General features: G+C 59.9%; 55 protein-coding genes (2 of these 55 only partly in view). 32 read left to right on the top strand and 23 right to left on the bottom strand.

Translation table 11 applies throughout. From position 1 onward, the window contains the following. From ftsZ to HY2_RS00780, 4 genes are all read right to left on the bottom strand, one after another. A protein-coding gene (gene ftsZ, locus HY2_RS00795; protein ID WP_034823680.1) for a cell division protein FtsZ crosses the window boundary here: on the bottom strand, positions 1–1,389 show its 5' portion. Its footprint begins 66 nt before the window's first position; 1,389 of the gene's 1,455 nt are visible here — the first part of the coding sequence; it begins with the start codon at positions 1,387–1,389; the stop codon falls past the left edge of the window. A gap of 94 nt (positions 1,390–1,483) precedes the next feature. After that, positions 1,484–2,779: a cell division protein FtsA gene (ftsA, locus tag HY2_RS00790; protein ID WP_034823679.1), complete on the bottom strand. Its 1,296-nt coding sequence runs from the start codon at positions 2,777–2,779 to the stop codon at positions 1,484–1,486. After that, positions 2,779–3,648 (bottom strand): cell division protein FtsQ/DivIB, encoded by an 870-nt coding sequence (locus tag HY2_RS00785; protein ID WP_034823678.1) that lies wholly within the window; start codon positions 3,646–3,648, stop codon positions 2,779–2,781. The genes ftsA and HY2_RS00785 overlap by 1 nt, the downstream gene beginning before the upstream one ends. Further along, complete coding sequence (locus HY2_RS00780) at positions 3,636–4,544, bottom strand: D-alanine--D-alanine ligase (RefSeq protein WP_034823677.1); 909 nt, start codon at positions 4,542–4,544, stop codon at positions 3,636–3,638. Before HY2_RS00780 ends, HY2_RS00785 begins: the two co-directional genes overlap by 13 nt. Positions 4,545–4,814: 270 nt before the next feature. On the opposite strand from HY2_RS00780, the gene HY2_RS00775 reads away from it, so the two are divergent. Further along, positions 4,815–6,845 (top strand): TonB-dependent receptor plug domain-containing protein, encoded by a 2,031-nt coding sequence (locus HY2_RS00775; protein WP_158533966.1) that lies wholly within the window; start codon positions 4,815–4,817, stop codon positions 6,843–6,845. Here the strand turns inward: HY2_RS00775 and murB are convergent. The 4 genes from murB to secA all read right to left on the bottom strand — a co-directional run bounded on the left by murB (position 6,842) and on the right by secA (position 11,421). Further along, entirely contained in the window at positions 6,842–7,780 is a 939-nt protein-coding gene (murB, locus tag HY2_RS00770) for a UDP-N-acetylmuramate dehydrogenase (RefSeq protein ID WP_034823672.1), read from the bottom strand. The genes HY2_RS00775 and murB overlap by 4 nt on opposite strands. 59 nt (positions 7,781–7,839) lie before the next feature. Then, on the bottom strand, positions 7,840–8,064 hold the full coding sequence (locus HY2_RS00765) for a hypothetical protein (protein WP_034823669.1): 225 nt from the start codon (positions 8,062–8,064) through the stop codon (positions 7,840–7,842). A gap of 73 nt (positions 8,065–8,137) precedes the next feature. Further along, positions 8,138–8,650, bottom strand: a complete 513-nt coding sequence (locus HY2_RS00760; protein WP_051594573.1) for a P-loop nucleotide/nucleoside kinase family protein — start codon at positions 8,648–8,650, stop codon at positions 8,138–8,140. A gap of 5 nt (positions 8,651–8,655) precedes the next feature. Further along, positions 8,656–11,421, bottom strand: a complete 2,766-nt coding sequence (gene secA, locus HY2_RS00755; RefSeq protein WP_034823826.1) for a preprotein translocase subunit SecA — start codon at positions 11,419–11,421, stop codon at positions 8,656–8,658. 186 nt (positions 11,422–11,607) lie between these two features. On the opposite strand from secA, the gene HY2_RS00750 reads away from it, so the two are divergent. The 4 genes from HY2_RS00750 to HY2_RS17075 are packed head-to-tail and all read left to right on the top strand — an operon-like array spanning position 11,608 to position 14,400. Further along, positions 11,608–12,564, top strand: coding sequence for a peptidylprolyl isomerase (locus HY2_RS00750; protein WP_051594572.1), 957 nt, complete (start codon positions 11,608–11,610; stop codon positions 12,562–12,564). Continuing rightward, positions 12,561–13,811 (top strand): bifunctional glutamate N-acetyltransferase/amino-acid acetyltransferase ArgJ, encoded by a 1,251-nt coding sequence (gene argJ, locus HY2_RS00745; protein WP_034823667.1) that lies wholly within the window; start codon positions 12,561–12,563, stop codon positions 13,809–13,811. Before HY2_RS00750 ends, argJ begins: the two co-directional genes overlap by 4 nt. Continuing rightward, a complete protein-coding gene (locus HY2_RS00740) occupies positions 13,808–14,224 on the top strand; it encodes a (deoxy)nucleoside triphosphate pyrophosphohydrolase (protein WP_034823665.1) in 417 nt (138 codons plus the stop codon). The genes argJ and HY2_RS00740 overlap by 4 nt, the downstream gene beginning before the upstream one ends. Before the next feature lie 2 nt (positions 14,225–14,226). Then, a complete protein-coding gene (locus HY2_RS17075; protein WP_081814847.1) occupies positions 14,227–14,400 on the top strand; it encodes a Flp family type IVb pilin in 174 nt (57 codons plus the stop codon). Positions 14,401–14,410: 10 nt separating this feature from the next. On the opposite strand, the gene HY2_RS00735 is transcribed toward HY2_RS17075, so the two are convergent. Beyond that, on the bottom strand, positions 14,411–15,316 hold the full coding sequence (locus HY2_RS00735; RefSeq protein WP_034823663.1) for a methyltransferase domain-containing protein: 906 nt from the start codon (positions 15,314–15,316) through the stop codon (positions 14,411–14,413). On the opposite strand from HY2_RS00735, the gene HY2_RS00730 reads away from it, so the two are divergent. From HY2_RS00730 to HY2_RS00715, 4 genes are all read left to right on the top strand, one after another. Beyond that, the gene (locus tag HY2_RS00730; protein WP_112061407.1) at positions 15,315–16,085 is read left to right on the top strand and encodes a ComF family protein; all 771 of its coding nucleotides are present in this window, start codon (positions 15,315–15,317) and stop codon (positions 16,083–16,085) included. The two genes, HY2_RS00735 and HY2_RS00730, sit on opposite strands and share 2 nt — an antisense overlap. Next, on the top strand, positions 16,072–16,383 hold the full coding sequence (gene grxC, locus HY2_RS00725) for a glutaredoxin 3 (RefSeq protein ID WP_267895801.1): 312 nt from the start codon (positions 16,072–16,074) through the stop codon (positions 16,381–16,383). Before HY2_RS00730 ends, grxC begins: the two co-directional genes overlap by 14 nt. A gap of 12 nt (positions 16,384–16,395) precedes the next feature. Then, positions 16,396–16,839 carry a DUF1178 family protein gene (locus HY2_RS00720; protein ID WP_034823658.1) on the top strand — a complete coding sequence of 148 codons (444 nt, stop codon included), beginning with the start codon at positions 16,396–16,398 and terminating at the stop codon, positions 16,837–16,839. Positions 16,840–16,921: 82 nt separating this feature from the next. Next, complete coding sequence (locus HY2_RS00715) at positions 16,922–17,224, top strand: aa3-type cytochrome c oxidase subunit IV (protein WP_034823656.1); 303 nt, start codon at positions 16,922–16,924, stop codon at positions 17,222–17,224. Positions 17,225–17,238: 14 nt separating this feature from the next. Here the strand turns inward: HY2_RS00715 and HY2_RS17405 are convergent, their stop codons facing one another. Continuing rightward, positions 17,239–17,499, bottom strand: coding sequence for a TraR/DksA family transcriptional regulator (locus tag HY2_RS17405; protein ID WP_034823654.1), 261 nt, complete (start codon positions 17,497–17,499; stop codon positions 17,239–17,241). Between the two features lie 116 nt (positions 17,500–17,615). On the opposite strand from HY2_RS17405, the gene HY2_RS00705 reads away from it, so the two are divergent. Together HY2_RS00705 and HY2_RS00700 are read left to right on the top strand one after the other, a co-directional pair. After that, positions 17,616–18,584 carry an ABC transporter ATP-binding protein gene (locus HY2_RS00705; RefSeq protein WP_034823652.1) on the top strand — a complete coding sequence of 323 codons (969 nt, stop codon included), beginning with the start codon at positions 17,616–17,618 and terminating at the stop codon, positions 18,582–18,584. Further along, positions 18,584–19,978, top strand: coding sequence for an ABC transporter permease (locus HY2_RS00700; RefSeq protein ID WP_034823650.1), 1,395 nt, complete (start codon positions 18,584–18,586; stop codon positions 19,976–19,978). The genes HY2_RS00705 and HY2_RS00700 overlap by 1 nt, the downstream gene beginning before the upstream one ends. Before the next feature lie 29 nt (positions 19,979–20,007). On the opposite strand, the gene HY2_RS00695 is transcribed toward HY2_RS00700, so the two are convergent. Together HY2_RS00695 and rpsU are read right to left on the bottom strand one after the other, a co-directional pair. Continuing rightward, the gene (locus HY2_RS00695; protein ID WP_034823649.1) at positions 20,008–20,883 is read right to left on the bottom strand and encodes a MaoC/PaaZ C-terminal domain-containing protein; all 876 of its coding nucleotides are present in this window, start codon (positions 20,881–20,883) and stop codon (positions 20,008–20,010) included. 151 nt (positions 20,884–21,034) lie between these two features. Beyond that, the gene (rpsU, locus tag HY2_RS16970; protein ID WP_027836925.1) at positions 21,035–21,244 is read right to left on the bottom strand and encodes a 30S ribosomal protein S21; all 210 of its coding nucleotides are present in this window, start codon (positions 21,242–21,244) and stop codon (positions 21,035–21,037) included. 127 nt (positions 21,245–21,371) lie between these two features. Here rpsU and HY2_RS00685 point away from each other — a divergent pair, with 127 nt between their 5' ends. From HY2_RS00685 to HY2_RS00675, 3 genes are all read left to right on the top strand, one after another. Continuing rightward, entirely contained in the window at positions 21,372–22,007 is a 636-nt protein-coding gene (locus tag HY2_RS00685) for a COQ9 family protein (protein ID WP_051594571.1), read from the top strand. A gap of 250 nt (positions 22,008–22,257) precedes the next feature. Beyond that, entirely contained in the window at positions 22,258–22,593 is a 336-nt protein-coding gene (locus HY2_RS00680) for a DUF2794 domain-containing protein (RefSeq protein ID WP_034823648.1), read from the top strand. Positions 22,594–22,689: 96 nt separating this feature from the next. Then, positions 22,690–23,037 carry a hypothetical protein gene (locus HY2_RS00675; RefSeq protein WP_112061404.1) on the top strand — a complete coding sequence of 116 codons (348 nt, stop codon included), beginning with the start codon at positions 22,690–22,692 and terminating at the stop codon, positions 23,035–23,037. Between the two features lie 2 nt (positions 23,038–23,039). Here HY2_RS00675 and HY2_RS00670 read toward each other — a convergent pair whose 3' ends face one another. Together HY2_RS00670 and HY2_RS00665 are read right to left on the bottom strand one after the other, a co-directional pair. Continuing rightward, positions 23,040–24,737, bottom strand: a complete 1,698-nt coding sequence (locus tag HY2_RS00670; RefSeq protein ID WP_034823646.1) for a vWA domain-containing protein — start codon at positions 24,735–24,737, stop codon at positions 23,040–23,042. Between the two features lie 98 nt (positions 24,738–24,835). Continuing rightward, the gene (locus HY2_RS00665; RefSeq protein ID WP_034823645.1) at positions 24,836–26,722 is read right to left on the bottom strand and encodes a DUF885 domain-containing protein; all 1,887 of its coding nucleotides are present in this window, start codon (positions 26,720–26,722) and stop codon (positions 24,836–24,838) included. A 105-nt stretch (positions 26,723–26,827) separates the two neighbouring features. Between HY2_RS00665 and HY2_RS17240 the strand changes: the two genes are divergently transcribed. The 4 genes from HY2_RS17240 to HY2_RS00645 all read left to right on the top strand — a co-directional run bounded on the left by HY2_RS17240 (position 26,828) and on the right by HY2_RS00645 (position 31,166). After that, a complete protein-coding gene (locus HY2_RS17240; protein ID WP_034823644.1) occupies positions 26,828–27,634 on the top strand; it encodes a SapC family protein in 807 nt (268 codons plus the stop codon). A gap of 182 nt (positions 27,635–27,816) precedes the next feature. Continuing rightward, positions 27,817–29,913, top strand: a complete 2,097-nt coding sequence (locus HY2_RS00655) for a protein-disulfide reductase DsbD family protein (protein WP_034823819.1) — start codon at positions 27,817–27,819, stop codon at positions 29,911–29,913. A 54-nt stretch (positions 29,914–29,967) separates the two neighbouring features. Further along, positions 29,968–30,609: a redoxin family protein gene (locus HY2_RS00650; protein ID WP_233346121.1), complete on the top strand. Its 642-nt coding sequence runs from the start codon at positions 29,968–29,970 to the stop codon at positions 30,607–30,609. Between the two features lie 65 nt (positions 30,610–30,674). Beyond that, a complete protein-coding gene (locus HY2_RS00645) occupies positions 30,675–31,166 on the top strand; it encodes a GNAT family N-acetyltransferase (protein WP_034823641.1) in 492 nt (163 codons plus the stop codon). A gap of 16 nt (positions 31,167–31,182) precedes the next feature. Here HY2_RS00645 and HY2_RS00640 read toward each other — a convergent pair whose 3' ends face one another. After that, on the bottom strand, positions 31,183–31,584 hold the full coding sequence (locus HY2_RS00640) for an MAPEG family protein (protein WP_034823639.1): 402 nt from the start codon (positions 31,582–31,584) through the stop codon (positions 31,183–31,185). 185 nt (positions 31,585–31,769) lie between these two features. Here HY2_RS00640 and HY2_RS00635 point away from each other — a divergent pair, with 185 nt between their 5' ends. Next, positions 31,770–32,450 carry a nitroreductase gene (locus HY2_RS00635; RefSeq protein WP_034823637.1) on the top strand — a complete coding sequence of 227 codons (681 nt, stop codon included), beginning with the start codon at positions 31,770–31,772 and terminating at the stop codon, positions 32,448–32,450. 4 nt (positions 32,451–32,454) lie between these two features. Here the strand turns inward: HY2_RS00635 and HY2_RS00630 are convergent, their stop codons facing one another. Then, a complete protein-coding gene (locus HY2_RS00630) occupies positions 32,455–34,650 on the bottom strand; it encodes a KAP family P-loop NTPase fold protein (protein WP_158533967.1) in 2,196 nt (731 codons plus the stop codon). 116 nt (positions 34,651–34,766) lie between these two features. Between HY2_RS00630 and HY2_RS00625 the strand changes: the two genes are divergently transcribed. Continuing rightward, a complete protein-coding gene (locus HY2_RS00625) occupies positions 34,767–35,432 on the top strand; it encodes a hypothetical protein (RefSeq protein WP_034823632.1) in 666 nt (221 codons plus the stop codon). Between the two features lie 66 nt (positions 35,433–35,498). On the opposite strand, the gene HY2_RS00620 is transcribed toward HY2_RS00625, so the two are convergent. Genes HY2_RS00620 through HY2_RS00605 form a run of 4 tightly spaced genes read right to left on the bottom strand, consistent with a single transcriptional unit; the run spans position 35,499 to position 42,259 of the window. Further along, on the bottom strand, positions 35,499–37,538 hold the full coding sequence (locus tag HY2_RS00620; RefSeq protein WP_034823629.1) for a hypothetical protein: 2,040 nt from the start codon (positions 37,536–37,538) through the stop codon (positions 35,499–35,501). Next, positions 37,535–40,387: a DUF4159 domain-containing protein gene (locus HY2_RS00615; protein ID WP_034823627.1), complete on the bottom strand. Its 2,853-nt coding sequence runs from the start codon at positions 40,385–40,387 to the stop codon at positions 37,535–37,537. The genes HY2_RS00620 and HY2_RS00615 overlap by 4 nt, the downstream gene beginning before the upstream one ends. Further along, a complete protein-coding gene (locus HY2_RS00610) occupies positions 40,384–41,250 on the bottom strand; it encodes a DUF58 domain-containing protein (protein ID WP_034823626.1) in 867 nt (288 codons plus the stop codon). Before HY2_RS00610 ends, HY2_RS00615 begins: the two co-directional genes overlap by 4 nt. A gap of 10 nt (positions 41,251–41,260) precedes the next feature. Next, on the bottom strand, positions 41,261–42,259 hold the full coding sequence (locus HY2_RS00605; protein ID WP_034823625.1) for an AAA family ATPase: 999 nt from the start codon (positions 42,257–42,259) through the stop codon (positions 41,261–41,263). A gap of 59 nt (positions 42,260–42,318) precedes the next feature. Here HY2_RS00605 and HY2_RS00600 point away from each other — a divergent pair, with 59 nt between their 5' ends. From HY2_RS00600 to HY2_RS00585, 4 genes are all read left to right on the top strand, one after another. Continuing rightward, a complete protein-coding gene (locus HY2_RS00600) occupies positions 42,319–42,921 on the top strand; it encodes a DUF1285 domain-containing protein (RefSeq protein ID WP_034823624.1) in 603 nt (200 codons plus the stop codon). Beyond that, positions 42,918–43,547, top strand: coding sequence for a CoA pyrophosphatase (locus HY2_RS00595; RefSeq protein WP_233346654.1), 630 nt, complete (start codon positions 42,918–42,920; stop codon positions 43,545–43,547). The genes HY2_RS00600 and HY2_RS00595 overlap by 4 nt, the downstream gene beginning before the upstream one ends. Positions 43,548–43,634: 87 nt before the next feature. Further along, positions 43,635–44,081: a DUF6111 family protein gene (locus tag HY2_RS00590; protein ID WP_034823623.1), complete on the top strand. Its 447-nt coding sequence runs from the start codon at positions 43,635–43,637 to the stop codon at positions 44,079–44,081. Further along, the gene (locus HY2_RS00585) at positions 44,065–45,288 is read left to right on the top strand and encodes a CCA tRNA nucleotidyltransferase (RefSeq protein ID WP_233346656.1); all 1,224 of its coding nucleotides are present in this window, start codon (positions 44,065–44,067) and stop codon (positions 45,286–45,288) included. Before HY2_RS00590 ends, HY2_RS00585 begins: the two co-directional genes overlap by 17 nt. On the opposite strand, the gene HY2_RS00580 is transcribed toward HY2_RS00585, so the two are convergent. Then, the gene (locus HY2_RS00580; protein WP_034823622.1) at positions 45,260–45,757 is read right to left on the bottom strand and encodes a TspO/MBR family protein; all 498 of its coding nucleotides are present in this window, start codon (positions 45,755–45,757) and stop codon (positions 45,260–45,262) included. The two genes, HY2_RS00585 and HY2_RS00580, sit on opposite strands and share 29 nt — an antisense overlap. Before the next feature lie 198 nt (positions 45,758–45,955). Continuing rightward, positions 45,956–46,840 (bottom strand): oxygen-dependent coproporphyrinogen oxidase, encoded by an 885-nt coding sequence (gene hemF, locus HY2_RS00575; RefSeq protein WP_034823812.1) that lies wholly within the window; start codon positions 46,838–46,840, stop codon positions 45,956–45,958. 186 nt (positions 46,841–47,026) lie between these two features. Here hemF and petA point away from each other — a divergent pair, with 186 nt between their 5' ends. From petA to HY2_RS00545, 6 genes are all read left to right on the top strand, one after another. After that, positions 47,027–47,599, top strand: coding sequence for a ubiquinol-cytochrome c reductase iron-sulfur subunit (gene petA, locus HY2_RS00570; RefSeq protein WP_199285693.1), 573 nt, complete (start codon positions 47,027–47,029; stop codon positions 47,597–47,599). Positions 47,600–47,615: 16 nt separating this feature from the next. Continuing rightward, positions 47,616–49,079: a cytochrome b gene (locus HY2_RS00565; protein ID WP_034823621.1), complete on the top strand. Its 1,464-nt coding sequence runs from the start codon at positions 47,616–47,618 to the stop codon at positions 49,077–49,079. Between the two features lie 17 nt (positions 49,080–49,096). Beyond that, positions 49,097–50,047 (top strand): cytochrome c1, encoded by a 951-nt coding sequence (locus HY2_RS00560; protein ID WP_034823619.1) that lies wholly within the window; start codon positions 49,097–49,099, stop codon positions 50,045–50,047. Between the two features lie 12 nt (positions 50,048–50,059). After that, the gene (locus HY2_RS00555; RefSeq protein ID WP_034823618.1) at positions 50,060–50,560 is read left to right on the top strand and encodes a GNAT family N-acetyltransferase; all 501 of its coding nucleotides are present in this window, start codon (positions 50,060–50,062) and stop codon (positions 50,558–50,560) included. After that, complete coding sequence (locus HY2_RS00550) at positions 50,557–51,429, top strand: S-methyl-5'-thioadenosine phosphorylase (protein ID WP_034823605.1); 873 nt, start codon at positions 50,557–50,559, stop codon at positions 51,427–51,429. Before HY2_RS00555 ends, HY2_RS00550 begins: the two co-directional genes overlap by 4 nt. 78 nt (positions 51,430–51,507) lie before the next feature. After that, positions 51,508–52,428: a hypothetical protein gene (locus HY2_RS00545; protein ID WP_034823602.1), complete on the top strand. Its 921-nt coding sequence runs from the start codon at positions 51,508–51,510 to the stop codon at positions 52,426–52,428. Positions 52,429–52,461: 33 nt separating this feature from the next. On the opposite strand, the gene HY2_RS00540 is transcribed toward HY2_RS00545, so the two are convergent. Continuing rightward, a complete protein-coding gene (locus HY2_RS00540) occupies positions 52,462–53,988 on the bottom strand; it encodes a helicase HerA-like domain-containing protein (RefSeq protein WP_034823601.1) in 1,527 nt (508 codons plus the stop codon). A gap of 139 nt (positions 53,989–54,127) precedes the next feature. Here HY2_RS00540 and HY2_RS00535 point away from each other — a divergent pair, with 139 nt between their 5' ends. Together HY2_RS00535 and HY2_RS00530 are read left to right on the top strand one after the other, a co-directional pair. Next, complete coding sequence (locus HY2_RS00535) at positions 54,128–55,225, top strand: AI-2E family transporter (RefSeq protein WP_034823808.1); 1,098 nt, start codon at positions 54,128–54,130, stop codon at positions 55,223–55,225. A 417-nt stretch (positions 55,226–55,642) separates the two neighbouring features. After that, positions 55,643–55,821: the start of an NAD-glutamate dehydrogenase gene (locus HY2_RS00530; protein WP_034823600.1), read on the top strand. It continues 4,546 nt past the right edge of the window; the window shows 179 of its 4,725 coding nt (coding positions 1–179); its start codon is at positions 55,643–55,645; its stop codon lies off the right edge, out of view.

Below are 55,821 nucleotides of genomic sequence, written 5' to 3'. Positions count from 1 at the left end.
CTCCGGATGGTCTTCCGGAGATGAGACGATCTGTGTCGGCGTTTTGCTTGCTGGCGTGTCGTCATTTTCACCCTGGGAGCTGCCGCGGCGCCATCCGAACAGGTTGGAAAAGCCGGACGGGCTGCGCTGTTCCTCTTCGACAGGCGCTTCCGTGTGCTTGGTGAACACCGTGTCGGCGCTGATCTGGTCCTCGCCCTCTGCGCCTTCATAATGTTCGGTAGGCAGGGACTGGCTTTCAAAATCCTCGCGCGGATCGCTTTCGTCAGAGCGCAGGGCCGTGGACGTATGCTTGATGACACGCGGACGGTCTTCATCTGCCTCTTCAGCGACGGTTTCCGTTTCGGCAGGGGCCTCCTCGGCTTCAGCCGCAGGCTCTTCCTCAATCGGTTCGGCGATAGGCTGACGCACGGTTTCTGCAACAGGCTCGGCCACAGGAACGCCCATCATCGCGCCATCAATACCCGCTGCGACGACAGAGACGCGGATCTTGCCTTCCAGTTCGCTGTCGAAAGCAGAGCCGAGAATGATGTTGGCGTCTGGGTCGACCTCGCGGCGCACCTCATTGGCGGCCTCGTCGAGTTCGAACAGGGTCATGTCATAGCCGCCGGTGATATTGATGAGGACGCCTTTGGCGCCTTTCATCGAGATATCGTCCAATAGCGGATTATCGATGGCCTGGCGCGCAGCTTCGAGGGCGCGGTTCTCGCCTTCGCCTTCGCCCATACCCATCATGGCTGTGCCCATGCCGCGCATGATGGAGCTGACATCGGCAAAGTCTAGATTGATCAGGCCGGGCATGACCATCAGATCTGTAATGCCGCGCACGCCGGAATAGAGCACATCGTCTGCCATGCGGAAGGCTTCGGCGAAAGTTGTGCGATCATTGGCGATGCGGAAGAGGTTCTGATTCGGCACGACGATCATCGTGTCCACATGTTTCTGGATTTCGGCCAGGCCATCCTCGGCAAAAGACATGCGGCGTGTGCCTTCAAAGCTGAATGGCTTGGTCACAACGGCGACGGTCAGCATGCCCATTTCGCGGGCAGCGCGCGCGATGACCGGGGCTGCGCCTGTACCGGTTCCCCCGCCCATGCCTGCAGCGATGAAAACCATGTGAGCGTCTTGCAGTTTCTCGCGGATATCCTCGATAGATTCCTCGGCAGCCTTTGCGCCGATATCGGGCCGCGCACCGGCGCCAAGGCCGGAGGTGGTTTCCGGGCCCAGCTGGATGCGGTTTTCCGTCTTGGAACGTGAAAGGGCCTGCGCATCCGTATTGGCTACGATGAACTCAACGCCTTGCAGGTTGGCCTCAATCATGTTGTCGACAGCGTTGCCTCCGGCACCGCCTACGCCAAAGACCAAGATCCTGGGCTTCAGTTCATGTGTCATACGCATCCCTCACTCTACCGGTCTCTGAAAGCTTCGCTCATCGTTTAAAATGACGCCTTGCCGCTAAGAAGCAGTTAAGTGAGGGCGATTGGCGTCAGAAATTTTCTTTCAGCCAATGGAACGCCTTGTTCACAGCACCGCCTCGGACTTCCGAACCGTACTCCTTCGACGCAATGCCAGCCCGCACAGCGTCCGCAAACCCCAACTCCTGATACAGTAGCAGACCTGACGCTGTAGAAAAAGCTGGTGTTCCCAGTGTTTCGCCCAGGAATTCGGCAATTGTCGGTCGTCCGAGCCGGACAGGGGCTTCCAGAATGCGCGTGGCGACATCCCGTACGCCCGGCAGCTGGCTTGCGCCGCCTGTCAGGACAACTCGCCGCGGCAGTACTTTGCGTACACCACTGGATCCCAGGGTTTTCTGGATCAGCTCGAAAGTTTCCTCGATACGCGGAGCGATGATCTCGGCCAGCTTGCCGCGCTCCATGCGCGTGGCCTGCAATCGCCCATCATCCCCGAGTCGCGGGGCTTCGATCCGTTCGGCCAGGCCCGGGCCTTCCAGATTGGCTGTGCCATAGATGCTCTTCAGGCGCTCTGCGGCGGCAAAGGTCGTGCCGATGCCCTGCGCGATGTCTGAGGTTACATGCGTTCCGCCGGCGGGTACGAGGCCAACCCAGGCCGGGGAGCCATTGAGATAGACAGACACCGCCGTAACGCCAGCGCCCATGTCGATACAGATCGCGCCATTCTCGATTTCGTCGTCAATCAGAGTGCCGGCCCCACTTGCGATAGAGGAGGGGATTAGAGCATTGACGCTGAGGTGCGCGCGGCCCACGCATTCGACCAGATTGCGCACCATGGCTTTCGGTGCGGTAACGACGGAGAGGAACAGACCCAGCGTGTCGCAATACATTCCGGCTGGCTCGCGCACGCCTTCCTGTTCATCCACACGGTAGGCGACAGGCCAGGCGGCAAGTACTTCGACGCCCTTGGTGGAGACATTCGCCATCGCAGCGGCCTGCAGGCGGCGTACATCCTTGGCCGTGATCTCACGTCCGCCAATTTCGATAGAGGCTGTCACGAGATTACACTGAACATGCGCGCCCGTGATGCCCAGCATGACCTGGTTGATCTGTTCTCCAGCTTCGCGCTCGGCATCTTCCACGGCGAGGCGGATGGAGCGTTCCAAGCCTTCCATATCGGTGATCGTGCCGCCGCTGAAACCGCGCGATTGCTGGCGACCAGAGCCGAGAATCTGGAAGTGACGCGGGCCCGTGCCGTCATTGCGGCCAATCAGGCAGGTGATCTTGGAGCAGCCAATATCCAGCGCCGCGACCGGGCCGGTCGTGCGGTGGCCGCCAAGGGCCATGCGGCGAGACTGGACATTTGCCATCAGCTGCGCGGCGCCTCTTCACGGGCGGCAAAGTCTGGCGGGTCGATCGGTGTCAGATAGACGCGGCCCTGATTGCGCAGGTCTATGGTTTCCAGCGGGCGCTGCATCAGCGCGGTGCGAACCTGCAGCGTGGACAGCTGGTCCAGAGCATTCGTCAGGCCATCATCTTCCGGCATGCGCACGGTGGCACCATTGATCAGGCGCATGTCCCAACGGCGGTCATTGATGCGGGTGGCGATGGCAATACCCTGCGCTACATCCGGCTCGGTCTCCAGGGCCGCAGCCAGAACCGGCGCAGCTTGCGGCGCGCCGCGGCCAGCTAGGCGTACCAGGCCTTTGTGATCTTCCGGTCGGGCATCCGGAATGATACGGCCAAGGCCGTCCACAACTGTCCATTTCTTGCTATCATGCCACAGGGCGACCGGTTCTGCGGCATCGGCCAAGATGACCACTTGGTCCGGCCACAGGCGATGAACGCGCACATTCAGCACCTTGCGGGTGCCCTCCACGCGGCGACGGATCAAATGCGGATCAGCGCGAAACATGTTCTCGCCCGGCTCAATCATGGCAGCGGCGCGGATATCCTGCGCCAGGGCAGGGTCCTGTTCCAGACCGATCACGGAGACATCGTTGACAGAGATGCCCATGACGCGGGCCGTGTCATCCATGAAGCCAGCAAAGCGGCTTTCTATCTGCGACATAGACCCGCCCATCCAGGCAGCCGTCGCCACCACAATGGCGACCAGCATCACGAACCCGAAAATCACGGAAGAGACGCGCACTTCCTCGCCCGTCACCTCATCCACGATGACGGCGGGCTTGCGTGACGATTTCTTTGGGACAGTCTGGTTGCGGCTTACCTTTGGCATGAAGCATCCTTGATCATCCAGGCGACCAGCTCTTCGAAGGACATCCCCACGAAAGCGGCCTGTTCAGGGACAAGCGAGGTGGGCGTCATGCCGGGTTGTGTATTGGTTTCCAGAATCACGAGCCGGTCTCTCTTGTCATCATAGCGAAAATCGGATCGCGTCGCTCCCCGGCATCCTAGTGCTTGATGTGCCCTCAGCGCGTAATCCATCGCGGCCTGTGTGACATCAGCTGGCAATTCTGCCGGGATCACATGTTGCGATCCTCCGGCTGCATATTTTGCATCAAAATCGTAATAGTCTCTTAAGGTCGTTATCTCTGTGACAGCCAGCGCGCGATCCCCTAGAACCGCGACGGTCAGCTCGCGTCCTGGAATGAATTCCTCGGCCATCAGATTATCGCCATAGCGCCAATTGCTGCTGGTTAGTTCCAGGGCAGGGGCATTTGCGCCTTCACGAACGATCAGCACGCCAAAGCTGGACCCTTCAGCAACCGGCTTGATGACATAGGGCGGGGCCAGCGGGTGTGCGGCAGCGGCTTCTTCCCGGGTCACGCGTTTGTCCTGGGCAACAGGGATACCGGCCTGCTGGTAGACGGCCTTGGACTTCAACTTGTCCATCGCCAGGGCAGAAGCGAGCACGCCGGAGTGAGAGTAGGGCAGGCCCAGCACTTCCATAACACCCTGCACGCAGCCATCCTCGCCCCAGGGCCCGTGCAGACCATTCAGCACTGCATCCGGTCTCGCCTCGGTCAGTTGTTCTGCCAGATTCCGTCCGGCATCAATCTCCACCACATCGTATCCGCTTTTGCGCGCGGCTTCAGCCATCTGCTGTCCAGATGACAGTGAGACTTCCCGTTCGGACGACCAACCCCCATAGATCACGGCAACACGTTTCATCTTTTCTTCCTGCAAATTGGCCCAGCGGCGTTAAGTCTAGTCATCGCGTTTGCAGGGTTAAAACGGCCTTAGCATGGCAGCGTGAAAGCAATTCATGGCCTGAATTACGAAAAATACATGCTCCGTATTCTTGCTATGAGTTGACTACGTGTGTAGTCGCTCTCCATCAAATATGAGAATCAGATACCGCACGGCATCTGATCACAGCCATAAAATTCAGGGAGGGGTACCGGCGTGAACATCACGGCGCGAGTCTGTTTCAGCCTATTTTTGATTACTGCGAATAGCCTGGCTGTCTCGCCATGGGCTTGTGCCGCAGAGACAGAAGAACAGATTTCCGAGGTGACCGTCTACACGCTGGAAGACTTTCGCCAGTACAGCCCCAGAACGGCTCTGGATATGGTCACCCGGATTCCGGGCTTCGCCATTCAGGGGGATAACAGCAATCAACGCGGCTTTGGTCAGGCGCACGGCAATGTGCTGATCAATGGCCAGCGGGTTTCGGGAAAGTCCAATGGTGCGGTTGAGTCACTTGGCCGGATCGTGGCGCAGAATGTCGTGCGCATCGAATTGGTCGATGGCAGCCAGTTCGATATTCCGGGTCTGTCCGGACAGGTGGTGAATGTCGTTACCAATGGTCTGGGCAAGACGGCTGGTACATGGAGCTGGTCTTCCCGCTTCCGGGATAATCTGCCTCCTTACTATAATGACTTTAATATTGCCCTGTCCGGTGGGAAGGGCGCGCTGGGATGGACGTTCGAGCTGGACAGCTCGCCGGAACGCGGTGCCAATAATGGCCCGGAATACATCACGGATGGTCAGGGAAACCGTCTCGACAAGCGTCTTGAAGACTTCACTCACGCCGCAGAATATGCATCCGTGGCCGGATCGCTTTCATGGAAGCCTGCGAGCGGCGCAGTAGGAAACCTCAATGCCAGCTACGCCATTTACGAGCCAGACAACAAGGAAGTCTCAAAGACCTATCCGGTAGACGGCCCGGAGGGGCGCCGACTGTTCAAGGGATCAGAAGATGAGTGGGGCGCGGAGCTTGGCGCTGACTATGAATTTGGTATCGGGCCAGGGCGCCTGAAGATGATTGGTCTGCTAAGTCGCGAGTACAGCCCGATGACGGATGAATTCCTGCGCGGCAATATTGACGGAAGCGATCTGTCGAAATCGCTCTTTCAGCAGACCATTGATGAAGGCGAATACATTCTGCGAAGTGAATATGCCTTTGGAAACGCTGCGGGCAGAGACTGGCAGATCGCGACAGAAGGGGCATTCAACTATCTGGACGCGACTTCCAGTTTGAGCGAGGCAGAGGGTATCGGTCCCTTGCAGGGGGTGGATCTGTTCAATGCCAATTCACGTGTCGAAGAGCAGCGCGGCGAGATTTCTATAACGCATGGCCGCCAGTTGTCTCCCCGGCTCAGCGCGCAGGTTTCTCTCGGGATGGAAGTCTCGGAACTTTCGCAATCAGGTGATGTGTCCAAGGTACGCACGTTCACGCGGCCGAAGGGCTATGCCAGCCTTACCTGGCAGACCGACGACTCCCTGAAGCTGATCACCCGGCTGGAGCGCGAGGTGGGCCAGCTGGATTTCTTTGACTTCATTTCCTCCGTGAATCTGAACGCGGAGAACGGCCAGACCGGAAATTCGGAAATCGTTCCGCAGCAGAGTTGGATTTTCAGCCTGCAGACGGAAAAGGATTTCGGAGCCTGGGGGGCAGCGACGCTGAAAGTGTTTGGGGCGAGTATCGAAGACATTGTAGACCGTATTCCGATTGATGATGGAGACGGGCCGGGAAACCTCGACACGGCATGGCAGGTTGGCGCGGAGTTGGAAGCCACATTGAAGCTGGCGCGGGCAGGGGTGCCAGGGGCTGAGATCACGCTCTCGGGGGAATGGTATGACTCCGAAGTGACAGATCCGCTGACGGGTGAGACGCGCCCGATCAATGGAGATACGGTCTATTATCTGTTCTCGGAACTGCGCCATGATATCCCGAAGACTAATTGGGCCTGGGGTATCGGGTTTGAGGGGGCGAAAAGTAACCGCTTCTATCGCCTGTCAGAGGTCAGCCTGGAGGCTCATCCACCCGGATTCGGATATGTTTATATTGAGGACAAGGATATTTTCGGGGCAACCGGCCGGATCACGATTGGCAATATTACCAACCAGAATGACAATTTCTGGCGGGAAATTCATGATGGCAGCCGGCTGGATGATGTTCTGGTGCGGGAAACGCGTGAACGCGACTTTGGCCAGATTTTCACCCTTAGGCTCGAAGGCACGTTTTAGGCCGTTCGTCCGATGCGCCGCACTTCCCAGCGCAGTTGGACCCCTTGCGTGTCCAGAACCCGTGCGCGCACCAGTTCGCCCAGCGCTTCCAGGTCTGCCGCTGTGGCATCGCCCGTATTGATCAGGAAATTGCAATGCTTGGGAGAGACCTGCGCGCCGCCCACTTTAAGGCCCCGGCAACCGGCTGCATCGATTAGTTTCCACGCGGAGCGCTGATCCGGTGTGCCAGGCGGGTCCGGATTGGCGAAGGTTGAGCCGGACGTTTTTTCCTTGATGGGTTGAGTTTCGGCGCGGCGCGTCTGGAGGGCTTCAATCTCTTCCAGAATCTTGTCGGGCGCATCAGTGCCCGTGCCTTGCAGTATCAGCTTTGTGACGATCAGATCGTCTGGCAAGTCCGTGTGCCGATAAGAAAAGCCCGCTTCAGGCGCGGTGCCCTCGCGCCCCGGTCCGCGATAGGAAACATGTGTGCCATCGCGCCGGTAGCCTTCCAGGCTGACCAGCACATCGCGTAACTCCCGGCCATAGCAACCGGCATTTGTACGCGTTGCCCCACCAAGAGAGCCGGGAATACCGGACAGGAATTCGAGACCCTTAATGCCGGCCCGCGCAGCTGTCTTCGCCACCGCCAAATCCAGCGCGCCAGGGCGGGCTGACACGGTAAGGTCGCCTTCAGACTCAATCGCGCCCCAGTATTTTCCCATCAGGCGGATGACAACGCCTTCAATCCCGCCATCACGTACGATGACATTCGATCCCACCCCCAGCACTGTGACCGGAATAGCAGGGTCCAAGGATTTCAGAAAGCTGGACAGGTCTTCTTCGTCGGCAGGCAGGAACAGCCAATCGGCCGGCCCACCGACGCGAAACCAGGTATAGGGGGCAAGGCTGGCATCCTGCATCAGCTTGCCGCGAACGGGGGGGAGGCTTGCAATCATCACGGCTAGCGGTTCACCCGTCGAGGCAAAGATGTCAAGCGATCAGGAGGGGCGATGCCCTAATTTGGGTCGCGGGCCTGTTCGTCCAGCTCCCGTGAGACTTCATCTGCTGCGTCGGAAACATCATCCGCCACTTCGGCGGCTTCTTCCGGAAGATTTTCGATGGCGGTATCCATGCGTTCACCGGCACCTTCAAACGAGCCTTCCTGAAAATAGAACCAGCCGAGTACCAGCAGGAATGCAACGCAAATAAAGGCAATGATGAACGTCAAAGTCCGTCCCATGACGAGTCTCCTTGTTGAGGCTTCGGCATGGTTAACGCGGAAGTGGGGATAGGGTTCCCGTGTGAGGCGAGGCCTAATCCACCGGGTTAAAAAAATGCTCAATTTCGTCCGCGCATGCATTGATGGAGCGGCCCGCCGTGTCGACCCGGAAATTTGCATGCGGATTGTCGTCCCAGCGCCTTTGCTGCCTGTCTTTCAGGCTCACTTGGCGAAGGCCTTTAATTCCGGTGTTGCGAGTTTTCAGGCGGGTCTTCACTTCGTCGAGGGATGAGCAAAGAATCTCGATCTCGATGATGGGGGCGCGTGCCTGGGTAGCGATAGTGCGCCAGCCGTCTCGGGCGGCTTCTACCGCATTCACCGCGTCTGCGATGACGTCATGGCCGGATATCAGATGTTCTGAGGCCAGCTGGTAACCTGCTGCATAGCCCTTCGTGCCCACATCGTGATCGGGGTCACACATATTGCGCATGTCCTGCTCCAGCACGTCTACCCTGACAAGACACGCTCCAATGCGTTCGGAAAGTATCCGGCCAAGTGTGGATTTTCCTGATCCGGGTAGGCCCGACAGCATGATCAGCCGGGCCATCAGGATTACACTTTTTGTGTGGTCAGTGCGCCGTGGCAGTGCTTGAACTTCTTGCCAGAGCCGCATGGGCAGGCGGCATTACGGGGCGTGTTGGCCCAGCTTTCCTCTGCTTGGTGAAGTTCCGGTCCCGGAGGAGTCGCGTCGTCTTCCGGGTTCATCTCGTTCACACCCGTATCCGGGTCGAGATGGGTTTCATGCATATTCGGCGCGGCTGCTGGAGCTTGAGCAGGCTTGGGCGGTTCTGCCTGCGGCACAGGGCGGCGCGGCTGTTCCTGGGCTGGCGGCTGCACGCGGATATGCATCAGCGAACGCGTCACCGTCGCGCGCAACTCGTTCAGCAAATTGTAGAACAGGTTGAAGGCTTCTTCCTTGAACTCGTTCAATGGGTCGCGCTGGCCGTAAGAACGCAGGTGGATGACAGAGCGCAGCTGGTCAATCATCTGAAGGTGTTCGCGCCAGCGCATATCCAGCACCTGCAGCAGAACCTGCTTCTCGATGCGCTGCATCTGTTCCTGACCAACTTGCTGTGTAATCGCTTCGTAGACTTTCTCGACGCCGTCACGGATGCGCTCGGCAACTTCATTGTTCGCGACGCCTTCCTCGGCGGCCCATTCCTTGACCGGCATGTCGATGGCAAAGTCATTGCGTAGGGCTTCGGAGAGGCCGTCCATGTCCCATTGCTCTGCATACGCTTTTTCCGGCATCGTGCGGGCAACCAGCGCATCAATCACGTCTTCACGCATGTCGCGGATCGTGTCGGTCACATTTTCGGCGCGCATGAATTCCATGCGCTGTTCGAACATGGCCTTACGCTGATCATTGATCACGTCATCATATTTGAGAACGTTTTTGCGGATCTCGAAGTTGCGCTGCTCGATCTTCTTCTGCGATGTTTCCATCGCCTTGTTCATCCAGGGGTGGGTGATTCCCTCATCTTCCTTGATACCAAGGCGGCGCATCACGGCGTCCATGCGTTCAGCAGCGAAGATGCGCATCAGATCATCTTCGATGGAGATGTAGAATTTCGACTTGCCCGGGTCGCCCTGACGCCCCGTCCGGCCGCGCAGCTGATTGTCGATCCGGCGGCTTTCGTGGCGCTCTGTACCCAGAACGTACAGGCCGCCAGCATCCAGCGCCTGCTTTTTCTTGACTTCGATATCCGCCTTGATCTGGCTGACCAGCATGGCCAGTTCGCCTTCAGTCAGCTCCCGGCCCAGCTTTTCTTCCTGCTCGGCCTTTTCCTGCTCCAGGCGCATTTCGAAATTGCCGCCAAGCTGGATGTCCGTACCGCGGCCAGCCATGTTGGTGGCAACCGTCACCGCGCCAGGCACACCGGCATTGGCGACGATATGGGCCTCCTGCTCGTGGTGGCGCGCATTCAGCACCTTGTGCGGAATTTTCGCAGCCGTCAGCAGATTGGACAGGATTTCAGATTTCTCGATGGACGCGGTGCCGAGCAGGATCGGCTGACCCTTCGCGTGACACTCGCGCACGTCTTTGACGATCTCGGCATACTTCGCCTTGGCCGTTCGATAGACGATATCGTCTTCATCAAGCCGCTGGATCGGCTTGTTGGTCGGCAGGTCCACTACGCCCAGCTTGTAGATGTCGGCAAATTCGTCAGCCTCTGTCAGGGCCGTGCCGGTCATACCGGCCAGTTTCTTGTAGAGGCGGAAATAGTTCTGGAAGGTGATCGAGGCCAGCGTCTGGTTCTCGGGCTTGATGTCCACCTTTTCCTTGGCCTCGATGGCCTGGTGCAGGCCTTCGGACAGGCGGCGGCCTTCCATCATGCGGCCGGTGAACTCGTCAATCAGCATCACCTGACCGTCCTTGACGATATAGTCCTTGTCGCGCGTGTAGAGTTTGTGCGCGCGCAGGGCCTGGTTCGCATGGTGGACGATGGAGATATTGGCCGGTTCCCACATCGAGCCTTCCAGCGTGCCGGATTCAGTCAGCCAGTTTTCGATCTTCTCGGTGCCGATTTCCGTATAGGTGACAGAGCGCTGTTTCTCATCGAGCTCGTAATCCTCATCCGTCAGGCGGGGCATCAGCGCATCGAGCGCGATATAGAGGTCAGAGCGGTCGTCGGTGGGGCCGGAGATGATCAACGGCGTACGTGCTTCGTCGATCAGGATGGAGTCCACCTCGTCGACTATGGCATAATGGTGTCCGCGCTGGGCCATCTGTTCCAGCGAGTATTTCATATTGTCGCGCAGATAGTCGAAGCCGAACTCGTTGTTCGTGCCATAAGTGATGTCACAGGCATAGGCGCGCTTGCGCTCTTCATCCGTGATGCCATGCACAATGATGCCGGTCGACATGCCGAGAAAGGTATAGACCTGTGCCATCCATTCTGCATCGCGCTTGGCCAGATAGTCGTTCACCGTGATGACGTGCACACCTTTGCCCTCAAGGGCATTCAGATAGACAGGCAGGGTGGCAACCAGCGTTTTGCCTTCACCGGTGCGCATCTCGGCGATGTTCCCGGAGTGGAGGACCATGCCGCCCATCAGCTGCACATCGAAGTGACGCATCCCGAGAGAGCGCTTGGCGCCTTCGCGTACAACTGCGAAGGCCTCTTCCAAGAGGCTGTCCAGGGAGGCGCCATCAGCGAGGCGCTTTCGGAATTCGGCAGTTTTCCCCCGAAGAGCCTCGTCCGAGAGGGCCTCCATCATGGGTTCCAGAGCGTTAATCCGGTTGACGCGGGCTCGTAGGGGTTTCAGCTTGCGGTCATTTACCGTACCGAAAATCTTGCGGGCAACAGAAAGCATATCAGGCAGCACCAATTGATCTGGGGCGACAAAACTCTAATCCTGACAGCAGGTCGGACAGGATCTTTGCGGGTTCTCCCACCGCGCATCCGCTGGCCGAAACCTCTCGACCAACGCGCGGGTCAGACTTAAGAACGCCGCATTGGGGTGTCAATGCAGTGCCCTCAGCCCAAAGGAGACTTTACCGTGCTGCTTCTCAAACCCTTATCGAAATCCCTGCCAGCCTTGCTCGCGGCCATGTCCCTTGCTGTCCTCGGCAGCTGCGGGGCTCCTGAGGAAGAAGAGCCCTCCATTCAGGTTGAAGGCGTCACGGCTGTCAGGGTTAATAATGATCCGATTTATGTCAGTGATGTGGAACTGGAGGCTGTTGCCCGTGGTCTCATCACGCCAGGGGAGGAGTTCGGCCCAGGCAATGAGAGTTATGACACCGTTCTGGATCAATTAATTGATCAGAAGTTGATGGCGCAGGAGGCGATGGCGCGCGGACTGGCCAGGACACCGGCGGCCAAGCGCCGGCTGGAAATGGCGCGCGAACGCATCCTCGGCAATCTGCTCGTTGAAAACCTCGTTGCTTCCGAAGTGACCGAGGACAGCATCGAGGCGATGTACAAGGAACAGGTCCTGCTGCAGCAGGACAATGACGAAGTTTCCGTTGCGCATATCCTGCTGGATACCGAAGAGGATGCCCGCCGCGTCTATCAGGAGATTCAGGATGGCAAGTCTTTTGAGAGCCTTGTCGTTGCAAACTCCCTGGATACGGCAACCCGCATGGAGAATGGTGATCTCGGCTATGTCGCTCCGAATGATTTGCCGGATCCGTTTCCGGTGGCGATCGCCAATACGAAGGTAGGCGGCGTTTCCGAGCCGTTCCAATCCGCAGATGGATGGCACATCATCAAAGTGAAGGATCGCCGTACCAGTCCGCCAAAGAGCCGCGAGGAGATGCGACCGGAAATCGTCACCTTCCTGACGCTAAATCAGGTCAGCAAGATCCTGCGTCGTCTGCGCACCGAAGCGACTATTGAGAAGGGGGGCAAATCCGCCCATGTCGTGCCGGAATCCGGCTTCTCGCTTACAGAGGAAGCGGAACGTTCCGAAGGGGCGCTTGCCACCGATACTGATGCAGAAGGACCCGAACTTTGAACCTGAAACCCTCTCCCTTTGCGCCCGCCGGCTTTCCAGTTCTGCCGGATGTGAAAGGTGTGCGCGCCGCAACTGGCTCGCGTGGCTTTTATGCGCGACGCGGTATCACGCGCGATGACGTTTTCCTGTTTGCCTTTGATGAGGGCACCAGCTGTGCTGGTGTCTACACCGTGTCGCATACCGCCTCTGCGGATGTCCTCTGGTGCCGCGAAGCGCTGGAAGCAGGCGGCGGTACAGCGCGCGCGCTGGTGGCCAATTCCGGCAATTCCAATGCCTTTACCGGGCCGAAGGGCGTGCTGAAGAATGAGGCGACCCTCAAGGCGATGACCGAGACGCTGGACGTTCCAAAGGAGTCCTGCTTCCTGGCTGCCACCGGCGTCATAGGCGAACCGCTCGCAGATCCGAACTATGTCGGGTCCTTCGTGCCGGACCTGGCCGCCAAGCTCGGCGCGCCCGATTGGGAAGCCGCCGCAAGGGCGTTCATGACCACAGATACCTTCCCCAAAGGGGCGGGCCTGTCGCTGGATATTGAGGGCACAGGCATCAATATTGCCGGCATCGCCAAGGGCTCCGGCATGATCGCGCCGAACATGGCGACCATGCTGTCTTATGTCTTTACGGATGCCGCCATTGCACCGGCTCTGTTGCAGGAGCTGCTGGAAGACATTGCCGACGAGACGTTCAACAGCATTACCGTGGATGGTGATACGTCGACTTCCGACACGCTGATGGTATTTGCGACCGGTGCCAGCGGGATGGAGCCGATCATGTCGGCGGAAGATCCGCGCTTTGATGCCCTTGCCTCAGCGCTCCACTCTGTTTGCCTTGAACTGGCGCAGCTCATCGTCAAGGATGGGGAAGGGGCCAGCAAGTTTGTTGCGATCACGGTAGAGGGTGCCGTCTCACGTCTCTCCGCCAAGATCATGGCGTGCGAGATTGCGAACTCCCCACTCATCAAGACGGCCATGGCGGCAGGTGATGCGAACTGGGGCCGGGTCGTGATGGCGGTCGGCAAATCTCTGGAGCCGATCAAGATGGATGAGCTGTCGATCTGGTTCGATGATGTTTTGGTCGCCGAACATGGCGGCCGGGCGGAGAATTATTCCGAAGAAGCGGCTACGGCTGTCTTTGCCAAGCCTGAATTCACGATCCGCGTCGATGCCGGGGTAGGGGACCAATCGCACACAGTCTGGACATGCGACCTGACGCATGGCTATGTCGACATCAATGGAGCTTATCGCACATGACGCGCCGAATGGTGCTCGTCGTTGCGGCTGCGTTGTATGACAAACAGGGGCGTGTGCTTCTCGCCCAGCGGCCAGAGGGGAAGTCCATGGCCGGACTGTGGGAGTTTCCTGGCGGCAAGGTTGAGGCTGGAGAGACCCCTGAACGGGCTCTTGTGCGGGAGCTTGAGGAGGAACTTGCCATCAGGGTCGATCAAACTTCATTGAAACCAATCACTTTTGCGAGTTTTGGTTATCCGGATTTTCACCTTTTGATGCCACTCTTTGGCTGTGAGTGCTGGGAGGGCGACTTGCATCCAAGAGAGGGGCAGAGCTTCGCTTGGGTCAGGCCGCTGGATCTGCACACCTATCCGGCGCCGGCGGCAGACATTCCCCTGTTTGACGTGCTTTCGGGTAAAAAGTCAGACTTGGAGTGACCATGTCAAACCTGAAAGTTGCCCTGCGCCAGTATTTTCGCCAGGAATCCGGTGCCACAGCCGTGGAGTATGGACTTGTCGTCGCTTTGATAGCCCTTGCCATCATTGGCGGCGTCACAGCCATCGCGACATCCATCAACGGTACATTCAGCACCGTTGAAACAAAAATGGGCTAAGTCAGCCGCTTCAGGCTGTCCCATGATTTCGTACTGCGTCCGCCAGGCTGGCCTTTGCGCTGCCGGGCCTAAGGGGCCTTGGCTGCGAGTCTGCTGGTGCCCAGCCTGATAGGTGCACAATCTCGAAGCTTGCGCGGACCTTGCCGTCCAGGTCGCGATAATTTTCCAGATACAGCTCCAGCGTCCGCATCAGCACGCTGCGCGGCAAAGGTCGCCCTGTGCCCGGCGTGAATGCGGCGCGCTCTCCCATGCCTTTCAAATCCTCCAGCAGCTTCAGCGGCGAGGCATAGCGTACCGTCACGGTTTCCCGGTCCACAACCGGCAGGGTAAAGCCCGCCCGCTGCATCAGCGCAGCCAGGTCCTGCAGGCCAGGCAGGGGGGAGATACGCGGGGCAATGCCGCCCTTCAGCTCAGTTTCTGCTTCCATCAGGCAGGCGCGTAGCTCCGCCAGCGTGCCTGCGCCAAACAGAGCGCCCAGGAACAGGCCGTCCGGTTTCAGCGCCTTGCGGATCTGGATCAGCGTGCCCGGCAAATCGTTCACCCAGTGCAGTGACAAGGCAGACGCGATCAGGTCCAGGCTGGCCGGTTCCACCTCCAGCATCTCCTCATCCATCAGGCGAGCCGTCAGACCGCTTGCCTGCATCCGCTCGACCATCTTTTGCGAAATATCTGCTGACTTGATCTGCTCGATCTTGCCGGTCTCCAGCAGAAGGTGGCTCAACTGGCCATCATGCGCGCCCAGTTCCAGCGCATGGGGGAAATTGTGGGAAGTATCCTCAAGACGCTCGGCAATGTCTCTCGACACGCGTGCCTTCAGGAACGCATAGTCTGGATAGTTTGCGGCGGCTCTGTCACGATTGCGTGCCACGCGGGCGCGGTCAAACAGGCGGGGCGGGGCAGCAGGCGGAGAGGTCATGGGCGGCGATATGGACCTGCAGGGACTTATGGCAAAGCAATTTTTGCGGAGGCTGGCGGATTTTCTCTGGCCACCTCGATCGCTGGTCAGTGGTCAGCGGGGCGCGGGCAAGGGGCCTCTGTCGCCCGCCGAGTTTGCGGCCATCGGCTTCATTTCCGGCCCAGTCTGTGAAAGCTGTGGCAGCCCGATGGAGATGGATTTGGGAACCGGGGCACAGTGCGCGGCCTGCATCGCCAGGCCCCCGCGCTGGGCCCACGCCCGTGCCGCCATGGTCTATGAACAGGCCAGCCGTCGCATCGTGCTGGACCTCAAGCGCTCCGGACGGCGTGATGGCATTCAGGTGATGAGCGGATGGATGGCGCAGGCCGGGCAGGCCCTGCTGGCAGAAGCCGACCTGATCGTTCCCGTGCCCTTGCACTATACGCGGCTCGTCTCGCGCGGCTTCAATCAGTCTGCCTGGCTCGCCACCGCGCTATCGGCCAGGACCGGCGTGCCATGCCGGGTCAGCGCCCTGAAGCGCAAGCGGCGCACGCCGACGCAGGGCGGTCTCTCTGCCAGGGCCCGCCGCCGCAATGTGGCAGGGGCGTTCGCGGTCTCTCCCCGTGCGCTTGGGCATGTGCAGGGTAAACGCATCTTGCTGGTGGATGATGTCCTGACGACCGGCGCCACGCTGTCTGCGTGCACGCGTGCCCTGTTCAAGGCAGGTGCTCGACAAGTGGACGTGTTGGTGCTTGCCCGCGTTGTGCGCGAAACAGATGTTACCATATAGAAGAGGTCAGATTTCAATTTCACTATTCGGAGCTTCAAACATGGCTGATGTCACGATCTATACGCGCCAATTCTGCCCTTATTGCAGCCGCGCCGTCGCTCTCCTGAAAGAGAAGAATGTTGCCTTTGAGGAGATTGATGCCGGCATGGATGCCGAAAAGAAGGCCGAAATGATCGAGCGCGCCAATGGCGGTCGCACTTTCCCGCAAATCTTCATCGGCGATCAGCACATTGGCGGCTGTGACGACATGATGGCTCTGGAACGCTCCGGCAAGCTGGACGCCATGCTGGAGGCATAAGGTAGGCACGCCATGATCAGATACGCGCTCATCTGCGGCGATTGCGAGCACGAGTTCGAGGCATGGTTTGCCTCGTCCTCGGCGTTTGACGAGCAGGCCGCCCGCAAGCTGGTCAGTTGCATCGACTGCGGCGGAGCCAATGTCGCAAAGCAGATCATGGCGCCTTCCGTGCGTACGTCCGAAGCCAAGGCCAAGACCGGCTCGGATGAAGAACAGGTGTTCCGGGAGTTTGCCCGCAAGGCGCGCGATCATGTGGCCAAGAATTTCGATTATGTCGGCGACAGTTTCGCGGATGAGGCGCGCTCCATGTTCTATGGCGAACAGGACAGCCGCCCGATCTGGGGCGAGACCACGCCAGAGGAATCAGAAGCCCTGAAGGAAGAGGGGGTGCCCGCCGCGCCGCTTCCGCACGTCTTCACGCCGAAAAAACCAAATCAGAAACAGCGTTTGAACTGACCTGTAGCGCTTTGACGCGCTTGACCCGTGCCGCGCCTCATATATTACCCGGAACGTTACGTATTTCACGGGGAGCGCCCACATGGCAGCCAGCGAATATCATCGCGGAGAAATGGACATCACCGACCAGAAGTCGACCTGGGATGGTTTCATCACGGGAAGCACTTGGGGCGGTCTGATTGTCATCATGATGGTCGGCTATGCCGTCCTGGCCATTGCGATCGGCATCAACTGGATCATATCACTTGGCCTTATGGCGATTGTCGGCGTGGCAGCTGGCCTGCTGCTGAATCTTGGCGGGCGTTGGATGGCCACCGTGGTGATGCTGATTGTGACGGCCTTGATTGTGCAATTCTTCATCTGGCTGTTCGGAGTCATGATCTGACGCGAGCCTGTTTGTCAGATGACTTGGTCTGCAGGTTCCTCACAATTCGAACAGGCTGACAGGGCCGGATCTGCTTCCAGCTGGTGGATCGGGATAGGCGCATTGCATTGCGTACACCGCCCATATTGTCCGGCATCCATTCTGGTGAGAGCGGCTTCAATGCGCGCCAATTGAAGCGCATAGCTGCGCAGTGTCCTGTTTCCAGGGGCCAAATCCGTGTCTGTCGCCGGGCGAGGGTGCCCTGCAGGCGGAAAAAGAGGGCCGATGCGCTTCATTTCGGGTATGCTGCGACTCCTTTAAGGGCTTGGCAAGGCGTTGCAGGCAAATGACTTTTATCCTTATCGAGAATCGCTGTGCGTGTCTGTCGATACGCTGGAAAGGCTGAAAGCTTATGCCCGTCTCTCCCCTTGTCCTGTCTTCCGTGACAAAACGCTTCGGCCATTTCACCGCCGTCGATAATTTGTCGATGGAAGTCCCCGAGGGGCAGATCATCGGTTTCCTTGGTCCTAACGGGGCGGGCAAGTCGACCAGTCTGCGCATGGCGCTGGGCGTTATGCCGCCCGATGACGGCCACGTGGAGCTGTTTGGCAGGGCACCGGGCATCGAAGCCCTGAAACGTGTCGGCTTCCTGCCGGAAGAGCGCGGTCTCTACAAGAAGATGACCGCCCGCGACACGATTACCCATTTTGCACGCCTGAAAGGCCTGTCGGCAAATGATGCCAGGGCGCGCGCCGATGAGCTGCTGCAGGCAACCGGGCTGGATGAATTCAGCCGTGCGCGCATTTCCAAGCTCTCAAAGGGCATGGCGCAAAAGGTGCAGATTCTCTCCACACTGGCCCACCGGCCGGACTTCCTGATTCTGGATGAGCCTTTCTCTGGTTTGGACCCGGTCAATCAGCAAGCTCTGGAAGACCTGATCCGCGCCGAGCATGATCGCGGTGCAACGATCCTGTTTTCCACCCATGTCATGGAACACGCCGAACGCCTGTGCGATCGCATCATCATGATGGCGCGAGGCCGCAAGGTGCTGGATGGTACGCTGGCGGAGGCCTTTTCTACACTGGGGCAGGGCGCACGGATCACGGTAGAGCCGGGCTTTGACATGGCTGCGGCGCTTGCCAATACCGGCTTTGATGCCACCCGTATTGCCGATGAAGCCCATGGCGACACTTGGCGCATCGAACTGCCACGCGGGCGTGAGGCACAAGATGCCCTTCGCGCGGCGCTGGAGGCAGGCGCGCCCATCCGGGGCTTTGCACCGGATGAAGCCCGGCTGCGGGATGTCTTTGTGTCGCTGGTGGGAGAGGCCGATGCCGAGGCGCTTGCGGCCTCTGAAGCGGCAGAAGGGGAGGCCGCCTGATGCGCAACATATTGCTGATCTTCCGACGCGACTATCTGGGCTATGTGAAGGCCTGGGGCTTTTGGCTCAGCCTGGCCGCTGTGCCTTTCTTCATGATCATTGGTGGCAGTTTGGCCGGGTTTGCCGCGCAATCATCCCCGGTGCGATACTATGCCGTGGTCGAGCCGGGCAGCACGCTCTACGCCGATGCCATCGAGGCCGAATTCCAGCGCCGCGAGGAGGCTGACCGTGAAACCGCCAGCGAGCTGGCAGCTCAGATGGACATGACGGATCAGGCAAGCGCGCAGATTGCCAGTTCGCAGGCAGACCGAAAGTTCATCCGCGTGCCTGCACCTGCCGACACGATTGATGGCCTGCGCCCCTATCTGCTGGGAGAGAAGACCGTTTCCGGCCCTGTGGGCGACAAGCCGCTGTTTGCTGCGCTCGTCCTGTCTCCTGAAAAGGATGAGCTGGAATATTGGAGTGACGACGTAAACGTCACCCAGCTGCGCTATCTGACGGAAGATGCCATGTTGCGGCTCGCGCGGCGTGAGGCCCTGAAAGATGCGGGTCTTGGCGAGGATTTCCTGCAAACCGTCGATGATTCTGCTTTCAAGGTTCCGGCAAAGCGCATTCGCCCTGTGGCGGAGCAATCCGAGGCTGGCGCCGATGTCACCATGGCAGACCGCGCGCCGATGTTCGTTGCGGGCGGGCTCGCTTACTTCCTTTGGCTGATGGTGTTCTCGATCATTCAGTATCTGCTGATGGGCACGATCGAAGAGCGCTCCAACAAGATTTTCGATACGCTGCTGACCTCTGTGAAGCTGCCGCAATTGCTGGCAGGCAAACTGCTGGCCGTGTTCGCGGTCACCTCCACCATGATGATCTCATGGGGGCTGTTCGCCTTTGTCGGCGCAAGTGTGATTGCCTCCCAGGTGCCCGGCACAGGCAGTCTGATCGCGCCCTTTCTGTCGGCGCTGGCAAACCCGACCATTATTGTGCCGGGCCTTATCAGCTTCCTTCTGGGCTATGTCATGTATGGCGTCATCTTCATGGCGCTCGGCTCCCTGTGCGACACGATTCAGGAGGCGCAGACCCTGCTCAGCCCGATGATGATCCTGCTGATGCTGCCGATGTTTGCCATCTTCATCGCCTTTCAGGACCCGGGCTCCCCGATTGTCGACATCGCGTCGTGGATTCCGTTCTTCACGCCCTTCTTGCTGATCCTTCGGATGCCGCAGGATCCGCCCATGTGGGAAATTCTGGCGCAGATGGGGATCATGGCCGCTACCACGGCTCTGGTCCTGTGGGGAGCCACCAAGGTTTACCGCGCAGGCGCCGTGCATGGCGCGGGCATCGGGGACATGGGCAGCGCCCTCAAGCGCATGATCGGCCTGAAAGGGAAGGCGGCTTAGGGGCCGCCTTGTCGCGTCAGTATACAGGCTCACCCAAACTCAAAGCCGCCATTGTTCAGCACCACCCGGCCATCGCCGCCGACAGTCTGGAATATGGCGGTGCCGTCTGCGCCTTCGCCGGTCCATATCCGGATGGTCAGCGTCTCCCCCGGCAGCACGGGGGATGAAAAGCGGCCCTCCATCGCCTTGAACCGCGCCGGATCATTGTCGCAAAGCGAGGCCAGCAGCGCCCGGCCGGTAAAGCCATAGGTGCAAAGGCCGTGCAGGATGGGTCTCGGAAAGCCACCCACATCCGAGAATTTCTTGTCGGAGTGCAGCGGATTGCGATCCCCGCTCAGCCGGTAGAGTAGGGCCTGATCCTCGCGGGTCTGATAGGTGACGCTGATATCCGGTTCGCGCTCGGGCGCCTTGTTGGATACGTCTGCCGGGCCTCGGTCCCCGCCAAAGCCGCCTTCGCCGACAATGAAGACTGATGATGTCAGCTCAAACAGGGGCTGGTCGTCGGCCTTCAGCGTGGCGACCGCCTTTGTGGAAATGACTGCACCTTTGCCCTTGTCGTAGATGCCGGTGATCTCGTCCACCAGCGTGATCTCGCCCTCTACCGGAATTTGGCGGTACAGGCGGATGCCCTGTTCGCCATGTACCAGCATGCGCGGATCATAGGTGCCGGCGTTCGACATTGCGCTTTTGCCGCCTGTCGCATTGAAACCAGCCAGTACGCCAAAGGTCGGCAGCACTTTCTGGTCCACGCCCATCGTGTTCTCTGTGGTGAATTCCAGCTCGGAGCCGACCGGATCGGCCATTCCCGCGCCAACGCCCAGCGCATACAGCAGCGCATCCTTCGAATTCCACGCCCAGCTGCGCGGGGTGCCCTTTGATCCCAGGGCTTCAATATTGATTGGCATGACGCGGCATCTCCTCACACGTTTGTTTTTTGCATTCAACACGTGGATCAGGCGGGCTGCAATGTTGACGGAGGGGGAGGGTCAAAAGCAAAAAGCCCCGCCAGCGCGGGCTGGCAGGGCTTTTAAAGAAACCGGATAACCGGGAAGGGGCCTATACCAGGCCTTCGCGCTGAGCGCGCTTACGAGCAAGCTTGCGAGCGCGGCGAACAGCTTCTGCGCGCTGGCGGGCTTTCTTCTCGGAAGGTTTTTCGAAGTACTGACGGGCCTTCATTTCCCGGAACAAACCTTCGCGCTGCATCTTTTTCTTCAGGGCGCGCAGGGCTTGCTCAACATTGTTATCGCGGACGACGATCTGTACGATTGTTCTTCTCCATTCGTTTGGGGCGTCGCCCCGATGCGGTTATGTGTCGGCCTGACAGACCGGGAAGCGGCGCCTATATCACGGGTGTAGGGCTTTGGCCAAGCCCCTTAAGCCATGAGGTTCAGTTATGTCTACAACGCCGTCCCAAACCCTTCGGTTCCGCTGGTTGGATTCCTTGCTTCCGGAAGTGCCTTTTGACGGCTGGACCGAGGCGGCCGCCACCAAAGCGGCCGATTCGGCTGGTTTGTCGCCTGGAGAGCAGGCTCTGGCGGCGCCAAATGGCGTGACAGACCTGATCGATGCCTTCTTTGACCAGGCTGCCGACACGGCGCGTGACACGCTCGCCACGCAGGATATCAGCCAGCTTAACGTGCCTGGCAAGGTGCGCGCAGGCATTCTGGCGTGGCTGGAGGCGCTGGAGCCCCACAGAGAGGCTGTCCGGCGCGCTGCCATCAAGGGTATGCTGCCCTGGAGCGCCGCGCCCGCCCTGCAGCGGACCTGGAAGGTCGCCGACATGGTGTGGAACGCCGCAGGCGACACAGCGACAGACTATAATCAATATTCCAAGCGCGGCCTTCTGGCCGCCGCCCTGCCATCCATAGTCATGAAGTGGCTGGACCATCCTTCTGATGAAGAGCTTGGAACATTCATCGACAGACGACTGGCCCAAGCCTCCGGCATTGGCCGAAATCTGGGCCGTGTTGCCAAACCCCTTCTTGACGCCTTGCCCGTCTCGCGTCCCAATAGGTCCGGAAACAAGTAGGTGTAGGATGGAAGGGATAAGATGTCGGGCAGAAGCTGATCAAGCGCCCCAGGGGGCTGGGGGGGCTGATGGGTCCGGGGTGCCTGGTAAACACCTCCGCCCGACCATTCAAAGATGATTGCCGGGCGGGGCGCACGCAAGGCGGAAACATGGCAAATCTGCCCCAATTGCCCTGAATTCGCATTAAATCATCGTTAGGCGAGCTTAAACGTCATGTTTTCTCGTGACGGGAGAGTCGAGAAAGGGAGAAATGGCTGAAACACCGCACAAGATAACGCCCCCGGAACCGCGAATCGCTTTCCACAAAACAGAGATGCAACCGATTCTCGACGTCTATGGCCGACTCGTCATGTCAGGCCAGGCAAGGGATTACGCGATTGGTATGCATAAGGACCATGCCATCTTTGCCATCTTCCGCCGCCATGCCGAAAACCCTACCTGGCGCATAGAAAAACAGCCCCATCTCGCAAACATGCAAGGCCAGTACGTCGTATACGGACAGGCTGGACAGGTGCTGCGCCGGGGTCGTGATCTGTCGCAGGTGTTGCGGGTCTTCGATCGTAGCCGCTTCCGTGTGGTCGAATAAATTTCACCGAATGCGTTAACCCACTGTTAACTAAAAACTTCTTGCGGAACGTTCTGGAACATTATAGGAACAAACCTACTAGAACGGAGCATGAACATGGGTATCGAAGTCAGATTTCGGGGACAGTCCGGTAAAGCCTGGCAGTTCCAGCGTGTTGCAACAGAAGCGCCGTGGGCGCGTACAGCCGGTGTGGCGATCTTCGCTGCCCCAGACACATATGGATGGCGCATCATTCGCGTTGTTGAGCTGTCTGGGCGGCCGAATGACGTTCAGCCGATCTGGGCGCTGGCGGATGCTGAGCGCTATGGTGCCAATGCGGTCTTTGTGGCGCTGGAATTTGATGCGGCGGCCCGCAAGGCGATGGCCGCCGACATTGAAGAGGGCTTCAGCCCGGTCTGCTTTTCAGGTCACAACCGGGCTGACGCGGCGCCGATCGCCGCCTGAGGCTAGTCTTCCCGGCTCGGCGTGTTCAAGGCGGCCTGTGCCTCGGCCGTCTCTGCCAGCCGGGTCAGCTCAATGAATTCTGCCCGATAGCCAAACTTATCGGGGCCCTTGGCGCCGGATGCCAGATTTCGGATCGCCTCCCACCCGAAACTGGTGCTGAGGGTCTCACCCCCTTTCAGCATTTCGCCAAAGCCCGCCACCGCTGTGGCAAAGCGCGCCCATTGCGGGGCGGCATCCACACTGTCCACGCGGTCTGCTGTTGTGACGGGTCGCTCCAGCAGAACGGACTCTGTCGCGCCCGGTGCTTTGTAGCGCAGTTTTACAAAGGCATACTCCCCGGACGGATCCTCCGCCGGTTTGCCCTTGTCGCCATAGCGCAGAGGATCAATCTGTGTGGCGGATGAGCCGACCGGCGTGATATCATAGATTGCCGTCACGCTTGTCCCGGCGCCGATATCGCCAGCATCCACCTTGTCATTGTTGAAGTCTTCGCGGTCCAGCATGCGGGTCTCATAACCGATCAGGCGGTATTCTGCGACGCGGGCCGGATTGAACTCCACCTGGATCTTCACATCATCCGCAATCGGAAACATGTTGCCGGACAGATCATCGGCCAGCACTTTGCGGGCCTCGCTCAGCGTATCGACATAGGCCGCCGTGCCGTTCCCGGCCTGCGAGATTTTCTGCATCATCGCATCATTGTAATTGCCGCGGCCAAATCCGATCACGGAGAGGTAAATGCCCGTTTCCCGCTTGCGTGAAACGAAATCCTCCAATTGCTCGGGGTCTGAAATGCCGACATTGAAATCGCCATCGGTCAGCAGCATGACGCGGTTCACCGCATCTTCCTTCATGCCCATTTCCGCCAGGGAGTAGGCAAGCCGCAGGCCTTCGCCGCCTGCGGTCGATCCTCCGGCCTGCAGGCCTTCCAATGCGGCAACAATTTTGCGCTTGTCGCTGACGGGCGTCGGCTCCAGCACTTCACCGGCGGCCCCGGCATAAACGACGATGGCAATCGTGTCGGTCGGCTCCATCTCGTCCAGCATCAGTTTGAGCGCCTGCTTGGCCAGCGGCAGCTTGTCCTCTGAGAACATGGACCCGGAGACATCCATCAGAAGGGTCAAATTCACGGGCGGTCTTGCGTCCCGGTCAATGTCGCGGCCCTGAATGCCAATCTGCATCAGTTCGCGTCCTTCTGCGAATGGAGAGGGCATGATGTTCACCTGGGTGGAGAAGGGGGCCTCCTCCGCGCCGGGCTGGAGATAGGTGTAATCAAAATAATTGATCAGCTCTTCGATGCGCACCGCATCCTTGGGCGGTAGCACGCCGCTCTCCAGGAAACGGCGGACATTGGCGTAGGAGGCTGTGTCTACATCAATGGAAAAGGTCGAGACCGGCTCTTCACTGACCAGTTTGACCGGATTGGCCTCCACATCCTCATACTGATCCCTAAACTCCGGCTCTGGCATCGGCATGCCGGACATGTCCCCAGCCATTGCTTTCGATCGGGTCATGATGCCCGCCATCGCAGGTGGCGGCGGAGCAGGTGGGGGAGGCGTCGGAGAAAAATCCTCGGCGCGATTGGCTGTGACGATAATCGTTTCCGTGGCTGCCTCGTCCCCCGGCGCTGTTTCGCTCTGACAGGCTGCCAATAATGTGGCGGCGGCAGCGCTTCCCAGAATAATCCCTTTGATGTGCATGTGTGTCCCTCCAATGTGCGTCCACTGTATGACAGGATGGTAATCCAGTCATGGCCGTTTTAGGGCGGGGGCACGTTGGTTTGACGGCCAAAGAGGGTCTATTTGCTGGCATTCAGCTCTGCGATGTACCAGCGCTCCACATCATCCTCCAGAATGGAGAGGGGGCGGGGGCCACCATTCAGCACCACTTTGTGGAAGGCTTTCAGGTCAAAATCCGGCCCCAGAACACGCTGGGCCCGTTCGCGCAGATCCAGAATGCGCTGTGCGCCGACCCAATAGGCTGCGGCCTGTCCCGGCCAGACCGTATAGCGATCCACTTCCTGCGCCATCGCTTCGCGCGGCAAGCCGGTTGTCTCCACCAGATAGTCAATTGCGTGCTGACGATTCCAGCGCATCTGATGCACACCGGTATCCGCCACCAGCCGTGCGGCCCGGAACAGCATGGATTGCAGATAGCCGATCCGGCCCAGCGGGTCTGCGTCATACAGGCCCAGATCATCGGCCAGCACTTCGCCATAGACGCCCCAGCCTTCGCCATAGGCCACATTCCAGATCATCTGGCGGATCAGCGGCAGGTTTGCGCGCTCCGCCGTCAGGGCGCTCTCCAGATGATGGCCGGGAATCGTCTCGTGATAGACCAGCGTGGCCAGCGTAAAGTCCGGCCAGGCGGTCATGTCCGCCAGATTGATCTCAAACTGGGCGGGGGCTGAGCCATTGGCCGGCGCAGCATTGTAGAAGGCGGACGGGGCAGAGCTTTGCAGAAAGTCCGGCACCGCGCGTACAGATACGATCGTGCGCGGCATATAGGGCATCACCTCGCTGACATCCGCCTGCGCCTCTGCCAGATGCTGGCGCAGCCGGGCCAGCAGGGCTTCGCGTCCTTCAGGCGTGTCCTCATAAAGCTGGCCTTCCTCTGCCGTCAGCAGGGCCAGGCGCTCGCCCAGCGTGCCCTCGGCATAACCCTGCGCTTCCAGCGCCTGCATCAGCTCGTGGCTGAGGCGCTCCACCTCAGCCACGCCCTGCGCGTGCAGGGCTTCCGCCGTCATGCCCTCATAGGTGTAGGCCTGCAGCGCGGCGTCATAATAGCTTTCCCCATCCGGCAGCTGCCAGACGCCGGGCTCCTGCGGGGCAACCTCTTTCATCTTTTCCAGGGCGATCCAGAAATCTGAATATGCGGGCAGAACGTCATCGCGCACCAACGCGGTTGCCGTTTCCAGCAGCGTCTCGCTTTCTGCCTCGCTGAGGTCCTCCGGCCCGCCCATCAGGTTTTCCAGCGTCGTGACAAGAACATGCTCCTGGGCCGGGCCGGTGGCGATTTCCTCGATCAGGCCCTGCATGCGCTCCAGAATGAAGACCGGCGGCATGATGCCGGACCGCGCATCGGCCTCCATGCGGCGGCGTTCATCCTGCAGTGTCGGGGCAATCTGGCTGAGCCGGGCAACATAATCGCGCGCTTCCTGCGCTGTATTGACCGGATGGGACCGGGTCATCAGGTCCGGAATGTCGATATAGGCCCCGCGCATATGGTCAGCAACATAGGGATAGGCCTGACCAAGCCCTGTCTGCCCATGACCGGCAACGAACAGAGTCTCGGCGGTCTCATAGGCGTGGATCACCGTATCCAGATGCCGTGCCTGATTGCCGCCTGCCGCCGGACGCGGCGCGGCCAGCAGCGCCTCCAGCGTCTCAAGCCGCGTCACGCGCATCCGCTCATAAGCCGCCTGAGACCGATCCGTCAGATAGGCATTGAACTCATAGCCTGCCGTGTCCTTTGACAGGCCGAGGCGCGTAGCGAGTTCAGGGTCAGCCGCCAGTTCGGTCTGCGCCATGGAGGTCAGCAGCTGGTCTACCTGCCGGGCAATACGTCGCGGCGTGCCCGCATCATCGACCGGCGGCGCGCACATGACCAGCATGGGCAGGGCGCATAGGCCGGCAACCAGCGGACGAAAGGCTTTGCCGGACTTACCGATCAAGGATGCAAACATGTCTGAAGTATCGCCTTTTCCTGACTGCAGTTCTGACCGTATCGGCTGTTGTGGCCTCTGGCTAATTCCGGTATCGGTTTGCCAACAATTTCGGGAGTCTTTACCGTGAACACAACACCTGCAACTCCGCAGACCGGCGGGCAATCTCCGCTTGCTGGCCAAGTCATGTTTTACAAAAAGCCGCAACCGCTGAATGCGGAAGCACATGCCGGGCTTGGCATCAAGAAAATTGACCAGCCTTTTGCGTTCCTTCGCGACGCGCATGCTGTGCCGATAACCGTTACGGAATTCGGAATGGCCGCAGGTTCCTATCCCATCATCTTCGTCGGGGATGATCGCACGCCGGTCGCCGTCATGGGTGTGCGTCAGGGTCAGAACCTCTTCGTCACCGATGAGGGTATGGTTGCAGACGAATATTACGTTCCGGCCTTTGTTCGCCGCTATCCGTTCGTGTTCGCATCTGATGAGCAATCCGACCGCCTGGTGCTCTGCGTTGACCGCGAAGCCCCGATGGTTACCAACCAGCCGGAAATCTCGTTTTTCGAGAATGGTCAGCCGAGCAAATTCACCAATGACGCCATTGAGTTCTGCAAGGAATTCGAACGTCAGCGTCAGGCGACCGTTGAGTTCGTCAAGATGATCCGCAATGCGGATCTCTTCGAGCAGAAGACGATATCCTTCCAGCCGCGCGATGCAGACGGCAATCCTTCCGGCCAGCCGCAAAAGATTGCGGACTATTGGGCCATTTCCGAAGAAAAGCTGAACGCCCTGCCGCAGGAAAAATACCTGGAACTGCGCAACAATGGTGCGATTGGCGCGATTTATGCGCACCTTCTGGGCCTGTTGAACTGGCAGACCGTGATCCAGCGGGCCCTGCGCGTCCAGCCAGCGGCTGCTCCGGTAGACGCCTGATCCGGCCTGAAATAGACACATAGAGATGAGGGCGGCCCAGTAGAGCCGCCCTTTTTTCATATGGACTCTGCACGCCCCCCCTGCGGCGATCACGAATAAGCGAGGCCCTTCAATATGCTGGCCAGAACGGGCATATGGTCGTCAAATCTGAAGAAACGCCGTTTCCACGCGAAGGACGTTCCATGCTCCGTGCCCTCCTGACCAGCCTGACGCTGGCCTTGCTGTCTGTTTATCCCGCCGCCGCCCAGCCGGTCGATGGCGGCCATGCCAGGGTGGAACTGATCTCAGAGCGCCATGCCGTTGTGCCGGGGGATACCTTCTACATTGCCCTTAAAATGGATATGGATGAAGGCTGGCATGTATATTGGCGCAATGCCGGTGATGCCGGCCTGCCGCCGCGGATTGATCTGCTGGAAGGCAGCACGATCCCCAAGGGCGCTCTGGGAGAGTTCGTCTGGCCGATCCCGCATTTGCTGCCGGTCGTGGAAGGGGAGATCATGGATTATGGCTATGATGAGCGCCTTGTCCTGCCATTCCCCGTCACCATCCCGGCAGATGCCGAGCGCACGGTACGTATCAATCTGCTGGCAGACTATCTGATCTGCGAGGAAATCTGTGTCCCGGAAACAGTAAGGGTCACTCTGTCCCTGCCAGTGGGTGTCAGCGAGCCTGATACAGAAAACGGCACATTGATCAGCGAATGGGTTGCCCGGGCTCCTCTGGATTATGACGGGCAGGTGCGAATTGATACCTCTGTCACGCCATGGAAGCTCAGCCTGAAGCCGTCCATTGGCTTTGATCCGTCTTCCGACATTCGCTTCTATCCCTTCAATCACGAAATCAGCCACCCGGCCGACCAGCCGCTCAGCTTTGGCAGCGAAGGCGCGACGCTGGAACTGGTGCCGGATGCAGAGGTTCTGGACGGCACGCTGGACGGCGTCATTGTCGTGGAAACCGAAAATGGCGCGCGGACCGGCTATGAGTTTTCAGCCGAGCAGGGCGAAGCCTTTGCCAATACGTCCGGCACACCGGCCAAGCGCTCACGCGCTTCCGGGGGCAGTGGGGCGGGCGTTGTCGGGCTGGTCTTCGCCGCATTGCTGGGCGGCCTGATCCTGAACCTGATGCCCTGCGTGCTGCCTGTCCTGTCCATCAAGGCGATGGGCATGGTGCATGCGGTCTCGTCCGGCCATGAGGGCGAAGTGCGTAGCCATGGCCTCTGGTATACTGGCGGTGTGTTGCTCTCCTTCGCCGCGCTGGCGCTTGCCATCATCCTGATCCGCCAGGCCACCGGTACGGCCACGCTGGGGTTCCAGCTGCAGAATGGGCCGACGGTCGCCATATTGGCCCTGGTGATGTTCGTGATCGGGCTATGGTTGCTCGGCATGTTTGAGCTTGGCAGTTCCATCCAGAATGCCGGCAGTGGCCTGGCCGCGCGCAGCGGCGCGATGGGCGCTTTCTTTACCGGCGTGCTGGCAGCGGTCGTTGGCGCGCCCTGTGTCGGGCCATTCTTGGGTGCAGCACTTGGCGCCGTGCTGGACAAGCCCGCCATGGCCGTGATGGCGGTGTTCCTCGCCATGGGCTTTGGTCTGGCATTGCCGTATCTGATCCTCAGCTTCGTGCCGGGTCTTTCACGCCTTCTGCCCAGGCCGGGCCGCTGGATGGAAACGCTGAAGCAGTTCTTTGCTTTCCCGATGTTCCTGACAGCGGCGCTGCTCTTGTGGACGCTGGGAGCCGTCTCTGGCCCCGGTGCTGTGGCCTGGGCTGTGGCGGGCGCAACCCTGATCGCCTTCGGCATCTGGCTTGGCAAGCGCAGCACACGTCCGTTACTAAAGGGCCTTGCGGCGGTCGCGCTGGTCGCCGGGCTCGTCTATCCGGCGGTGCATGCCGCCGGTACGGCAGGGGAGGCTGCAGGCGGATCAAGTCTCTATGCGGAGAAATATGAAGCCGAAGCCTGGAGCCCGGACCGCGTCGCTGAACTGACCGCACAGGGCCGCCCCGTCTTTGTGGACTTCACCGCCACATGGTGTGCCACCTGCCAGCTCAACAAGATGACGACGCTGAAGACGGCGGCCGTGCAGAAGGCCTTTCATGAGAATGATGTGGCCTTCCTGGTCGCGGACTTCACCCGCAAGGACCCCGTCATCGCGGATGAGCTGAAGCGCCGCCAGCGCGCCGGCGTGCCGATGTATCTCTGGTATCCGGCGGGCAGCACGGAGCCGCAAATCCTGCCGGAGATCCTCTCCAAAAGTCTTGTCATTGGACTCGTCAGCCAGAATTAAGGCAGGATGCCCCCCATTGGCCGAGCCCTTGTGACAGGAAGACCCGGAATGTTCATGAGCCGACGCAATTTCTCCATCGCCGCTGGCATGGCCGCGGCCGTCGCACTCACGGCTGGGGCCCTGATCGCATCCACAGTGCAGGCCTCATCAGCAACCGAACCGGGAGAGCTGGCGCCAGACTTTACCGGCATTACCGCAACAGGGGAGACCGTCTCGCTGGCAGATTTTGCCGGCAAGACCGTGATTCTGGAATGGACCAATGATGGCTGTCCCTTCGTGCAGAAACACTATGCTGTTCCGCCCGCCAGCATGCAGAAGCTGCAAACCGATGCGGCCGAAAGCGATGTGGTCTGGCTGTCTGTGATTTCGTCGGCGCCCGGCAAGCAGGGGCACCGCACGGGTGCGGAAGTGCTGGACATGAACATGGCCCGCGGCGCCACACCTGCCCATGTCATCCTCGATGCCAGCGGAGAGATTGGCCGCACCTATGGCGCCAAGACGACGCCGCACATGTTCCTCATCACGCCCGAAGGCGCGATTGCCTATCAGGGCGCGATTGACGACAAGCCCTCCGCCCGGGTGGCAGACCTTGAGACCGCCACCAATTATGTCCGCGCGGCGATGGACAGCCTCGCGGCGGGTGAGCCGGTCGAGCCGGCAAACACCCAGCCCTATGGTTGCTCCATCAAGTATTGACGCATAGCAGCCTTCAGGAAACTGTTGCTTGAACAGCAGGCAAATGCGCCCTAAACGCGCTCGCCATGCCCCAGATTGTCCCTGAAACACCCGAACTCCACGCCGCAGCGATCGAAGACCTGTTCGACCGCACCTTTGGTCCTGGCCACTTTGCCAAGACGGCAGAGCGCCTGCGCGAATATTCGCACTCCCTGCCAGAGATCAACCGCGTTGCCGTGCTGGACGGGCAGGTGATTGCCGTCTGCCGTGTCTGGCCGCTGAAAGTGGGCAAGGCCGCAGACCGCGCGCTGTTCTACGGCCCGGTGGCCGTCGCGCCCAGCCATCGGGGCAGCCGCCTGGGCCAGGCCGTCACCGCCGCCGCCCTGGAGGCCGGCAAGGCCGCCGGCTGGCCTGCCGCCATCCTGATCGGCGCGCCCAGCTATTTCACCGAGATCGGCTTCACCGTCACCCCGAAGCACCAGCTCAGCTTTCCCGGCCCGCAGGACCAGGCGCGTGTCATGGTCAAAAGCCTTGCCGGGGATGCCAGCCAGCTCTCCGGCCTCGTCACTGCGCTCTAGGGCCGCTTCGCGCGCCCTAGATCACCTGTGCCACCGCCATGCCGACGCAGACGCCCGCCGTCAGCAGCAGCGCTATGGCGCTCAGCAGCGTGCCGACCATCCGCCCCATGCTGGACCCGGCAGAGCCGCCCAGCCCCACCGCATGCAGGATCCGCCCCACCAGGAACGCCGCGCCCAGCGCGTGCACAACCCAGACCGGCGCGGCCATCGCGCCCAGCGCCACCAGGCCGATCAGCACGACCGGCACATCCTCCACGGCATTTCCCTGCACGCGGATGGCGCGCTGCAGGGCCTCATTGCCGCCATCGCCGAACATCACCTTTTCCTTCACGCGCACGCGGCCGACATTGGCCTTCAAGACCAGCATCAGCAGGGCGAAAAGCCCCACATAAAGCGTTGCGGCTGCCATGGCTGTCATCGTGAACCCCTCCCTTGGATCGTCCCTTGATACGCCCGCCAGTCTAGCGCGCCCCGCCTGGCCCTCCTAGCGTCGATTTACGGGCCGGGTTTTGGGCGCCGCCAAAACCGCTTTTCTGACGCGGGGGCAGGGGGCTATCGTGGCGCCAGACAAGACAATGATACAAAAAGGGAAGGGATCGCCCCATGGAATTTGACGAGGTCATCAAGACACGGCGCAGCATTCGCGGCTATCTGGACAAGCCTGTCCCGAAAGAGCTGATCCGCGAGATTCTGGAACTGGCCATGCGCGCGCCCACCTCTCTGAATTCCCAGCCCTGGAATTTCTACGTCGTGACGGGTGAGGTGCTGGACAAGATCCGCAAGGGGAATGTTGAGCGCAATGTTGCCGGCGTGCCAGACAGCCGCGAATTCCGCATGGGCCCGGCCTATGAGGGCGTGCACCGCCAGCGCCAGATAGAGATTGCCGTTCAGCTGTTCGAGGCGATGGGCATAGAACGTCACGACAAGGAGAAACGTACCGACTGGGTGCTGCGCGGCTTCCGCCAGTTTGACGCGCCGGTCTCCATCGTCGTCACCTATGACAAGGCGCTGGCCGGCGGGGATATTCCGCCGTTTGACTGTGGCGGCGTCGTCAATTGCATTGTGAACGCGGCCTGGTCGCGCGGGCTCGGTTGCGTGATCAATTCGCAGGGCATCATGCAAAGCCCCGTCGTGCGCGAACATGCGGGTATCCCGGACGATCAGGTGATCCAGACCTGCATCGCCATGGGCTGGCCAGACGACAGCTTCCCCGCCAACGCCGTCATCTCAAAAAGAAAATCCGTAGACGAAGCAGCCGTGTTTCGGGGGTTTAGGGGAGTATAACTTTTTAGTTCCAGTGCTTCTCATATTCCTTTTGGTCTTTTAGCCCATCGATAATGTTTTGTATTGCAGGTTGTAAGTTGGGTGGATACTGATCTTTGTTCATTGCAATACTTTCTATTCGTTTTTTAAGGCCTGGTTCCCCAGTTAGGTCTTCGTAGTAAGATGAGACTAAGGGCCTCCAGTTTCCTTCAGTAGAGTATACTGTTCGACGCGCGTCATCTGCTCCTATGACCGTGATCAGATTTTGCGTGTCAGAAAAGAGCTCTGTCAGTTTTGCCTGAAAATCCTCTCGGTCGGTCGCGCACGCATTCCACATGCTAAGAACAACATTTGGGCAGGCGGCTAGAACAAGCTGTCGTGGATCTTTTGATAGTCTGTCTGCGAAAGCGCCTTTCAGCTTCGTAGTTTGTTCTGCGCTGAATCGGATGCTATAGTGCGTGTCATTCACAAGGTCTCGGACTAGGTCGGCGGCGAAGCTCAAAGAGGCTTCGCTGCTGATGATTTTCTTCAGTTCCCGGTTCATCTGAGAACCTTGTTTTGTGGTGTAATACAAGATCGATTTAGCGGCGCTTACTGAACGATTGCTTGTCGTATGCCTTAAATTACTATTCTTGATGGCCTGATCGACGCTGTCTATCATGCATCTCAGGAAGAATTTTCTGCTATCCGCATCGATTGTTGGCATATGAGGCCGAAGGCTATCCAGAAGCACAGGGTAATGAAGTTCCCCATCCGCGAAACGTTCCTTCGCTGCGGTAAGCAGCCTATCTTTTAATTCCTTAGACTTAGCTTGAATTTCTTGAAGTGCAGCTTTGATTTCTTGTGCGGGAATAAATCCTTGGTTCTGTCCCAATGCAAAATAATAGCGATAGTAATGAGGGCTGCCTAGACGACGAAAGCGCGTAAGATTTTCAAGTTCTTCTTCATCGATGGAGTATGTAGTCCATTCACAATCCCCTGGCCCATAGTTTTGTTTTTTTAAACCGGGAAGAATTCTGGATAAGTGGAAAAAATCGATAGATTCTGGATTATAGTCTTTAGCGGCTACCTCTAATAATTCTTTGTAGTGTGCCTCTGGGTCTGAGGCCCTCGCAGTACCACGCGCAACCTCTGCAAATCCATTTAGGTAGTTTTCAGTCCAGTGGTATAGTTTTGGCCTCTTGAGCTTTAATAGATGTATCCAGATTAAGTCAGCGACATCAACAAAACCACCAATCGCGGGCCAAGCAATTTTTATGTTGTTCATTAAGCGAATGACATCGCGCGGGGTGGAGATCATTCGTCCACCCTCTTTATCGATTACTAAATTTAGCCGTTCAATAGCATCTCCCTGTAAAGAGGAATCTTCGTTAGGCTGGCAAAGTTCAAGAACTTCAGCTTTGAGCCAACGGCGCAGGGCAAAATCCTCCGGATACGGAATTTGCAATGTCGCTTGTACAATTTTCTCAAGATAAGCTGCGCCCGTGGCTTCTAAGTCCTCGGCTTTGAGCGCTAAACCAATGTTTCGAACCATTGCGCTTCGATCGTACGCGACAACGTATATTATATTAGGTAAGTCTCCGACTGACCGCAGCAGACGGAGTGTTTCCATTACTTCGGGTGGGTCTAGTCGCTCAGTATCATCAACGAAAACGATTATTGGACGGCAAATTTTTCGAAGCGCCTGCTCGAGTACTTCTTTTTGCTTATGCAGTGGCTCCGGTTCAGATAAATCTTCGAAACTTTCCGTCAGTTTTCTTGCTAATTTGGAGCCTACCTCAAGTTGCGGAATGAGGAGGGCGCCAATGCTCAGCAAATTGGCTCCTGTGTTGATATGCTTGGAGTACTTCTGCAGACCTTCTTTTACTTGCTTCTTAGCCTGTTCCGATTTCCCTATTGCCGCGTCTGGTTGACTCTCGAGGGCTTCGCTAAGCGCAATGAAATACTCACGTATGAGTTCGAGTTTATCTCCCACTAACCAAGGATTGAACTCAACAATTGCCGGTGGCTCCTCAAGGGTAGACAATTTTTTGATGGTTTTCTTGAGTAGGGAAGATTTTCCTGAGCCCCAAGGCCCTTCAATCCCAAGAACGAAGCCGTCCTTGAGGCTTTTGTCGCAGAGTACTTCTGTGAGCCTGTCCGCCAAAGGCTCTAAATTTAGATGATCTTTGTCTTCAGGCTTAAGGGGTCTGCCGCTATGGAATGATGGTAAATCAGCCAAAATAAACTACCTCCCCTAATATGTTCATGATATGTACCTGATGCTAAGGTTTAAATCTAGGGCTGTCTTTTCGGGCCCTAATCCGTCTGAAAACCCGCGCCCATAGACTCTGCCATATGAGTGAGATGAGCGGGTTTATCGAGCAGGGGTTGGAGGCGGCGCGCAAGGCGCTGTTTTCCGTGCGCGGCGATGCGAACCTGCATCTGGAGCCGAAAACCGTAACCAAGAGCCTGCGCGCAAAGGTGCGCGGGCGGCTGAAGGCGATTGAGGTGATCGTCCGCCGTCTGATCCTGCTGATGGCGCTGGGGCTGGATCTGCCCGCCCGCGCCCTGGGGCAGAAACGGGATTGTCTTGGGGCTGTTTCGGGCCAGTCTGCCCTACCGGACGGGGTGGAGGATGTGACGCAGAGCTTTCGCGCCCTCGCGCCGCCGGAATACCGCCTGCGCCTGATCGGCGCGCGCACGCCCTATATGGAAGACTGGCGAGAGGCCTTTGCCGGGCAGGGGGCCGCGCGGCTGGTGCCCGGCGGGCCGGTCTCTGCCGCGCCCTTGCTGGCGCACATCATCGCGCTGCACCGTGTGCTGAAAAAGCCGGAGGCCGCCGCAAAGCGCGTCGCGCGTCAGCTGCAAAAGCTGAAACAGGGCGGAGAGCCCCGGCCGATCTGCCCGCCCGCGCAAGGCGCCTTCCGGCTCGGGGCAGAGCTGGGCCTCGTCGCCACATCCCTGCCGGGCTTTGTCACCCGCGCCTTGGCCGACTGGCCAGAGCCCGCCAATACGTCTTGAGTTTTGCCTGAAAATTCAGCCCTCACTGCCGGCCCGCGCCCCGCGGTTCCGGTCGCCCGTGCTGCGCTACTTCCCCTCGCGCCGCCAGGCCAGCAGCAATAGCGCCACCAGGCCAATCGCCGCCAGAAGGCCCGGCAATAGCGGCTGGCTGGAGGAAGACCGCACCGCATAGGCCCCGCGCTCGCGCAGGCCAAGCCAGTTGCCGCCAGACGCACTGCCGCGATTTCCGACGCGGCGGATCTCCGGCAGATTGGTGCCGGCTTCATTCAGGCGGAACACATTGCCGCCGGTCTCGCGCGCCAGCGGCGACAAGACTTCGGTCGTGGACTGAAGATCGGCATATTCCTTCGGATTGGCCGGTCCGTTCAGCGCCACGGCTTCCAGCCCGCCCGCTTCGGCGCGGTAAAGGCCCAGCTGGTCAATCGGGGCTTCGGCCACGAACTGGCCCGGGGCCTGCTCGCGCCATTCCGGCTCCATCAGGCTGCCTTCCGGCGTCTCGATGGTCAGCGGTGGCGCTGTATCCAGCAGGGTGCGCAGCTCCACGCGCGCCGTATCGCCCTCGGCCACAAGGCTCAGCTTGCGCTCCTCCAGCTCGGGCTCTTTCATCATCCAGTGAACCACCCGGCGGATCAGCTCCGCAAACGGACCACCGCCATCATGCCCGCGCGCCCACAGCCAGATCTGGTCTGACATCAACATGCCAACCCGGCCCTTGTCGACGCGGTCCACAATGAGCAGCGGCTTGCCCTCCGGCCCGCTCATCAGAACATCACCGGCCTTGGCTGTGGCCTCGATATAGCGCATCCAGCCGCCCCATTTGCGTCCTTCCAGCGGCAAGGTCACTGTGTGGCGCTTACCCGCTTCGGTCAGCTCGGGCGTGAAATTGCCGGTATAGACATTCCCGGTCGGCGCGGCCGGAAGAACAGATGCCAGCGGAGAGCGCGCCAGACTGCCCGGCCCGGCAAACGGCTCGCCCGCCGCAATCAGCAGCGCGCCGCCATCGGCCACATAACGCGCCATATTGGCCAGGTAAGACTGGGTGATCACCCCGCGCCGCTCATATTGGTCGAAGATGATGAGGTCGAATTCCTTCAGCTTGTCCTCGAACAATTCCTCGGTCGGGAAAGCGATCAGCGCGAGTTCTTCCGTCGGCGTGTAATCGGTCTTGTAAGGCGGGCGCAGAATGGTGAAGTGGACCAGATCGACAGACGGATCGGACTTGAGCAGATCCCGCCAGACCCGGCCGGCCTGGTTCGGTTTGCCGGTCACCAGCAGGACGCGCAAACGGTCTCGCACGCCGGAAAGCGTCGTCGCCGTGCGATTGTTCGCCAGCGTCAGCTCCTGACGTCCAGGCGGAGTCTCGACGACGATTACATTCTCGCCGCGCCGCTCAATCTCAATCGGCAGGCTGGTATTCTCGCCCGGTGTGATGCGAAGTCTCTCGGTCATTTCGCCATTCACGGAAACGGTGACATCCACATCGTCGCCTTCGGGGTCATCGACGCGGATCACCAGATTTGCGGTCTCGCCGACGATGCCGAAATCCGGCGCGTCTACAATCGTCACCCGTCGGTCGCCGCGATTTGGATTGCCGACGATCAGACCATGAAGCGGGCCGATATGGCGGTCGTCATCTTCCGGCTTGGGCAGGTCATGGATCTGGCCATCGGTAATGAAGATGGCCCCGGCAATCCGGTCACGCGGAACATCCGCCATCAGACCTTCCAGCGCGCCATAGAGATGTGTGCCGTCATCGCCGGGGTCACTCTCCAGCACGCGCACCTCAAGGGACGGGTCTGCATCCAGCTGTGCCTTGAGATTTGCATAGGCGGCTGAGGCGGCGGTTTCGCGGTCGCCGAATTCCATGCTTTCGGAGCGGTCCAGGATGACAGCCGCAACAGAGGGAAGGGGCTCGCGCTCTTCCTGCACCAGAGATGGATTGGACAGAGCCGCCGCCAGAAGCGTCAGCGCCAGACCTCTGGTCGCCCAGGCCTTGCCGCGCAGGAACAGATAGCCGAGCCAGGCCAGCGCAGCGAGCGCCACGACGATCCACAGGACCGGCCAGCCGAGGAAGGGGTCAAAGCCCAGACGGGTCGCATCAATCATCGCGGGCCCCCATCATAGATATTGGTCGGCAATTGCGGTTCAGTCTCTTCCTCGCCTTCGCCCAGCCGTTCCAGCAGGGCAGGCAGGTGAACCTGATCATCCTTGTAGTTTCCGGTCAGCACGTACATGACGAGGTTTACGCCAAAGCGCCGCGACATTTCCCGCTGTTGTTCACCGCCGTCTACGGAGTAAAGATCCCGCCCACGCTCATCAATGGCCCAGGCGGACGCCCAGTCCGCATCGCCGATAAAGAGGCGGGAGACGCCATCACCGCGCGGCGCGGAGGCATCGCCAGCCTGTTCGATCCAGAGGCGGCGATGGGCATAGCGGCCGGGGAAATCGTCGAGCAGGTAGAAGCTGCGCGTCAGGACATGGTTTTCGGCCACCGGCTGAAGCGGCGGCGCGTCGAGCCCTTCGAGCAGGGTTTCAAGCCGTGTCACATCCGTCTCTGTGCCAATCGTTCCGCCAGCGCGCGTATCAATCACCAGCGCGCCGCCAGAGCGCAGATAGGTGTTCAGATTGGTAATGGCGACCTCTGACAGGGACGGCATGGAGTCCGGTATGTTGAAATAGATCAGGGGATAGAGTTCTAGCGAATCCGTCTCAAGATTCACGCCGTCCGGCTCTGCGGGTTCGACAGATGTCCGTAGACGGAGAATATTGGAAAGGCCGAACAGGCCCGCGCGCGTGCGCTCATTCAGGGCGCGGTCAGGCGTTTCGACATAGGCTAGGCGCATGTCCAGCGCGGCATTGATTTCCTTTTGCGTGGTACCCAGCGTGTTGGGCAGGCGGATGGTGCGTGCGTCAGCGGTGATGCGCCGATAGGTGCCGTCCGGCATCAATTCATATTGGATGGCCTGCGCATCTGCCTGTTGCGGCGCGGTAAGCACTAGAAAGCCTGCGGCCAGCAGAATGCCCGCGCTTGCGGCCTTGCGGCCAAAGCGGGGAAGCCGTCCCGATACGGAAAGCGCAATAAAGAGGTCCATCGCCAGCAGCAGCGCGGCAAAACCAAGCAGCGGCCCGGCAAGGCGCAGGGATCGCGCCTCTGCATCGCCCAGCAGGCGGGCAGAGACCGGCCAGGTCATGATCAGGGCAGGGCGTTCTCCCGCGCCGGCATTCAGCGCGCGGCTTCCGGCAGGGCCCTGATACAGCCCGGGGGGGTGGGCTTCGGACGGTTTGACCGTGCCGAAATCTGCAGCCTTCATCGGCGCGGCATTCGGTCCAGCGGCAGATAGTCGGCCATAACCATCCAGCGTGAGCATTGGCGTGTAGGAGCCTTCAGGATCGCTGACGGCTTCGCCCTGGCCCGCGGCAATCGAGCGGCGCAGCATCTGAGAGAAGGTTCCTGAATAGGCAAGGTCTGCCCAGTCTGGCCCGGCGGTTATGTGGAACAGGATCAACATGCCCTTGCCGCGCTGGTCTGCGGTGACAAGGGGAGAGCCATCGGCGAGCCGCGCCCAGGTCTTGGAGGCAAGTTCCGGCCCCGGACGGGCGAGAACCTGCTGTCGGATGCGGACTTCCGGCGGCACTTTAAGGCCTGCAAAGGGAGAGACCTCCGGGAAGGGGGCTATGGCTTGCGGCTCGTCCCAGGCGAGCGCGCCGCCGAGCGCGCGGGATGAGCGACGCAGCGCAACGGGCAGAAGGTCATCACCCTGCGCGGCAAGGCGCGGGCCGGCAAAGCGGATCAGCGCGCCGCCATCTTCTACCCATTTGTGCAGCAGCTCTGCATCATGCGGCAGGATCTGGCCGATATCGCTCATGATGATCGCATCGGGAGAGGCCGCGACGAGGTTTTCGATCGAGCCTTCGGAGATCGTCGCAAAAGGCTCCAGCGCCTTGCGGATATAGTGCATGTCAGACAAGAGCGGCTGAGACGCGCTGCCCGCATCGACAAGGCCGACCCTGCGGGAGCGATCAGACGAATCCCAGAGCCAGACCGTGCCTGCGCCCTGCTGGCCAGTCACGTTGAAGCGGGAAATGCGGGCGAGGGCTGCGGCTGGAATCTTGAACTCTGCGACGGCCTCAGTTTCGCCATCCGCAAAGCTGAGCGGGGCAGTCGCGAGTGCGGACCCATCCAGCGTGAGCGCGGAGACAAAGCCGGTGAACTGACCGCGCGGTGAAGCGCGACGGGCTGTGACGGAGACGGAATCGGTCTGTGCACGGATGCCGGAAATCACGGCGACACCGGGCGGCGGGCCGGCAAAGACGGTCAGGGGCGCCATGTTTGCGAGTTCTGTTGCAAAGGCCTGTCCGCCAGTGCTTTCCAGGCCGTCACTGGCCCAGAAGATACGGTCGGGTTTGAAGCCGGACTCTTTCAGGCGCTTCAGCGCATCCTGACGATCCGGCGCCCAGGCCTGCGGACGCAGGGAAGACAGGCGCTTGTCCATGTCTACGCGGGAAACGCGTTCGGCCGGGTCTGGATTGAATTGCTGGGGCGCGGTCAGCAGCAGGTGGACTGGCGCATCGCGGCTTCCGGTGTCCAGCGTGGCGCTTGCGGCATTGATCAGTTCCGGCCAGCGCGGCGCAGAGGCCCAGCCATTGTCGACAATAATCAAGAGGCTGCCCGTGCCTTCCGCGGTTTCCATGCGCGCACCGGGTGCATAGACCGGCTGTGACAGGCCGAGTATCGCTGCGGCGACCGCTAGTGTACGGATCAGCCAGACCCACCAGGGCGTGCGCGCCGGGGTTTCCTCGCGCGGCTCGACACCATCCAGCAGGCGAAGCGAAGGCAGCTCGATATCTTTCGGGGCAGGCGGTGTTGCGCGAAGCACCCACCAGATAACCGGCAAGGCGATCAGGGCGGCCAGCGCCCAGGGTGTGCCGAGCAGGAAGGGGCCAAGCGATGTCATAGTCTGGCCCCGAAGCTTTCGATCTGCGCCTTTAGCCGGGCTGCGGCCTCAAGGCTTGGCTGGCCGACCGTGTGCGTGACGAGGCGCCAGCCCATCTGATTGGCGAGTGTTTTCAGGCCCGCGCGCTGCTCCGCGAAGCGGCGGAGGTAGTCCTCGCGCAGGGTTTCGGCGCGGCCAAGAATCCGGTCTGCCGTTGTGCCGGGACGGCGCAGCTTCACGCGGCCTTCAAAGGGAAAGCTTTCCTCGATGGGCGCAGATATGGCGAGCAGGATGCCTTCCGGGCATTTGGCGGCAATCGGCGCGAGACGGGCCCGCCAGTCCGGCAACGGATCATAGAAGTCTGACGCGATGATCAGTGTGGCGGCGGCGCGCGGGGGCGGGGGGAAATTCCCGCCGGTGCCGCGTTCCAGATCTTCAGACAGGCGGGCAATGGCTTTCTTGCCAAAGCTGGCGGAACGGCCCGCGCCCAGCATGCCGACACGCTCGCCATCCTTGGACATCATGATGCCCATGGTCAGCATCAGGAGGCGGGCCTCTTCGGCCTTGGTGCGCAGATCGCGCTCTCCCTTCCAGCGGAAGCCGGCCGAGTCATCGCACCAGAACAAGACCGTGCGCGCGGTTTCCAGCTCTGTTTCGCGGACGAACAAGTCATTGCCCTTGGCAGAGCGGCGCCAGTCAACCCGCTCTGCGGCGTCTTCCTGGGCATAGCGGCGATACTGCCAGAAATGCTCGCCCGTGCCGGCGCGGCGGCGTCCGGCGGAGCCGATATGCGCAGCTTCGCTGGCCTCGGCCTTGAAGTTCAGGCCGGGCAATTGGCGGGCAAGGCTCTCGGCCTCGGCACGAAGATCGGCAGAGGGAGTCATTCAGTCTGCGCTAACCTGCTTTCCGGGCGAGGTCATTGATCAAATCAGCAAGGCTTGGCGCGTCTCCGGTCGGGTCATAGCGCATGGCCATGCGGTGGCCGAGGCATGGCTCTGCCAGCGCTTCGACATCCTCGATGCTGGGGGCGAGACGTCCGCGCAGCAGCGCGCGCGAGCGGGCGGCCAGCATCAGGGCCTGACCGGCCCGCGGCGACGGGCCCCAATCGACCAGGCGGCGCACGCGCTCGTCGCTGGTCTGCTCCGGCCGGGCATCACGCACCAGCGACAGGATGGCCGCGACGATCTTCTCGCCCACCGGCATGCGGCGCACCAGGCTTTGCAGGCTGGCCAGACGGCTCGCATCCAGCGCCGGGCGGACGATTGTGTCTGCGCCGCTGGTCGTCTCGATCAGGATGCGGCGCTCGGTGTCGAGGTCCGGATAATTTACATCCACTTTCAGCAGGAAGCGGTCGAGCTGGGCTTCAGGTAGCGGATAGGTGCCTTCCTGTTCGATCGGGTTCTGCGTGGCCAGCACATGGAAGGGCAGGGGCAGGTCATGACGCACACCGGCGACGGTGACGTGACGCTCCTGCATCGCCTGCAGCAGAGCGGACTGGGTGCGCGGCGAGGCGCGGTTGATCTCGTCCGCCATCAGCAGCTGGGTGAAGATCGGCCCCTTCAGGAAGCGGAAGCTGCGCTGGCCGGTCGGGCTTTCGTCGAGCACTTCGGAGCCGATGATGTCTGACGGCATCAAATCCGGTGTGAACTGGATGCGCTGGTTCGACAGACCAAGCGCCGTGCCCATGCTTTCGACAAGGCGCGTCTTGGCAAGGCCCGGCGCGCCGATCAGCAGCGCGTGACCGCCCGCCAGGATTGCGGCGAGGGCCAGCTCCACCACGCGTTCCTGACCGAACACGGCCTTGGCGATTTCCGCCTTTACCTGTGCCAGCACTTCGGCAGCCGCTTCGGCTTCAGCCACGATTGCATCATCTACCTGGTCAGTATCGGCCATCAAAAGGGCGCCTCCGGGTTTTCGTCTTTAATAAACAAACCTATGTCTAAGGCCGGATCATGGCGGAGCAAAACGTGAATTCCAGTCACAAGCCCATAATAAGTCTTGAGGAGACGCTTAAAGCGATCCTTCCCGATGGCAAGGTCAACGGCAAATTGCCGCCAGTCCATCTGTGGAATCCGGAGCGTTCGGCTGACATCAATATGGAGATCCATGCCGATGGCAGCTGGTGGCATGAGGGCGGACGCATCAATCGCGAAGCGCTGGTGAAGCTGTTCTCGCGCATCCTGAAACGGGAGGAAGACGGGCGGATCTGGCTGGTGACGCCTTACGAGAAAGTGATCGTGCACGTCGAAGATGCGCCGTTCATTGCCGTGCGGGTGGATCGGGCGGGCGAGCCGGACCGCGAGCAGACGTTGGCCTTCCTCACCAATCTTGGCGATGTGACGCTGGCGGGCCCGGATGCGCCGATCCGCGTGGCCTTTGATGAGGAGACCGGCGAGCCCGCACCCTATGTCGAAGTGCGCGGCGGGCTGGAGGCGAAACTGGCGCGGTCTGTCTTCTATGAATTGGCCAATATGGCAGAGCCTGGCCCGGACGGGGACGATACGCTGGGCGTGTGGAGCCAGGGCGTGTTTTTCCCCCTGATGCAGGAATTATGAGTGTGCTGGGCTGGGCCGGACTTGATGACTTCCTGTTGCGCGTGACCTCTCGCCTCGACCCGCCGCACGGGCCGGAGCGGCTGAAGGAATATGGCGATCTGGATTTCCTGACTCCGGAAGAGACGAAGATGATTCGCCCGGCGGCGGTGTTGATCGGCGTGATTCCGCGCAAGGCCGGGCCAACCGCTCTGCTGACGCTGCGGCCGGACACGATGAAGACTCATGCCGGTCAGGTCGCCTTTCCGGGCGGCAAGGTGGACCCTGTTGATGTGGACGAAGTGGCCGCTGCCCTGCGCGAAGCGGAAGAGGAAGTGGGCGTGCGCCCGGATGAGGTGGAAGTGCTGGCCCGCAGCGCGCCCTATGTGACCGGCACGCGTTTTCGCATCACGCCGGTCGTGGGGCTACTGCCCGCAGACTTTAAACCGATCCCGGACCCGACCGAAGTGGCGGATGTGTTTGAAACGCCGCTCGATTTCCTAATGAACATTGCCAATCATCAGGTTGGCGAGGCTGTCTACAAGGGCAAGACGCGGCGATATTACGAGATGCCGCATGGCGGGTTTCGCATCTGGGGCGTGACCGCCGGGATCATCCGCCAGCTCTATCAGACGCTCTATGATGACTGAGGTTCAAGTCGCGTGCAGGCCTTTTAGGGTTTTGCACACAGGTTCAAACCCTTATCTAAGGAGTTGGGCAGTGGAGGACGTACAGTCTTGGCCGGACGGATAATCTTTGAACTCTTCATCTTCTCGATCCCGTTCATCGTGTTCGGACTGTATCTGCTGGCGACCTCCAGCGCGGAACAGGAAGGTCGGCGCAAATGGCCGATCAACATGCTGTTCCTGATCGGTATTGGCTTGGCGACGATCACCTGGTTCGTGCTGATTCTGATGGAGCCAAAGCAACGCGATATCTGTCACGAGCCAGCCCGGTTCGAGAATGGCAAGATCACTCCGGCGCGTGACTATCCCTGTGATCCGCATGTCGAGAATGTCGGCTTGCCGGGAGAGCGTTCGGATGTACGGCCTGCAAACGGCGCTACGGGAGAGACGACCGGCATGCATGATGCCAGCGAAATTGGCGCCCGCCCGCCCGGTGATGATCCCGGCGCGGAAGCGGAGCTGCCGGAAGCGATGCAGCCGGATGATGACGGGAACTGAGCGCCTTGAGGCCAGCTGGCTGAGCCTGCCGGAAACCGCTGCTGTCATGGCGGCGCTGAATGCTGCCCGGCCAGACGGCGCGCGTTTTGTTGGCGGATGCGTGCGCAACACGCTGCGAGGCGCGCCGGTGGATGACATTGATATCGCCACGCAATTGACGCCCGAGGCAACGCTGGCCGCGCTGAAGGCGGCAGGCATTCGTGCCATTCCAACCGGGATTGAGCATGGCACGATCACCGCCATCGTGAATTCCCGGCCTTTCGAGATCACCAGTTTGCGTCGGGATGTCGAAACCGATGGCCGCCGCGCTGTGGTCGCGTTCACGCAGGACTGGGAAGAAGATGCCCAGCGTCGGGATTTCCGGCTGAATGCCATCTATGCCAGCGCCGACGGAACTTTGCATGAGGTCGTGTCGGGATCTATCCGCGATGCAGTCGATGGTCAGGTCATCTTCATTGGAGAGGCCGATCAGCGCCTGCGGGAAGATTATCTGCGCATCCTGCGCTTCTTCCGTTTCAATGCCTGGTATGGCGCGGGAATTGATGAGTTAGGTCTCGCCGCCTGCGCGCGTCAGAAAGAGGGCCTCGCGCAGATCGCCGCCGAGCGCATCTGGAAGGAACTGAAACGTCTGTTGCAGGCGCCGGACCCGTTAGACGCTTTGATGGCCATGGAAGAAAGCGGCGTGCTGGCGGCCATTCTACCCGGCGCGAGCGCGTCGGAGATACCATCGCTGGTCGGTGTTGAGGCAGAGACCGGACTGACACCGGACCCGATGCAGCGTCTGATGGCCTTGGTGCCGCGCCGCGTGCGTGAGGTGTCTCAGCTTGCGGGCCATTTGCGCCTGTCCAATGTGGAGGCGGATCGGCTGAGAAGCTGGGCGGCGCCAGCGCTCGGCCATGTGCTGGAAGAGGATCAGGAGAGCTGGTCGGAAGCGTTTTATCGCTATGGCCTGGAGACGATTGTCGACCGCGCGGTGATCGAGGCGGCGCAGCATGCGACGCCGGAGCGGCTCAAGGCTTTGCTGGATACGGCAGCAGACTGGTCGAGGCCTGAATTTCCACTGGGCGGCGCCGATGCCCTGTCAGCAGGCCTGACAGGGCCCGAGATCGGCGCAGCTCTGCGCGCGGCGGAAGAGGCGTGGATCACGTCCGGCTTCAAGTTGGGGCGGGCAGACCTGCTTAGCTATCTGAATTCATCGCCAGAATAGACAGGTTCAAATAGATCGCGAAGCTGACCCAGATGAGATAGGGAAACTGGAGCAGGGCGGCCGGCCGCGAAAAGCGCGCGAAATCCTGTATCATCGCAATGATCAGCAGCCACAACGCGGCGATCACGCCAAGCGCCAGGGCAGTGTCCTGCATGCCGAAGAAGGCCAGGCTCCAGAACGCATTCACGGCGAGCATGGTGTAATAGATGCCAAGCGGGCTGACCGCGCGTTCAAAAGTGCCCGCCCGTTCCAGTACCATCAATGCACCCGCTGCCATCAGAACAAACAGGACGGGCCAGACCAGAGAGAAGAGGTAATCGGGAGGTGTCAGGGCCGGTTTGCTGAGCGCGGAGTACCAAGCATCATTCCGGCTGGAGGATATTACTGCTCCTGCAGCGACAGCGGCCACCGTCGCCAGCAGGAGCAGTATCCCTGCCCCCCAGGGAAAAGGTTTTCTTTCAGCCGCCATAATCTATCCAGCTTATATCCGGAGATGGAGAGGGCGTCATTCAGTAAGCGAATCAAAAACCGTCAATGCCCTGTTGCGCGGCGATTTTTCGGGAGAGTGCCCAAAAACAGGACAATTCCGGCCGTGTGTGTTGCGGAATGACTCGGCGGGGCGGGGGGCGTCAGGCCCGTTCAGAGCCTGACGGAGATGCAGACGGCGCTATGGCCATTTCACCACAGGCGGCATGGAAGAGAGAATGCTCGTCACATTGCCCCCCGTTTTCAGGCCGAACGTGGTGCCGCGGTCATAGAGAAGGTTGAACTCCACATAGCGGCCGCGCTGTATCAGTTGTTCCTCGCGCTCGACCTCGCTCCACGCCTCATTCATGCGGCGGGCGACGATCTTTGGATAGATGTCAGCAAATTGCCGCCCGACTTCCTGGGTGAAGGCAAAGTCCTGATCCCAGTCGCCGCTATTGAAGCGGTCATAGAAGATGCCGCCGGTGCCGCGCGGCTCGTCGCGGTGGGCGAGGTGGAAATAGGTGTCGCAATGCTCTTTCATGTGCGGATAGTCGACGCCGGGATGCGTGTCGCACGCCGCTTTCATGGCGGCATGGAACTCGACCGAATCCTCAAATTCCTGGTCGCGCTGATAGGCGAGCAGGGGGTTAAGGTCTCCACCGCCGCCAAACCAGCTCTGGCTGGTGACCAGCATGCGCGTATTCATGTGCGCGGCCGGAACACGTGGATTGCGGGGATGGGCGATCAGGGAAATGCCAGAGGCCCAGAAGCGCCCGTCTGAAGCATCGGCGCCCGGAATCTGCGCAGCGAACGCTTCTGAGAAGGTTCCGTAGACTTCAGAGAAATGCACACCAACCTTCTCGAACACTTTGCCGCGCATCAGGCCCATGCGGCCGCCGCCCAGATCTTCGCTGCCATCGCCGCGTTTCCACTCAGTCAGCTCGAATTGGCCAGCATCTCCGCTGTAAAGCGGGCGATCGGCGGCCAGTTCCAGCGCTTCAAAGCGCGCGCAGATGTCTTCCTGAAGGCTGCGGAACCAGTCTCGGGCGCGGTTTTTTCGGGGGGTAAGGTCGGTATCTGTCATGGCGCGACACATGCCGCCAGGAGTGCGACACTTGCAAGCCCCCTGTTGTCACAGGCGCCAAGTCAGGATAACGGCCTGCACAAAGTGTTTTACGGGGGGACACCCGCGCCCACTTGCCGCAATGTGCAAGCGGGCGGCCTCCTGTATGACGGGCCCAGATTTCTGCCTTCAAGGGACGGGAAAAGCGTGACTGATACACCTGCACACGACCATGGCGAGCTTATCGACGAAGATCGCCGCAATTTCATCCATATCGCCACGGGTGCGGCTGCCTTCGGCGGCGCGGCCATGTTTGCCTGGGTTGCTGTTGACCAGTGGAACCCGGCTGCAGACACCAAGGCGGCTTCGGCACTTGATGTCGATATCTCCAAAATTCCGCTGGGCGGCGAGATCCGCGTCCTGATCGGCGGCAAGCCGTTCTTCGTGCGCCACCGCACGCCGGCCGAGATATCCGCAGCCGAGGCTGTGAATGTCTCCACCTTGCGCGATCCGCAAACCGATGACGAGCGTCTTCACGCCAAGCCCGATGGCACGCTGAACCGCGCCATTCTGGTCACGTCCGGCTCCTGTACGCACCTTGGCTGTGTTCCGGTTGGTCCCGCCCAGGGCAACACAGGTGACTTTGGTGGCTGGTACTGCCCGTGCCACGGTTCGCACTACGATACGTCCGGCCGCATCCGCAAAGGTCCGGCCCCCAGAAACCTCCCGGTACCGGACTACAAATATGTGTCCGACACCGTGATCAACATTTCGCTTTAAGGGAAGGATACCGTAGATGAGTGGCCACGAATCCTCCTACACACCGACCAACGCCTTCACGAAGTGGCTGGACACACGTCTGCCGCTGGTGCGTTTCGCTCAAGACACCGCAATCAATTTCCCGACGCCGAAGAACCTGAACTACTGGTACACGTTCGGGGGCATTCTGGCGGTTTGTCTTGTTATCCAGATTGTGACCGGTGTGATCCTCGCGATGCACTATGAAGCCAGCATCGATGGCGCCTTTGCCTCGGTCGAGCGCATCATGCGCGACGTGCCGTTTGGCTGGTTGCTGCGCTACATTCACGCCAATGGCGCGTCGATGTTCTTCCTAGCAGTCTACATCCACATGTTCCGCGGCCTCTATTACGGCTCGTACAAGGCGCCGCGCGAGATCCTCTGGATCCTCGGCTGTGTCATCTACCTGCTGATGATGGGCACCGCGTTCCTCGGCTACATGCTGCCCTGGGGCCAGATGTCCTATCACGGCTCCAACGTGATTACCGGCCTTTTCGGCGCGATCCCGCTGGTGGGTGAGAGCATTCAGACCTGGCTGATGGGCGGACCGTCCATCGGGAACCAGACGCTGCAACGCTTCTTCGCGCTGCACTATTTGCTGCCCTTCATGATTGCCGGCGCGGTTGTACTGCACGTCTGGGCCCTGCACGTGCCGGGCAACAACAACCCGACCGGTGTTGAAGTTCAGGATGTGAAGAAAGACACCGTGCCGTTCCACCCGTATTATACGGTGAAGGACGCCTTTGCGATCGTGATCTTCCTGATCATGTTTGCCGTCTTCGTCTTCTACGCTCCAAACGTTCTGGGCCATGCTGACAACTATGTCGAAGCCAACCCGCTTGTGACGCCGTCGCACATCGTGCCGGAATGGTACCTGCTGCCATTCTACGCCATCCTGCGCGCCATCACCTTTGATCTTGGCCCGATCCCGGCCAAGCTGCTGGGCGTGATCTTCATGTTCGCGGCCATCGCCGTGCTGTTCATCCTGCCATGGCTGGACACCTCCAAGGTCAAGTCCATGCGCTACCGTCCGGTGGCCAAGCAGTTTTTCTTCGGCTTTGTTGCAGTCTGCCTGCTGCTTGGCTGGTGTGGCGCTGCCAACCCTGACGATGCCGTGATCCCGGCGCTGCAGGGCGAATCGAAGCTGGTGGTCAGCTACAATGACGGCAATGGCGGTGAAGCCACGAGCGAATACAAGGGCGGAAGCGAAGCCTATGTCGACGCCCGCCGCTTCATGGACGGTCTTCCGGAAGACGCCAACGCCTCCATCTCGGCCGTCCCGGCGCCGACCTTCGCGTTCCGTCACCTGTCATTGATCCTGACATTCTGCTATTTCGGCTTCTTCGTTCTTCTGTTTTTCCTCGGCCTGACCGAGAAACCAAAAGAGCTGCCGGAATCGATCCATAAATCCGTGCTGAAGCGTCACAAAGATGCTGAAGCCGCTGCCACACCGGCTGAATAGGGAGCTTTGGGGAAATCATGAAAGCGTTCCGTATCTTCACAGCCGGTCTTGCCGGTCTCGTCCTCGCCGCTTCAGCGTATGCTGCGGGCGATGCCAAGCACCCGCATGCACCGGAGGACGGCTGGCCGTTCGAAGGCGTCACGGGTCAGTTTGACCAAGCATCACTGCAACGCGGTTATCAGGTGTACAAGGAAGTCTGTTCTTCCTGTCACTCGATGAAGCTGATGAGCTACCGCAATCTGGGCGAGCCAGGCGGTCCATTCTACGATCCAGAGTATCCGAACCCGAACGACAACCCGTTCGTCAAGGCACTGGCCGCCCAGAATGAGATTCTGAGCCCGACGCCAAACGATATCGGCGAGTTTGACTATCGTCCGGCCACGCCTGCGGACACGTTCCGCAGCCCGTATCCGAACGTTAATGCTGCGCGTGCTGCGAACAATGGTGCGGCCCCGCCGGATCTCTCCGTCATCACGAAGGCTCGCCATGGCGGCGCTTCCTATGTCTACAGCCTGCTGTCAGGCTATCCGGATCAGGACGCGTTTGTTGAGCGCGAAGTCGATGGTGAGAAAGTCACCTATATCGACATCTCCAAACTGAGCACTCATGGCGGCCATGGCGATGAACATGCCGAAGGCATGCTGAAGGTTAATCCGGGCCAGTACTACAACCCGTACATGGCTGGCGACACGACGCCCAATTATGAAGGCGATCCTCGTCACGCCCCTGCGGGTGGCTTCCTGGCGATGCCTCCACAGCTGGTCGAAGGCCGTGTCGAATATACTGACGGCACACCGGCAACAGTTGAGCAGATGGCTCATGACGTGGCGCAGTTCCTGGCCTGGGCCGGTGAGCCGAAGCAGACCAAGCGCAAATCCCTGGGCCTGGCCGTCATGGTCTATCTGGGCATTCTGACAATCCTGCTCTGGTTCTCCTACAAGCGCATCTGGCGGAACGTAGAGCACTAGGCCAGAACAGGCATGACTGATTTGATAGCCATCCGCCGGGCATGTCCGGCGGATGGTTTTCTTATTGAGGCGCTGACGCGCCGCATCTGGACGGGCAGGGTTTCTGCTGAGTCTACGGTCTTTTCCGAAACGCCAGACAGTGTTGCGGCGCAATTGGAGAAGGGCGGCGGGGTCATTCTGCTGGCCGGGGAGACGCCTATCGGCTGTGGCCGCTGGGTTCCGGTACCGGGACCCAGCGGGCAGGGCAGCTGGATCGAGGTCAAGCGCATCGGCGTTCTGCCGGACTGGCAGAAGCGCGGACTTGGCGAGGTCATCCTGGGTGAGTTGGAAGCGATGGGACGCGAGCGGAGGGCCAAAGGCAGTCATCTGGCGGTACGTCACGATCAGGTGAGACTGGTCGACTTCTATGCCGGGCTTGGCTACGCCTTGGCGGATGATGTGGTGCTGACCACACCCAATCCCAAATCTCCGCCTCCCATCGGGATGCGCAAATTCTTCAGGACGAACATATGAGCAAATGGACCCTCGGCATCATTGGCGGATCCGGCCTGTACGAAATTGATGGTCTGGAAGATCGTCGCGAGGAAAAGTTGGAGACGCCCTGGGGCGCGCCGTCCGATGCGCTTGTGCGCGGCCGGATAGGGGAGGTGGATCTGGTCTTCCTGCCGCGCCATGGCAAGGGCCACCGCCTGACGCCAACCGAGGTGCCGTATCGGGCTAACATTGCGGCACTGAAAGCCGCTGGCGTGACGGACATTCTTTCCATCTCTGCCTGTGGCAGCCTGAAAGAGGAATATGTGCCCGGCCATTTCGTGGCGGCCGACCAGTTCATTGACCGCACTTTTGCTCGCGACAAGACCTTCTTTGGCACTGGCATGGTGGCGCATGTCTCGATGGCCCATCCGGTATGCCCGCGTCTGTCTGAACTCGCAGCCGAGGCCGTGGAAGCCTCCGGCGCGACCCTGCACCGGGGGGGTACTTATCTCGCCATGGAGGGCCCGCAATTCTCATCTCTGGCGGAATCCAAGCTCTATCGGCAGTGGGGTTGTGATGTGATCGGCATGACGGCGATGCCGGAGGCTAAGCTGGCCCGTGAAGCTGAGCTACCCTACGCCATCCTGTGCATGGTGACGGATTATGATTGCTGGCGGGAAGAAACCGAAGCTGTGTCTGTTACCAATGTGCTGGAAATTATGGGCCAGAACAGCGCAATTGCGCGCAAGGCCGTTGTGAAGCTGGCGGAAAGACTGTCCGGAACGGAGCGTACACCCGACCCGAACGGCACGGATACCTGCCTGGATTATGCGCTGATTACCTCATCGGAGGCCCGTGACCCTGATTTTGTGGAAAAATTGCAGGTGATTGCAGGTCGGGCACTCTGAGGGTAAGGTTTATCTTCAGTTAACCGGTTGTCGCGCGGGGGTGGCGCAACGCCGGAAATGCGTTCAGGGGATCTCAGAATGAGTGAAACGCAATTCTACGGGTTTTTCACCGGCGGCCTGATGCTGCTGATCGCGGCGGCGTTGCTGATTGCCTGGCAATTGTGGCGCCTTCGGGAAGAAGAGCGCGATGGCGCGATTTCGGCGCTGGATGGTGTAAGCCATGAGATGCGCATCAATCTGCAGCGTATGGTCAATGAGATTGCCCAGATTTCCGAAACGCACGAAGCGGGCCCGGATGTGTTGTTGCCAGTCCGCCATCCGCAGCTGGACGGCGTAAACGCTTCCCTGATCCGTACGAACCGCAATGCGATTGCCGTGATCGGCGCGACCTATCAGGAGCTGGAAGCGCGCAAGATGGCGCTGCGGGCGGCGCTCGCCCAAAAGCGGGACCTGACCTATGCGCTGGACGATGCGATGGACGCGACGATCAATGGCATCGCGACGCTGTACATGTGGGAAGAACATGGCGGTGTGCGCCCGTCAGAGGCGGGCATGGTGCGCAGCTGGCATGTGCGTGACTGGATGAAGGGGCATGGCTTTGCCGCGCATCTGCTGCCCGGTCTGCATCTGCGTGATGAGGTTGTGGAGCGTCTGCGCCAGTATGGCCTGCACCTGACGCCACGGCCACTGACCCATACGGCCCATGAATATTACAGCATGCAGTATGACCGGAAGGCTGATCCCCATGCGCCATTCTGGAAGCGGCGCAAGCCTAAGCCGGAGGTCATGGAGCTGGACGCCGAGGATGAGGTCGAGGACCTGCACGATGAAGACATCGCCGACGAGGCTGAATCCTACGCCGAAGAGGAAAGGGCTCTCGAACGCGAGATGGAAGACGAGGCGGGCTATCAGGAAGACGAGGATATGGAAGAAGACCTCGTCTATGCCGACGATGAGGACGAGGACAGCCCTAACGGGAATGGCCGCCTGCCGAACTAGGCGGCAGCCCGTTCCATCCCGCGCCAGAGCGCTTCAGCGCTTCAGATTGCCGAAGATGCCGCGCAGGATGTAGCGGACAACCTCGCGGCTGGCTGTGCGGGCGGCCTGGTTACCGGCCTTTTCCAGTGAACTCATCCGGCGTGAGCGGCTGCGGGTGCTGGTCGTGCGTTTTTTCTTCTTCTCAAGTTCGGCCTTGGCTTTAGCTTCCTTCTCGGCGAGCTCTTCTGCCTGCTTGGCGGCCTTGGCCTCTTTGGCTTCCAGCACTTCATAGGCGGACTCACGGTCGATGGATGTGTCATACTTGCCAACGACGGGACTGGCGGCCTGAACCTGGCGGCGCTCTGTTTCTGTCGCAGGGCCGAGGCGGGAAGCAGGCGGACGAACGACCGTCCACTGAACGACACTCGGCGCGCCCTTGGCATCCAGGGTCGAGACGAGGGCCTCGCCGACGCCGAGCTGAGTGATCACTTCCTCTGTGTCAAAGGACTCATTCGTGCGGAAAGAGTCCGCTGCCGCGCGCACGCCCTTGCGTTCCGAGGGCGTGTAGGCGCGCAGGGCATGCTGAATGCGGTTGCCAAGCTGGGCCAGCACGCTTTCCGGCAGGTCGCGCGGGTTCTGTGTGACGAAGAAAACGCCGACGCCTTTGGAGCGGATCAGGCGCACAACCTGTTCGATCTTCTGCAACAGCGCGTCCGGCGCGTCATCGAACAGGAGATGCGCCTCGTCAAAAAAGAAGACGAGCTTCGGTTTTTCCGGGTCGCCCACTTCCGGGAGCTGTTCGAACAGTTCCGACAAGAGCCACAGCAGGAAGGTGGAATAGAGTTTTGGGCTGTTGATGAGGCGGGTGGCGTCCAGCACATTGACGATGCCGAGGCCGTCCGTCGTGGTGCGCATCATGTCTGACAGCTCAAGCGCCGGTTCGCCGAAGAAGAAGTCTGCGCCCTCCCGTTCCAGCACCAGCAGATTGCGCTGCACGGCGCCGAGAGAGGAGGAGGCGATATTGCCATATTCCTGGCTCAACTCCGCACGGATTTCCTTGTCGCTCATATGGACAAGCAGCTTGCGCAGATCTTTCAGGTCCAGCAGCAGCAGATTGTTGTCGTCGGCATATTCAAAGGCAATTGTCAGCACGCCTTCCTGCGCCTCGGTCAACCCCATCAGACGGGAGAGGAGCAGGGGACCCATTTCGGAGATTGTTGTGCGGACCGGGTGGCCGTTCTCTCCGAAGAGATCCCAGAATACGGTGGGCGAACTTTTGTATTCATAATTCTCAAGGCCTATCTTTTCGGCGCGTGAGACGAGCTTGTCATGCAGCTTGTGGTCCTTGCTACCCGGCACACAAATGCCAGACAGGTCTCCCTTCACATCAGCACAGAATACCGGGACGCCCGCATCGGAAAAGCCCTGCGCCAGAATCTGCAGCGTGACGGTCTTGCCGGTGCCGGTCGCGCCAGCGACGATGCCGTGACGGTTGGCGATCTTCAGTAACAATTCCTGCGCCACATTCGGCGTGCCTGTGCCCTCTGCATCTGCCCCGCCGATAAAGATGGAGTCCGTCATGCTTGCCCCTTAAGTTCATTCGGCTTCGACGCTAGAGAATTCAGCGGATTCGGCAAGAGTCCGGCTGTGCATGGCGTGCCCTGACCTTGACGGGAGATCAGGCTGCGATCACCTTGCGCATCAACATATGGGAGCGGGCATGGACAGGGCATCCAAGACGGGCATCTGGATTATCGCCACGGGCGTGATTATCACGCTCCTGTATTTTGGCCGTGGCATTCTTGCCCCGTTTGCGCTGGCCGTTTTCCTGTTCCTGGTGATTGAGGGCTTTGCGTCTGTCATCGACAATTGGTCACGCACCATCAAAATCGGCTTGGCGCGCTTCATTGCCATTCTGATTGTTTTGGGGGGCTTTTTCGGATTCTTGGCCCTGATGGCTAATGGCATCGCCGAGTTCGGGCGTGACGCTGGCGAGTATGAAACCCGGATCAATGACATGATCGCGGACGGGTATGGCCTGCTGCATATGTCGGATGCGCCGACCCTGCAGGAGCTGTTGTTCAATGAGACCGGCCAGCGTTTCTTCGCAACGATTGCCAATGCGACAGGAGACCTTTCCGGCGATCTTGTGCTGATCTTGATCTATGTCGCCTTCCTGTTTTTTGCCCAACCCTCCTGGACGCGGAAGCTGGATAATATCTTTCCGGGATTTGAAACCCGTCATCAGGTGAGAGAGATAGGCGATGAGGCCCGCCAGAGCATTGAGGTCTATTTGTGGACTCAGACCGTAATCTCTGCCCTGATCACCATGCTGACATATGTCTCTCTGCTGGCACTGGGTGTCAAGAATGCGCTGTTCCTTTCAGCCCTTATCTTTGTGCTGAACTACATTCCGACCGTAGGCTCAATCGTCGCGGCGCTGGTGCCGCCATTGTTCGCACTGGTGCAGCCAGATCTGCCCGGCTGGGTGCCGGGTGAGGTTCCGCAGGACAGTTACATCTATGCGGCGATCGTATTTGCCACGGTCAGTTTCTGGCAATTTTCGATCGGAAATTTCATTCAGCCGCGCATGATGGGCGAATCGCTGAATCTTTCTGCACTTGTGGTATTGTTGTCGCTGGCCATATGGGGCGCCCTATGGGGCATCCCGGGCATGTTCCTGTCCGCACCGCTGACTGTGTTGATGATGATACTGTTTGCGCAATCATCCAGCACTTTGTGGATTGCAGTATTGCTGTCAGCAGATGGCAACCCACAAGGAAAAGGCGTCACTCCATATGGGGAAGAAAGCAGTTAAGCTGTGTTATCGAGTGGAGGATTCTACGGTTTCGTGGCAATTGAAAACCAATTCAGGGTCAAGGGTTTCAGATCAGGACTCAGAGATCACTGAAATGTAATCCTTGCGGTCTGGCAAAGGGCTTGCTCTTCTGTGCCGCAGCACCACATTATGTAATCAGGCCCTCCGCGTGCGTCCCCCCACCCAGCCTGCGGAATCGGCCTGTAGGACCCGCCGGACACGTCCCCGTTCGGCGGGTCCGCTTATATGTGGGGCATGATCCAGCGCCCCCTTACTAGTCTGATAGAGCTATCAGTCAAGCGTCTTTCCTTTCATTGTATGGAAACCGGTTTCATTTGTAACCTCTCGGTTGTCCTAATGAGTTTCGCAGGGTAAGGGAGGGGGCATCGTTTAGATCTCTTGCGAGCACATTTTCCCATGACAGTCACAACCGCCCCAGCCGCTCCCGTCGAGCAGGTATTAGAGCAGATTCACAGGGAGTCAGGTCATGAAGACCTGAGTGGCCTGACCGGCCAGGATTTGAATGTCCTGGCGCGTGAGTTGTGGAATTGGGCAGAGCAGGCAGAGCCTGGCACACAGGACGTCCGCATTCTGCT

It is taken from the genome of Hyphomonas pacifica, assembly GCF_000682675.1.
Taxonomy (GTDB): Bacteria; Pseudomonadota; Alphaproteobacteria; order Caulobacterales; family Hyphomonadaceae; genus Hyphomonas; species Hyphomonas pacifica.
The sequence above is the reverse complement of the archived record's forward strand: the minus strand, read 5'-3'. Positions and strand labels throughout refer to the sequence as shown.

Excerpts from the sequence above, each read along its gene's own strand:
- ftsA (WP_034823679.1), bottom strand. The coding sequence starts at position 2,779 with ATGGCAAATGTCCAGTCTCGCCGCATGGCCCTTGGCGGCCACCGCACG.
- HY2_RS00785 (WP_034823678.1), bottom strand. The coding sequence starts at position 3,648 with ATGCCAAAGGTAAGCCGCAACCAGACTGTCCCAAAGAAATCGTCACGC.
- HY2_RS00780 (WP_034823677.1), bottom strand. The coding sequence starts at position 4,544 with ATGAAACGTGTTGCCGTGATCTATGGGGGTTGGTCGTCCGAACGGGAA.
- murB (WP_034823672.1), bottom strand. The coding sequence starts at position 7,780 with ATGATTGCAAGCCTCCCCCCCGTTCGCGGCAAGCTGATGCAGGATGCC.
- HY2_RS00765 (WP_034823669.1), bottom strand. The coding sequence starts at position 8,064 with ATGGGACGGACTTTGACGTTCATCATTGCCTTTATTTGCGTTGCATTC.
- HY2_RS00760 (WP_051594573.1), bottom strand. The coding sequence starts at position 8,650 with ATGGCCCGGCTGATCATGCTGTCGGGCCTACCCGGATCAGGAAAATCC.
- secA (WP_034823826.1), bottom strand. The coding sequence starts at position 11,421 with ATGCTTTCTGTTGCCCGCAAGATTTTCGGTACGGTAAATGACCGCAAG.
- HY2_RS00740 (WP_034823665.1), top strand. The coding sequence starts at position 13,808 with ATGACGCGCCGAATGGTGCTCGTCGTTGCGGCTGCGTTGTATGACAAA.
- HY2_RS17075 (WP_081814847.1), top strand. The coding sequence starts at position 14,227 with ATGTCAAACCTGAAAGTTGCCCTGCGCCAGTATTTTCGCCAGGAATCC.
- HY2_RS00730 (WP_112061407.1), top strand. The coding sequence starts at position 15,315 with ATGGGCGGCGATATGGACCTGCAGGGACTTATGGCAAAGCAATTTTTG.
- HY2_RS00735 (WP_034823663.1), bottom strand. The coding sequence starts at position 15,316 with ATGACCTCTCCGCCTGCTGCCCCGCCCCGCCTGTTTGACCGCGCCCGC.
- grxC (WP_267895801.1), top strand. The coding sequence starts at position 16,072 with ATGTTACCATATAGAAGAGGTCAGATTTCAATTTCACTATTCGGAGCT.
- HY2_RS00720 (WP_034823658.1), top strand. The coding sequence starts at position 16,396 with ATGATCAGATACGCGCTCATCTGCGGCGATTGCGAGCACGAGTTCGAG.
- HY2_RS00715 (WP_034823656.1), top strand. The coding sequence starts at position 16,922 with ATGGCAGCCAGCGAATATCATCGCGGAGAAATGGACATCACCGACCAG.
- HY2_RS17405 (WP_034823654.1), bottom strand. The coding sequence starts at position 17,499 with ATGAAGCGCATCGGCCCTCTTTTTCCGCCTGCAGGGCACCCTCGCCCG.
- HY2_RS00705 (WP_034823652.1), top strand. The coding sequence starts at position 17,616 with ATGCCCGTCTCTCCCCTTGTCCTGTCTTCCGTGACAAAACGCTTCGGC.
- HY2_RS00700 (WP_034823650.1), top strand. The coding sequence starts at position 18,584 with ATGCGCAACATATTGCTGATCTTCCGACGCGACTATCTGGGCTATGTG.
- HY2_RS00695 (WP_034823649.1), bottom strand. The coding sequence starts at position 20,883 with ATGCCAATCAATATTGAAGCCCTGGGATCAAAGGGCACCCCGCGCAGC.
- HY2_RS00685 (WP_051594571.1), top strand. The coding sequence starts at position 21,372 with ATGTCTACAACGCCGTCCCAAACCCTTCGGTTCCGCTGGTTGGATTCC.
- HY2_RS00680 (WP_034823648.1), top strand. The coding sequence starts at position 22,258 with ATGGCTGAAACACCGCACAAGATAACGCCCCCGGAACCGCGAATCGCT.
- HY2_RS00675 (WP_112061404.1), top strand. The coding sequence starts at position 22,690 with ATGGGTATCGAAGTCAGATTTCGGGGACAGTCCGGTAAAGCCTGGCAG.
- HY2_RS00670 (WP_034823646.1), bottom strand. The coding sequence starts at position 24,737 with ATGCACATCAAAGGGATTATTCTGGGAAGCGCTGCCGCCGCCACATTA.
- HY2_RS00665 (WP_034823645.1), bottom strand. The coding sequence starts at position 26,722 with ATGTTTGCATCCTTGATCGGTAAGTCCGGCAAAGCCTTTCGTCCGCTG.
- HY2_RS00655 (WP_034823819.1), top strand. The coding sequence starts at position 27,817 with ATGCTCCGTGCCCTCCTGACCAGCCTGACGCTGGCCTTGCTGTCTGTT.
- HY2_RS00650 (WP_233346121.1), top strand. The coding sequence starts at position 29,968 with ATGAGCCGACGCAATTTCTCCATCGCCGCTGGCATGGCCGCGGCCGTC.
- HY2_RS00645 (WP_034823641.1), top strand. The coding sequence starts at position 30,675 with ATGCCCCAGATTGTCCCTGAAACACCCGAACTCCACGCCGCAGCGATC.
- HY2_RS00640 (WP_034823639.1), bottom strand. The coding sequence starts at position 31,584 with ATGACAGCCATGGCAGCCGCAACGCTTTATGTGGGGCTTTTCGCCCTG.
- HY2_RS00635 (WP_034823637.1), top strand. The coding sequence starts at position 31,770 with ATGGAATTTGACGAGGTCATCAAGACACGGCGCAGCATTCGCGGCTAT.
- HY2_RS00625 (WP_034823632.1), top strand. The coding sequence starts at position 34,767 with ATGAGTGAGATGAGCGGGTTTATCGAGCAGGGGTTGGAGGCGGCGCGC.
- HY2_RS00620 (WP_034823629.1), bottom strand. The coding sequence starts at position 37,538 with ATGATTGATGCGACCCGTCTGGGCTTTGACCCCTTCCTCGGCTGGCCG.
- HY2_RS00615 (WP_034823627.1), bottom strand. The coding sequence starts at position 40,387 with ATGACATCGCTTGGCCCCTTCCTGCTCGGCACACCCTGGGCGCTGGCC.
- HY2_RS00610 (WP_034823626.1), bottom strand. The coding sequence starts at position 41,250 with ATGACTCCCTCTGCCGATCTTCGTGCCGAGGCCGAGAGCCTTGCCCGC.
- HY2_RS00605 (WP_034823625.1), bottom strand. The coding sequence starts at position 42,259 with ATGGCCGATACTGACCAGGTAGATGATGCAATCGTGGCTGAAGCCGAA.
- HY2_RS00600 (WP_034823624.1), top strand. The coding sequence starts at position 42,319 with ATGGCGGAGCAAAACGTGAATTCCAGTCACAAGCCCATAATAAGTCTT.
- HY2_RS00595 (WP_233346654.1), top strand. The coding sequence starts at position 42,918 with ATGAGTGTGCTGGGCTGGGCCGGACTTGATGACTTCCTGTTGCGCGTG.
- HY2_RS00585 (WP_233346656.1), top strand. The coding sequence starts at position 44,065 with ATGATGACGGGAACTGAGCGCCTTGAGGCCAGCTGGCTGAGCCTGCCG.
- HY2_RS00580 (WP_034823622.1), bottom strand. The coding sequence starts at position 45,757 with ATGGCGGCTGAAAGAAAACCTTTTCCCTGGGGGGCAGGGATACTGCTC.
- hemF (WP_034823812.1), bottom strand. The coding sequence starts at position 46,840 with ATGACAGATACCGACCTTACCCCCCGAAAAAACCGCGCCCGAGACTGG.
- HY2_RS00565 (WP_034823621.1), top strand. The coding sequence starts at position 47,616 with ATGAGTGGCCACGAATCCTCCTACACACCGACCAACGCCTTCACGAAG.
- HY2_RS00560 (WP_034823619.1), top strand. The coding sequence starts at position 49,097 with ATGAAAGCGTTCCGTATCTTCACAGCCGGTCTTGCCGGTCTCGTCCTC.
- HY2_RS00555 (WP_034823618.1), top strand. The coding sequence starts at position 50,060 with ATGACTGATTTGATAGCCATCCGCCGGGCATGTCCGGCGGATGGTTTT.
- HY2_RS00550 (WP_034823605.1), top strand. The coding sequence starts at position 50,557 with ATGAGCAAATGGACCCTCGGCATCATTGGCGGATCCGGCCTGTACGAA.
- HY2_RS00545 (WP_034823602.1), top strand. The coding sequence starts at position 51,508 with ATGAGTGAAACGCAATTCTACGGGTTTTTCACCGGCGGCCTGATGCTG.
- HY2_RS00540 (WP_034823601.1), bottom strand. The coding sequence starts at position 53,988 with ATGACGGACTCCATCTTTATCGGCGGGGCAGATGCAGAGGGCACAGGC.
- HY2_RS00535 (WP_034823808.1), top strand. The coding sequence starts at position 54,128 with ATGGACAGGGCATCCAAGACGGGCATCTGGATTATCGCCACGGGCGTG.